Source organism: Larkinella humicola (genome assembly GCF_008727875.1).
GTDB lineage: Bacteria > Bacteroidota > Bacteroidia > Cytophagales > Spirosomataceae > Larkinella > Larkinella humicola.
In genome coordinates this window covers 980,416-1,038,086 of the sequence record NZ_VTWS01000002.1, presented here as the reverse complement: position 1 = coordinate 1,038,086, position 57,671 = coordinate 980,416, and the positions used below count along the sequence as shown (strand labels likewise).

The following is a 57,671-nucleotide window of genomic DNA, read 5'->3' as shown; positions in this document are numbered from 1 at the left end:
CTGGAAAAACAATACCGGCAACCTCTGGCGCATTGATACCGACGGCAAGGTGACGTTGCTCGAAGAAAACATGGGTACCACCAACGGCGTTGAAGTAAGTCCGGATGACAAACACCTGTACGTCAACGAGTCGAACCAGCGGAAAGTCTGGATTTACGACCTGTCCGCCGATGGGAAGATCAGCAACAAACGCCTGCTGATCGAGTTTCCGGACTTCGGCATGGACGGTATGCGCTGCGACGCCGACGGCAATCTCTACCTCACCCGATTTGGTAAAGGGACCATTGCCAAGGTGGCCCCGAGCGGCAAGGTGATTCAGGAAATCACCTTGGTGGGTAAACGCCCCACGAACATCTGTTTCGGTGGAAAAGACGGCCGCACGGCCTACGTTACGCTGCAGGACCAGGGCAATCTGGAAAGCTTCCGGGTCGATAAACCGGGCCGGGAATGGGCCATGCGGAAGAAATAACCGGTTTTTCGGCGGTTTTACCAGCGCGACCGCTTCAGCTTTTCGGGCTGGAGCACGCGGATGCTGGTTCCGCTGATGTCGATGAGTCCGTCGCTTTTAAACTCGCTCAGGGTGCGGATCAGTGATTCGGTGGCGGTGCCGACCATGGCGGCCAGGTCATCACGGGAAAACTGAATCACCGGCTCACTTTCGTGGTTTTGTAAATTCTGGTGGAGCCTTAGGAGCGTGTCGGCCACCCGTCGGCGCAGCGAATCGTAGGCCATTTCCAGCAGTTGTTGTTCGCGCTCGGTCACCCGGTTGGCCAGCAACTGCACAAAACTCCGGGCCACTTCCCCGTCGCGCGAAAGGAGATCGATGAAGATTTCCTTCGGAATGTACACCAGTTCGGAATCTTCCAGGGCCACCGCCGAATCTGTGTGATCGGTTTGCTCCAGCAGGCTCACATACCCGAAAAAGTCGCCCGTCTGGTACAATCCCGTAATAAATTCCTTGCCATCCGGGTTGGTTTTGTAGGTTTTCACCCGGCCACTCTGCACAAAGTACAACCGCATCGGTTCGTCGCCTTCCGAATACACAAACTGCTTTTTGCGGATCAAATGCCCTTTCCGGTCCACGGTCAGCGAATCGATGCCGGTCAGCGTCTGGGCATCGTCCAGAAATTGAACCAGACCGTCTTTGGTCGATTCGTAGGCCGGTCGCATCTGGTCGAAGCGTTTCAACCGCCCTTCCACCGCGTTCAGCAATTCAATTTCATCGAACGGTTTGGTCAGGTAATCATCGGCGCCCATTTCCATGCCCCGGCGGAAGTCGGAACGCTCGGTTTTGGCGGTCAGGAAAATGAACGGAATGCCCGACAGAACCGGGTTTTTGTTGAAAATGTGCAGCACGCCGTAGCCGTCCAGAATGGGCATCATGATGTCGCAAATCACCAGATCGGGCCGGGTTTCGAGTGCTTTCTCCACGCCGATCTTGCCGTTTTCGGCCGTCAGAACGTGGTAGTTGGCGAGTTCCAGAATTTCGGCGGTATTTTCCCGAATGTGACTGTTATCTTCAATGAGCAGAATCGTCTTCATGACTGAACGAAATGGTTACGGTGGTTCCCTGGTTAAGCTGGCTCTGGAAGTCGATGGTGCCGTTCAGTAGGGTCAGATACTGCGCGACAATGTGTAATCCCAAACCCGTTCCCTGAATCGCCGTGACGTTTTTGGCGCGGTAAAACCGTTCGAACAAATGCTTCTGATCGTCGGCCGACATGCCGATGCCCTGATCCTCGATCGACAGGCGAACCCGACCGTCGCGGCACCGGAAACGAACCCGGATCGGTTTATTCTCTCCGGAATATTTAATGGCATTCGACAGCAGATTGGCCAGCATTTTGCGAACCAGCGACGGATCCAGCCACACGTTTCCGACACAATCCGGCTCGGTTTGAATGGTTTGACCGGGTTTTAACAGGCCCTGCACATCCGCTATCACGCTGGTTACCAGCTCATCCAGGTCGAACAGAGCGTAAGACGCTTCGATTTTTCCTTCTTCCAGTTTGCCAACCGACAGAAATTCTTCCAGAATGTCGTTGAGGTGATTCACTGATGCCTTGATGCGCTGGATGTGGCGGTTTCGTTTGTCCTGCTGCTCCGTTGTCGTGTATTTATTCAGCAAATCGGCCGACGTCTGGATCGCGCTCAGGGGCGTTCGGAATTCGTGCGATGCCATCGACACGAAGCGGGATTTGAGTTCGCCCAGTTCGCGCTCGGTGGTCAGGGCTTTTGAAAGCTCGTCTTTCGACAATTCCAACTGGTGCAGTGTCACCATGAGGGCGTTGGTCCGGTCGGCTACTTTCTGTTCCAGTTCGGCGTTCAGTTGTTCGATGCGGTTTTTCTGTTCGATGAGCACCTGCTCCGCTTCTTTTTTGTAGGTCGTATCGATGATGTAGGCAACTACATACAGCTCACTTTCCCGGTAAAAATAACTCAGGCTGATTTCGGCCGGAAACAGCGAACCGTCCTTGCGTTTGACGTGCAGATCCCGGCCGTGGCCCATCGGGCGTACTTCCGGCCGGACATTAAACGACTTCCGGAGGTTTTGGTGGAGGTGAACCAGCGAGTCGGGAACGAGCAATTCGATGGGTTGCCCCACCATTTCGGCTTCCGAATACCCAAACAGTTTCAGCGCATAGTGACTTACCGAAAGCATCCGGCCCCGGCTGTCGGAGAGAATAATGCCGATGGTGGCGTTGGCAAAAACGGCAGAAAATATATCGGTAATCATGCGGTTTGTCCGGAAACTGGCAACAAAAGAGCGTCTAGCGGGATTGGATGCAAGTTAAGCGGGAAAAACAAGCCGCTACCTGACAAAAATCAGTTCGGGAACCAACCTATCTCATGGTCGTTGGGGCGGCAAAGCGGCAATTTTGGGTAGTCTGTTTAGAGTTTATGATTTCCGGGTTGATAGTTGGCCCGCATAGGCCGCTTAAGTAACGTAAACCGTAAACTTTGAACCGTAACCCATGATTAGAATTTATGAACTCTACCCTTTTTCGGCCCCTGATCGTTCCCGCCAAAACCGTGGTTCTGCTGGTGTTTGTCCCTAATTCCGGGTCGCAGCAGGATTCGGTCAATCAGTTGCTGGACCGGGTCGGGGCGGTGTTGGGCGATCACATTCGGATCACCCGCGTTGATCAGGTCGTTCATCCTGAAGTGGTCAGAAGCTTCGGGGTTCACCAGTTGCCATCGTTCATTTTGCTGAAACAGGGCATCGAGATCTGGCGGCACAACGGGCTGATGGACGCCCGGGAGTTGATTCGCACTCTGTCGGTGCAACTCCAGGAAGAGGAAAAGTAGTAACAAGCTGGTTGAGTTAAGTGGGGAGAGCCCTGGAAGGGCGGTCTGTCAATAGTCAATCGCATTCATCCGCTCGTGGTAGCTCCGGAGGAGCGGTCAAAAAACATCTTCAGGCCGCTCCTCCGGAGCTACCACGAGCGGATGGATGCGATTGACAGGACAGGTCTCCGGCCTTCATTCAAACAACTCCTAAATCATTGCAATCTAGTAAGCGTAAATAAAGTGCCGTGTAATTCTGACTTAGCTGTTCGGAAACGTACCCTGAAAGCGTGTGATGGGAAAACAAAACCCTGCCAGGGGTCTGAACCGCCCCGGCAGGGTTCCCATTTACCATCTTACTCAAACGTACTCAACTAGTTATTGTCGTCCGTGTCCGTGGCTTCCGGTTTTTCCGCTTCTTTTTTGGTATCCGCCACCAGGTCCCGCTTATCGATGTAGTCCAGCAGTTGCTGAACGTTCTTGTTGGCGGGGTCCAGTTCCAGCGTCTTTTGCAGATACGGAACCGCCTGGGCGATGTCTTTTTCGCGGTAATACTGATAGCCGATAAAGCTGTTGGCTTCAATCAGGTCTTTCTTCGACACCTTGGACGAATCGGCACTTTCCAGAAAAGCCTGGTAATACGTAATGGCCCGCAGACCGGCGCTGTCGTCTTTCATATACCGATTGACCCGCGCCCGCCAGAAGGGACCCCGGTCGTAGGTGGGATTGACCTCAGTCAGTTTGGCAAAAGCCGAGTCGGCTTTCGGCAGCAGCGTGCTGTCTTTGTTGATGGAAAACCCGAAATACGCACTCCGGCCCACGTTGTAATAATCCTGACCCACCACGCGCTGGTTGTGTTGCTGCTTCCACTGGACGCCCTGTTCGTAGGCCCGGGCGGCCTCGCCGTAGTTTTTGAGGTCTTTATACTGAATCAGGGCGATTTCGTCGAAGTAGTTTTTGGACGTGTCCGCCGTGGCTTTGTTCAAAAACACCAGTGCCAGCGAATCACTGACGGTTGTCGTGTCGGCGCGGTTGGCATAGGCCCGGCCCAGAGCCGCGTAGTCCATTGTAAACTGGTCTTCTTCTTTCGAGTCTTTCAACACCTGTTGCATCAGTTCCAGGGCTTCGTCATACTTTTTGTAGTCGTCCGTCACGTAGGCGTAGGCATACATGCGCCGGACGGCGTTGCTGTTTTTCAGGAGCGACTGGTCTTTGATTTTGGCCAGGTAGTCCATCATATTCTTATAATCTTCGCTCAGAAAAGCCAGCTTCGTGTAGCGCAGGATGGTGGAATCAGACGATTCCGAGTTGTCCACCATTTTTTTGTAGTTGTAGGCCGACGACCGGTAATTGCGGCTCAGGGAATAGAGATCGCCCAGGTTTTCATAGGCTGGCGTAAACGTCGAATCGACGCCGAGGGCTTTGACGAAATAATCACGCGCGGTGTTGTAGTTTTTCGACCCTTTGAAAATATAACCGATGTTCGTCAGGACGTCCGGTTGCTGAGCGTCGAGCTGCAAAGCCGATTCGTAGGCCGACACCGCTTCACCACCCTGGTTTTTCAGGCGCAGCGCGTCACCTTTCACGACATAATACCCGGCTTTTTTCTCCACTTTTTCGTTGGATAATACCTTGTCGATCAAGCGCAGGGCTTCGTCGGGGTTCCGGTTTTTGTCGATGAGAATATTCATTTCGGCCAGGCGGTGGAGCCAGTCGGGGTGTTTGCGTTTGGCTTTTTTCTCCACTTCCGCCCAGATCGTTTTGGCTTCGTCGGCTTGTCCGCGCAACAGCGCCACGCCCCCCAGTCCGATTTTATTCAGGTAATTCTTTTTATCGAGACCGGCTCCTTTCTGGAAAGCCAGTTGGGCCGAATCGGGCTGATTAGTTTGCAGGTAATACCGGCCCAGAAAGAAATAGGAGTCGGGAGAAGGCTGGCTGGACACGGCCTGCCGGTAGAGCTGACCCGCCTGCTGGGGCCGGTCGGACTGGAAGTGGGTGATGGCCTGCTGGATCGTGGCATCGGCGGATTGGGCTACCGCCGTACGGCCCGCCAGAAGCGTCCCGATCAACGAGAATAGGATGTGCTTTTTCATGGTGTTGAGCGTTTGCGTGGATGCATTTCACCGGGAAAATCCCGGTGGGATGGACTGCAAATTGCATGAGAAAGCTAAGAACGGGCTTAATAAAACCTTAGAATTGCCTTAGAGCCTGCGGACATCTGTGGCCGGAAAACCCTCAGGTTGCTTTCGGTGTCGCAGCCGGTTCGTTGGGCATAGCCTGGTGGGTTTCGGCCAGAAAACCTTTTTTCAGGTGTTCATACATGGAGTGCGGATCCACCAGCGAGGCCACCAATTGCGCGGTCATGCCGCCGAGCAGCAGCGGGAAAATGGCGGAATGGCGGTCGGTCATTTCCAGCACCAGAATGGCCGCCGTAAACGGCGAACGCACTACGCCGGTCAGAAAACTCACCATCCCGACCAGCACCACAACGGTAGTTTCCTGCTGGTCAATCGTTAAGACGTGCGCGATCAGTTCGCCTAAAATGGCTCCGGCGCTCAATGAGGTGGCAAAAATTCCCCCGGCACCTCCGCTGCTGTAGCTCAAAACCATGCCCATGATCCGGGCCGGAAACACGTACCAGGGCACTTCGCCGGGGTGGTGAAACAGCAGGTGATTGATGAGCGGTTTGCCGGTTCCGGCGGCATCGATGCCACCCCAGTAGATCAGGGCCGCAAACAGGAGGCCGCAACCGATGACCCAAATCACCTGCTGCGGCACGGTTTTCCAGGTTTTCCGGTATTGGTTAATTTGCACCAGCAGTTTGCCAAAGAGCGCACCGGCCAGCCCGGCGATGAGCGCTGTGACAAAGGCCACGCCCAGAAAAGACAGGCCGGTGGTGGGAATGGCGGGATAGCCGAGGTACAGATAGGAACCCAGCAGGGCCTGCGCCGTCATCCCGGCAATGATGACGGCGGTAAAAACGGCGGTTCGGTAGAGCGTGATGTGCGTGTGCGTCAGTTCTTCCACCACAAACACGATACCGCCCAGCGGGGTGTTGAACGCGGCCGCCAGCCCGGCGGCTCCGCCGGTGACGAGCACAATTTGGCGGGATAGCTGCGGCCAGCCCCGGGGTTGCAGGCGGTTGATGAGTTGAAAGAGTGAGGCCGAAATCTGAATCGTGGGGCCTTCGCGGCCGATGGCTCCCCCGCCGAGCAGCAGAATCCCGCTGCTCAGGATTTTGACGACGGCAATCCGAAGGCTCAGCAGATACGAAATTTTGGTGTGATGGGCGGGCGTAGCCAGGTCGATGGCCGCCATGAGTTGCGGAATGCCGCTCCCACGGGCGGCCGGAGCCAGCACCCGAACCAGCGCCCAGGAAAGCAAAAAGCAGAGTGGCGTGAGCAGGAAAGCCCAGGCCGGAATCCGCTGAAACCAGGTTTGAAAGGTGGCTTCTGACCAGGCAAACAAGCGTTCGTACCCCACCGTCACCAGGCCCGTCAGAAGTGAGGCAATCCAGAACGGAATGGATTGCAGCGTGGTCCGGCGGACGCGCTCGCTGTAAATGGATCGGACAAAACGGTTGTCGAAACGGGTTAATAGCTTCTGGTACAACGAGGGCTGGTTTTTCATCAACAATAGAAACGTTCCGACGGTCTTTTTAATAAAGCTTGAAAAAGAACGAATTTTAAACGCTTTCCAATCCAATAAGTTATTCATTGGGCCAAGTCCTGATGCGTTGCTGAAAGCGGTTTACCAACCTGTTTTTTTTGATCTACGACCCGAAACGGTGGGCTGGTGATGACCGCCAAAGCTGTCGAACACCGATTAGGCAGACCTTAATACCGGATTAGATTTTGCTTAGAACCCGGTTTTTTGGAATAAAAATTGCGTTTTTTAAAATAGATTCAACCCGGTTCTGGTGTCATCTTCTTATTGAGAAAACCGGAAAGCATCAGATTAGCTCCTAAACCTACCGACGTTATGTTAACCGAAGAGCGGAATCAAGCCCGAAAAGAACGAAGTTCGACCTGGGATACCATCCGCCATTTCATCCGTGACCGGTTCAGTCTGGATGAGGATAAAGCGGACGAAAATGAAATCATTCAGGCCATCAGCCGGGGAATAGAATTCCGGGGCACCAATCTGTGGGCACTTATTTTTGCTATTCTGATTGCTTCCATCGGGTTGGATGTTAACTCCCTCTCGTTTCTTTTTGGAGCCATGTTGATCTCTCCCCTGATGGGTCCGATTATGGGCATTGGGTTGGGCGTGGGCATCAACGACCTGGATTTGATCAAACGAGCGTTCAAGAACCTGTCCATTGCTGCCATCATTAGCCTCATTACGTCCTCGCTGTACTTTCTGATCAGCCCGTTGCAGGTGGCCCAATCCGAATTGCTGGCTCGGACCTCGCCCACCATCTGGGATGCCATTATCGCTTTTCTGGGTGGCCTGGCGGGAATTGTCGCAGGTTCGCGCCGGGATAAAGTCAGCAACGTAATTCTGGGTGTGGCCATTGCTACGGCTTTAATGCCGCCCTTGTGCACGGCTGGTTACGGGATCGCTCACGGGAATCTGTCGTATTTCGTTCGGGCCTTTTACATGTTCCTGATCAACGGCGTTTGCATCAGCCTGGCGACGTTTCTGATCGTTCGGCTTTTGGGGTATAACCAGAAAGAATACCCCAGCGCGGCCATCGAACGACGGGTTAAAAACACCATTCTGGCGGCTGTGCTGGTGGTGCTCGTTCCCAGCACGTACCTGGGCTACCAGATTGTTCGGAAAACCATCTTCGAGCAGTCGGCCAAGCGGTTTGTGACCAATGAGGGCAATTTTCAGTATCGACAGGTGGTCAATTACACAGCGCGTTACCAGCCGGATGGAAGCCGTATCGAGCTCATGGTGGTGGGAGAACCGCTGCCACCCGACTCGATTCAGCTCCTGAAAGCCAAGTTGCCAGCCTACGGGTTGGGAAATACGTCCCTGATCATCAGACAGGGAGCTTTGAAAGATGCGGAAGTTGATGTCAACACCATTACGTCTACCGTCACCGATCAGATCATCAAATACAGCCAGGGGTCGATTGCCCGCAAAGACCAGACGATCGATTCGCTCCGGAATTACATTGAAGCCACGCAATCGGCCCATTTGCCGGTGGCCGATTTGCGCGACGAACTCAAAACCCTCATGCCCGACGTGCAGACGTTCACAGCCGCCCGGTCGCTTGTCATGAGCCGCACCGGCAACCGCCCGGATACGGTTTTACTGGTTTACGCCAAATTTAGCCGCCGACACCGGCCCGCCGAAAAAAAGCGCATCGAAAACTGGCTGCGCAGCCGCACCAAGAGCCGGAAGATCAAGTTGATTGTGGAATAGCTTTCGGACAGACGTCAGATAACCGCATTCTTCTCAAAAATCTGCTGAATCCGGCTGATTTCGTCGGTATAGATGGTCTTCTTTCGGGTGCCAAAATACAGCGTGTTTTCAATGACGTTCGTTCCTTCCCAAACCAGTTTCACCAGCCCCCGATCCATCTCGTCCCGGCACAGAAAATCCGGAATGATCGAAAAGCCCTCCCGGTCGCTCAGACACCGCACAATGGAACAGATGTTTGGCACAATGTAGTTGGGCTTGAAATCCGGGTGACGGTTGAAATTCAGGTGCCAGAACCGCCTGAGATGATCCATGTCGGCGGCTGTGCTGTACCAGACCTGCTGTTTCAACCAGACCTCGGCTTCGCCAAACTTTTTCTGTTTCAGCAATGAGTCCAGTTCGGCGGTTTGCGACCGCGCACCCCCGATCAGCACAATCCGCTCTTTTGAAAACGGCTGGTACGTGAGGTTGGTTTGCGTGCCTTTCTGGGGTGTAATGATCAGATCCAGCAAGCCTTTGTCCAGATCGTGCTGCATTTCGGTGTATTCCCCAAACTTGATGATGACGTTGAACGGCAACGTGGCGATGTGCGGTTCCAGCGTAAATTGAAACGTCTCGAAGCACATGCCGATGCTGATGGTTGCCCTGCCGGTTCTGGAGCTTTTGTGAAACTGCTGTTCGGCGGCTTCGAGCTTGCTGATGGGCTCCAGAATGAAATTATACATGACTTTTCCGCGTTCCGTCGGCACCATTTTCCGGGCTGCCCGGTCGAAGAGTTTGTAGCCCGTGTGGGCTTCCAGCGAATTCAGGTGCAGGCTGACGCCCGGTTGTGAAATATACAGGGCCTGGGCCGCTGCGGTCAGCGAGCCGGTTTCGCAGATGGCCTTGAACGTCCGAAACCATTCCAGATTGGCAATCATGATCTATCAGTTTTATGATGCAAAGCTACTATTTAACTTATTTTTATGATACTGGTAGGGCCATTACTTTTGCATCGACATAAACGAAAAACACCCATGAAGAATATATTTGTGATCAATGGCGGTCAAAAATTTGCTCATTCGGGCGGGGCATTCAACCAGACGCTGACGGGCTGGACCGTCGATTTTCTGCGTCAGCATCCTGATTTTGCCGTAAAAGTGACCAACGTCAACGAGGATTACGACCCGGTTGAAGAAGTGAAAAAATACGTCTGGGCGGATGTGGTGATTTACCACACGCCGGTCTGGTGGTTTCAGGTCCCCCACCGGCTGAAGGAGTACATCGACGTCGTGTTTACGGCGGGTCACCAGCAGGGCATTTACGTCAGCGACGGTCGTTCGCGGAAAAATCCAGCCATCAACTACGGCACGGGCGGAACGCTTCAGGGGCGGCAGTATATGCTCACCACGAGCTGGAATGCGCCGGAGGAAGCCTTCACGCTGCCCGGCGAGTTTTTCAATCAAAAAAGTGTCGATGAAGGTGTTATGTTTGGTTTTCATCGGATGAATGCTTTCACGGGGATGGAGCCGCTGGAAGGGCTGCACTTTCACGACGTGGAAAAGAATGCGAACATCGAACGGGATCGCCACCGGTATTTAGCCCATCTGGAGCGGGTGCTGTTGAGCGATTCCGTGGTGGCTGCTTAAGGCGGTTTTTGCGCAAACCGACCGGAAGACGGGTTGAGTCGCTTGGAAGATCGATCAGGACGGCGTAATTTGTGGACACCGACTTTGGGTGTCTCCCCGCCCATTCGACTAACTCATTCCCCATGCGTGATCTGGTTTTCCTCGGACTGACTTTATTGCTGGGCATGGCCCTGCTCGCTACCCTGGCGCAACGGCTGCGGATTCCTACACCCATTTTTCTGGTAATGGGCGGTCTGTTGACCAGCCTGATTCCGGGTGTGCCGACGCTGACCATTGAACCGGACCTGATCTTTCTGGTATTTCTGCCCCCCTTGCTCTACGAAGCCGCCTGGTTCATGTCCTGGCGCGAACTCTGGCGCTGGCGACGGATCGTGCTGGTGCTGGCCTTCGGGCTGGTTGTGCTGACGGCCACGGCAGTGGCCTATGCCTCAACCGCCCTCATTCCCGGTTTTACGCTGGCGTTGGGCTTTTTACTGGGCGGTATTATCTCTCCCCCGGATGCCGTGGCCGCGACGTCGGTGCTGAAAGGCGTCAACGTTCCCAAAAGTACCCTGAGCATTCTGGAAGGCGAAAGCCTGATTAATGATGCGTCCAGCCTGGTGGTTTTCCGGTTTGCCATGGCAACGGTTATTTCGGGAACCTTCGTCTGGCAGGAGGTCGGCCTGAATTTCGTTATGGTGACGGTCATGGGCGCGGTGATCGGCCTGGCGGTGGCGGGTGTATTTTACGCAATCCACCGCTGGTTATCCATTCAGCCCCGAATCACGATCCTGCTGACGTTCATTGCACCTTACATCATGTACCTGACCGCGGAGCAGTTTCATTACTCAGGAGTCATTGCGGTTGTGAGCGGAGGGCTGTTTCTGTCAAACCACAGCTCGCGGCTGCTCAACCACACGGAGCGGGTGCAGGGGCTGGCGATGTGGGCCACCGTCATTTTTATCATCAACGGGCTGGTGTTTGTGTTGATTGGCCTGGAATTGTCCGTGGTGGTAAAAGAGCTGGATGGCCATTCGCTGGCGGATGCAATTGGCTACGGTCTGGCCATATCGGCCCTGGTTATCGTCGTTCGGCTGGTGTTTGCGCAGTTTGCCATGGTATTTACCGAAATCGTAGGGCGGTTTATTCCCGTTGCGGTTCGGAATGTGGGTTGGCGGGGCCCCGTCGTGCTGGGGTGGGCGGGCATGCGGGGCGTCGTTTCGCTGGCAGCCGCCCTCTCCATTCCGTTAACCCTGCCCTCGGGTGGCCCATTTCCCGAGCGATCCCTGATTTTGTTCATTACGTTCGTGGTGATTCTGGTGACGCTGGTGTTGCAGGGACTGACGTTGCCGCTGGTCATCCGCTGGGTTCATCCGAAAGAACTGATTCCGCGCCTGGCCGAAGAAAAACAGGAAGCCACCATCAACCGCCAGTTGCATGAAGCGGCATTGCGGGAACTAACACAACAGTATACCATCGCGGACAACCACCTGCTGGTCAATTTGAAAAACCGGCTGGAAAGCGGTTTACTCCTGAATCAATACGTTTCTTCCGACCGCGACGACCCGTTGCTGACTGACTACAACGACGCCCTGGCCCGTTTGCACCGCATCAAGCGCCAGGAACTGGAGCGGCTCCGGCACCAGGAAGAGTTCGACGTGGACGTGATCCGGAAAATAGAAGCGCAGCTCGATCTGGAAGAGGAGAAAAGCAATCACGCGATTCGGTAACGACATCCGTTTTCAATCCGCTCTTTGTCCCGTTAAGGGCTCAACAGCAGAGCATTAGCCGAAGTGCTATCCGACCTCTGATTCGTTAGGAGCTTAACAGCGTAGCGTCGGTAGAAAGTAGTTTTCTCCTCTGTCCGCAGCGTGCCGTAAGGCACGCGACAGCGCCAGTTTTAAGTTACCGACACAACCAGTTGCACCGGTTTTACCGGCAAAAGGCTCTCACCGATGCGGAAGGCCGCCGTAAATTCCGCCAGTCCGTGGCTCCCGCCGTTGACGAGTTTACGCGCCTGCCTAAGATCGTTTTCGAGCAGTGCTTCCTTGATTTGTCGTTCTTTCCGTTTCAGGAAAAGCGCCAGAATGGCCGCTGCTACGTCGGGTTTGTTGGCCAGCGCCGGATTTCCGATTAGATCGACACCCAGCTCTCTTCCAATCGACTGGTAGTTGCTGCGGCCGGTGAGCTGGATGAAGCCCCGGCCCTTGAACCGGTCGCCGTCGGGCGGCCCCTGATTGCCCAAATCCCGCCGGTTGTCGTACAGGTCGAACGGTTTTCCGCCCGGCGATGTGTTGAAGCGCGATTTGCCTTCGTCGATGGGTTTGAAACTGGCGGTTTCGGCCCGAATGGTCGATAGAGCCATGAGCACCATGTTGCGGTCGGTGAGGTCCTGCTTTTTCAGGGCGTCAAGCACGAAGGGGAGGTGCTTTTTGATGTTGTCGAGGGGGGTAAGCGGAAACATCCGGGACACCACGCCCACGGTGATCTGCGGCAGCACGGAGTCGGCGGCCACGGCTTCGGGTGTGGGTTCAAAACCGAGTGCCCGCAGGGTTTTGAGACCAACGATGCCATCGGCCAGTAATCCTTCGCTCCGCTGAAACGCGATAACGGCAGCTTCGGTGCCGGTCCCGAAATCGCCGTCGATTTTGCCGGGGTTGAAACCCAGGGCTTTCAGTTTTTCCTGGAGCCGGACGACGTCTGCGCCGGAGGAGTTGAGCTGTAATGGTTGCATGAAGGGGAAGGTTTAGAAACTTGTGGAAATGTGTCCAAGTTCGCTCATTTTCAGAGCAATGGAAAACCGTTCACACAAAAGAGGGAGGCCGTCTGACGAGTTTTAAAAGCCCTCCCGACGGATCGAAAGACGGCTTTCGGTTGGCGGGTTTGGTCCGGAAAAAAGAATTGCCGTTAATTCACGCGCGGCAAGCGAATCCGTGGGTATGATCCGGTCGATGGCGTCTTTACTTTGTCGTTAACCGTAACCTCCTTCCGCCGTGCGACTTCGCCTGAATCGATTCCTTCTGTTGCTGCTGGTAGTCCATGCCTTGCCCCTTCAGGCCCGGATTGTCCGCATCGAAATCACCAGCCGCCAGTCGCCCGCGTTCGAAGGGCGGGTGTTTGGACCGGTGGGAACCTACGAAAAACTTCGGGGAAAAGCCTACGGCCAACTGGATCCGAACCACCCGCCTAATGCCGTTATCACCGACATCCGGCTGGCCCCGCGCAACGCCAAAGGAATGGTGGAATACGCGATGGATATTTACATCCTGAAACCGGTCAACCTGAAAACCGGTACTCACAAACTTTTTCTGGAAGTCAACAACCGGGGGGCGAAACTGTTCGGGGGCTTGAACAACAGCCGGGGTGGTAACGACCCGACAACAGCCGATGAGGCCGGTGACGCTTTCCTGATGAACCGGGGCTACACCCTGGCCTGGAACGGCTGGGACCCTTCCGCGGCCTCTGCCAATAACAACCTGACCATTACCGTTCCTGTTGTGAATCAGGCGGATGGAACTCCCATCACCGGCCCTTCCTACGAATACATTTCGTTCGACAATGCCACGTCGACCCGGTATGCGCTGGCGTATCCGGCGGCCAGTCTGGACAAATCCCGGGCAACGCTGACTGTGCGCGACCGTTTGTCGGACACGCCAACGGTAATTCCCGCCGACAGGTGGGAATACACCAACGAGCGTACGATTCGGTTAGTCCCCGAAGGAACGGTTTTTCGGCAGAGTGCCATTTATGAGTTTGCCTACACCGCCCGCGACCCGATTGTGGCCGGCATCGGCTTTGCGGCCACGCGGGATTTCGTTTCGTTCCTGCGCTACGCCAAAGCCGACGATTTTGGCAACCCGAATCCGCTGGCCGACGACGTGCAGTTCACTTTTTCGTATACATTATCGCAACCCGCCCGGTATCTCAACGACTTCCAAACGCTCGGTTTCAATGCCGATGAGCAAAACCGGCGTGTCATCGATGGCATGGAAAACTGGCTCGGGGGCGGCAGCGGCATTGGCCTGAATGTGCGCTTTGCCCAACCTTCCCGCACCGAGCGCAACCGCCAGAATCACTTGTATCCGGAAGCGGTTTTTCCGTTTGCCTACCCGGTTTTGACCGACCCGTTCACCGGAAAAACCGCTGGTCGGCTGGCAGCCTGTTCCGTGAACAACACCTGTTCAAAAGTCTTCGAGATCAATTCTGCCAACGAATATTGGGTAAAAGCCGCTTCGTTACTGCACACGGATTTGCAGGGAAATGATTTGCCCGATCCCGAAAATGTGCGGTTTTTTCTGGTTTCGGGTGCGCAGCACGGCACCGGAAACGCCACGACCGGCGGCATCTGCCAGCAAGTCCAGAACCCAACCAATGCCGAACCGCTGCTGCGGGCACTGTTCATGGCGCTCGACGATTGGGTGACGAAGGGGATAAAACCGCCCGACAGTGAAGTGCCCCGGCGCTCGAACGGCACGGCGGTGGTGGCGATTCCCCGGGCCGGTTCGCAAACCGGGGTCATTCCGCAAGCTGATCTGGGCTGGCCGACGATTCCGGGTGTGACGTATACCGGACTCATCACCACGCGCTACCAGCTTGATTTCATAACCTCCTTCGCGCAGGGAAGTGTAGGCAACTACCCGCCCAGCGTAGCGAATCGACCGACGTATGCCAATTTTGTGTCGAAAGTGGATCAGGATGGCAATGAAATCGCCGGAATTCGACTGCCGCCCGTTGCGGTTCCGGTGGCGACCACCACGGGTTGGGCGCTGCGACGAACCGGTTTTGGCGAAAATGAAGGGTGCGAAGGGGCAGGGCAATACATCCCGTTTAAAGTTACCAAGGCGGAACGCGCGTCGGCCAACGATCCACGCTTGTCGTTGCAGGAACGGTATCAAACGCACGCGGGCTACGTCGAGGCCGTCCGGAAAGCGGCTCAGAATCTGGCGAAACGACGGCTTTTACTGGCCGAAGACGTTCAGCAGTATGTCAAAACCGCCGAAGAGAGTACCGTTTTGAACTAGTGTTTTAACCCCGAAACCTATGAAATTTTCCCTGTTGACTCTGATCGGCTGCTGGCTCGGATTGCTGCCGTTTAGCCTGGCACAGCGGGTGGCCGTTCGGACGGCCAATCCGTCGCCCCAGGCGGTTTATGCGGCTGAACAGTTGAAAAAGGCACTGCGGGAACATCACTACACGCTTGGTTCGGAACCGGTCGAGTATTCTATCCTGCTAAAACTGGATGCGGCTACATTCGGCCCGGAAGCCTACAGTATTTCCCGGAACGGCAAAACTCTTTCCATTACGGGTGGTGACGGGCGCGGGCTGATTTACGGCAGTCTTTCGGTGGCGGAGGACTTGCGGAATGGGGTCGGTTTGCCGCAAATCAAGACTCAAAATGAACGCCCGGCCTTTGCCTTTCGGGCCATTAAATTCGACTTGCCCTGGGATACCTACCGCCACAGTTACGCCCTCGATCTGCATTCCGAAACCTGCCGGGATACGACTTACTGGAAAGCGTTTCTGGACATGATGGTGCAAAACCGCTTCAATGCGCTGAGTCTGTGGAACCTGCATCCGTACCCGTTCATGATCCGGCCCAAAAATTTTCCGGCCGCGACGCCCTTCAACGACCAGGAATTGAAGGAGTGGCAGACGCTGTTCCGGGCGATTTTTCGGATGGCCCACGAACGCGCGATCGATACGTACCTGATTCCGTTTAACATCTTTACCAGCCCGGAATTCTCGAAAGCCTACAACGTCAATCCGGCCTTAAACAACCTGACCCATCACCATTTTATCGACGGTGATACGTCCGAAATCGTCAAACGTTACACGCGGGAATGCGTCACGCAGGTGCTTCAGGAATACCCCGAACTGACCGGTTTTGGCCTGACACTGGGCGAAGCGATGGGTGGTATGACGCCCCAGCAGCGCGAAAACTGGATGAAGGCGACGATTATTGAAGGCATGCGGCTGGCGGGTCGGAAAACGAAACTGATTCACCGCATCCCGTTTTCCAGCACAACCGGCTCACTCGGTATTACCAGTATTGATACGGAAAAACTGACCCGAAAATCCATCGAATCCGAGGGGGTATTGCCGTTTATCGAAGGGCCGATCTGGGCGGATTTAAAATACAACTGGTCGCACGCGCATTCGACGCCGAAACTGGTGAAAGTACACGGCGGCAAGCTGTACGACACCTATTTTGTGCCGGACCCGAAACTGTATAAAATTACCTGGACGGCCCGGAATGAGGACTTTTTCTGCCTGCGGTGGGGCGTTCCCGATTTCGTCCGGGCGCACCTGGCCGCCAACCGGCAGTCGTACGTGGGCGGTTATTTTCTGGGTTCGGAAACCTACATTCCGGCGAAGGATTACTTCACCAAACCCGGTGGCCCGGTCGATTGGAAATACGCGTTTGAGCGGCAATGGTTGTTCTACAAACTCTGGGGGCGGCTTTTGTATAACCCCGCTACCCCGGATGCGGTTTTCAAGGCCGAATTCACCCGGCGCTATGGTCCGTCGGCGAGCGGTTTGCTGGAAGCCTACGCACTGGCGTCGTCCACCCCGCTGCGGCTGGCTTCGCTGTTCGATTTTACCTGGGATTTTTCGCTGTATAGCGAAGGCATGATGGCGCACGATGCGAAGAAAAATGTCGCCTACATTTCCGCTGACCGGCTGCTGAGCCAGCCGGTTCTCGACCCGGATTACGTGTCGGCCAGTGATTATGTGAAGACTTTGGCTGGCGGTGGCCGGTTTGAACCTACAAAAATTACACCGCCGAAACTGGCCCAGATGCTGGAACAGGATGGTCAAAAAGCACTCCAGTTGGTGAAAACCATCAACACATCGGCCAACCGTTCATTGCAGTATGAAGTCGCCGATGTGCAGGTCTGGGCCAATCTGGGTTTCCATTTGGCCGAAAAACTGAAGGGAGCCGTTGCATTGCAAACGTACCGAACCCAGGGTGGAGAAGGCAATAAACAGGCGGCCGTAAAACACCTGGAAGCCGCTTTGCGGTATTGGGATGCTGTCGTGGCCCTCACACGCCCGTTGTACAACGACATGCCGCTGGTTCATTTTACCGAACAGAAAGGCACCACCTGGGAGCAAAACGAAACACTCCGGTTTCACTGGGAGAAGCTCCGGGGTGATGTGGCCAATGATGTTGAAATTGCTAGCCATGCGGTGTTTCATTCGGAAAAATAAGGGGGCTATTTTATTGTACCAGCCCACGGTTTTAACCCTGGGATCACGCGGTGTTTCGATGAAAATCCGGCGTTAGAAACCGTTCAACGGGTTTGATTATTTGAAATAGCGATCCGCAAAAAGCAGGAACGTTGGCCAGTTTGGGCCGGTGGTGTGTCCTCCGCTGTGCTGGCGGAAAGCAACATCGCCGTCGATCAGGGCAGTTTCGATGGGCGGAAATTCCACTGTACCCATATCTTTTTTGCCCAGCAGTTTATAAACCGGCCCGGCCAGAGCGCCCCCCAGAAACATGCCTTTGGCATCGACCCAGTTGCCTTCTACCTGGGGTGAACCGGAGCTGATGAAAACCGGTCGAGGAGCGCAGAGTGCCACCAGCTCGTGCGCATCGACGGGTAAGTCGTTGGGCGTCAGCGGACCGGCGTATTTGATAAAGTTGCCCGCCATCCAGTGGTATTCGGCCGCAGAAGCGACATTCTCGACCTGCTCGCCAAATTTCCGGCGGTGAATTTTAACGCCCCCTTCGCCCGACGAACCGACAAACGCAATGGCCAGCCGGGGTTCGTACGCCATGGTGACGATGGTGGCTTTGCCGTAACGCGAAAGCCCTTCGATTCCGACTTTTTTAGCGTCCACCGCCTTGTCGGTTTCGAAATAATCCAGGGCGCGGCTGGCTCCCCAGGCCCAGGCCCGCAAGGCACCCCAATCGTCGGGTTTGCGCGTTTGTCCTTTGTTCATCAGCCCGATGATGCCCTGCGTCAGGCCCGCGCCGTTGTCGGCCTGGTAGCTCGTGGGGTACAAAACCGCGTAACCCCAGCCTTTGGCCAGAAGCTGCTGCTGCCAGGTCGGTTCGGGTTTCGCCGGAGGAGTGGTTGCGGGAGGTGTTGGCAGTCGGAAACCGGCTGGAAACCGGAAACCGTAACTCATCATGACCGGAACCGGGCCGGTGGCGTTGGCGGGGGTTGAAAGCGTTAGCTCAATGTCGACCTTGATGGCCGGATGCGACGAATTGTCAACATGCCCCAGCAGTTTTTTCGTAATAACCGGAAAATCACCGTTCATTTCTTTCGATTCGCTGGTCACTTCCCAGGTCACGTTCGGAAGATTTTTCGGCACCCGCCCGTAGATTTCCCGGTCAAAATCCTCCACAATTTCCGGGCGTCGTTGCTGCCACCATTGTTTCGCCGTTGTTACCTTTTTGCCATTTTTCAGCACCAGCGGATCGGGCAAACTGGTGTAGGGCGTGGCTTGTGACTCATCGACGTTCGCGGCATTCGGCGCGTTGGGATTTCCCGATGGGCCGGGTCGCAACGACGTGATCCTCAATTGCTCCAGCATCTTTTTGTGATCCTGTTCCGATTGCTTTTGAATAACCGCCTGGGCCGCCAGAAAGGCTTTTCGGGTGGAATCTTGTTCCTGAGCCACGGCTTGAAAACCGGTCAGGACGAAGAAGGAAAGAAGAAAAGCCGTGTTTTTCATACGAATAAAGCGGGTATTTTAGGAATGGGAAATCAACACGTAAGGAGTAAAAACTAGGGACTGGTCGTGAACGGCGATGCGGGCAAGCCTTCTTGATTGGCTAAATTGGCTCCTTCCGGATTGTCGGCCCAGGCGTAACGAACCGTCGTTGGATTGGGCACCTGATCACTCCAGACCCGGACGGTATTGCCTTTGATGGTTGCCCGCGCCCAGACAAATTTGTTGTCACTTCCTGCAATCGCGAAATGCGTCAGGGGTTTTCCGTCTTTGGCTACCAGCCCGGAACCTGTGTTGGAAAAGGTGAGAACGATCTGGTTTCCTTCCCGTTTCATCGACTGGTACATCGGACCGGAATGCACTACGGTTTTGTCACCATACGCCAGGTGTTCAGCGGCCAGGGCCAGGCGCTGGCCCACGGTTTCTTTGTTCAATGGATGAATATCGTTCCATTCGCCCACGTCGGTCGCAACGACCATGGCGGTATTCGGAACGGACAACGTTTTTCGCTGGGCTTCCCGCAATTCCGCCCACTGGCTCTCTGTGGGCTGGCTGGTAACCGGCAGATAGTTAGCCAATTGCACGAACAAAAAAGGGAAATTTGTGGACATAGACCCGGCCTGCTTCCAGTTCTGCCGCCAGTCGGCGATTACAGCCGGAAAGGTCTGCCGGTATTCGTCGGCGTTGTTCGTGTTGGCTTCGCCCTGATACCAGATGACGCCTTTCAGGGCACACTTCACCAGTGGCGCAATCATGCCGTTGAATAGACCCTCCGGTTTATACTGAAAAAACGTAGTGCCCGGCTGGGCTTCCGCAGTGGCCCCAACCTGATACTGCCAGGGGCCTTTGAGGTTGATGGTTTGTCCGCCCGCGATGAGCTGATACGGCTTATCGGGAATAAAACCGCCTTTTCCGGCGGTATTGATCACCCGAACCACCAGCGTATTTTTTCCCGGTTTCAGCAAATTGGCGGGGAGGGTATAGCGTCGGGGTGGATACTGGTAGCCTATCGTGCCGACAAAGGTGCCATTGATGAACACGGAATCGCTGTCGACAATCCGGCCCAGAAACAGCTTGGCGGGTTTGTTGGTCATTTCAACGGGCACGTCGATTTCTTTCCGGAACCACACCACGCCGTTGCCTTTGGGAACACCCGCATCTTCCCAGAAGCCGGGCAGTTGCATAACGGGCCAGGCCGACGCGTCGTAGGCAGGATCCGTCCAGTTTTTTTTGCCCTGCCAACCTTTGTCCTGCTGGCGCAACCGCCGGTTCCACGCGCTGATCGCTGTTTTCTCGCTTTGCTGAATCCCCGCGACATACGCGCTGTCTTTTAGTTTTTCGACGGTGGCCAGGTGTTCCGGAAACCGTTTCAGGGCGTCGGCACTCAGCCAGGCTTCAGCGGGGGAGCCGCCAACACTGGCGTTGATCAGGCCAATGGGAACGTGGTATTTCTCAAAAAGGGCCTTGGCAAAAAAATAGCCAATGGCCGTAAACCGCAGCACATTCTGAGGGGTGGCGGTTTCCCAACGACCCGGCGGTACGTCTTCCATCGGTGTTTGGAAATTATACCGGGTGGGCAGAAAAAAATGCCGGATCGCCGGATTGTCGGCCTGAGCAATCACGTCAGGATACCGCTCTTTCACCCGCTCCATGGGGATTGCCATGTTCGATTGTCCCGAACAGAGCCAGACGTCGCCGATCAGAATATCCGTCAGGGTGATTTGGTTGTTGCCCTTGATTTGCATGGAATAAGGGCCACCAGCTTTCATCGCCGGCAGTTTCATCGTCCATTTGCCCGTCGGTTCGGTCGTAGCCCGACCGGTTTGCCCATTCAACGTCACTTCGACCAACTCACCGGGTTGGGCCCAACCCCACACCTGAATCGGGCTGTCCCGCTGTAAAACCATGCCGTCGCTGATCAGGAGGGGAAGCCGAATCTGACCGGAAACCGTCTGACAAATGAATACGAAAATCCATCCGAAACGGATTGGCAACCGGATGCGTGCGTAAAAAGATGAGGGTATGACCGGCGTTTTCAACATGGCTTAAATTCGTTGGGAAGATTCCCCGACCATTAGTTCATGGTTCAATGGTCTTAGCGACCGTAAAATACGGGAAATCAGGGGCAGGAAATAGCGAATTTAACCCCTTTTATTTATCCGTAAAGTAGACGTACTTCGTATTTGAATTTGCGGCACCTCCGAGAAACGTTCTAAAAAGAAAATCATGTTAAAAATTTCCTTAAGTCTGGTTTATAGTGTCCTGATCCTGATTGGGTTGTTTGGAAAACTAGGCGATTCTGAAACCAAAACAGGCCAAAAGTCTACGAATCGGGCGGTTGCTTCTATCGACCCGGATGAACTGGTGATGACGAATTTTGCCGGTCCCGACCTGACACCCAGCCCGTCCTGCCTTGCCGTGGCCCCGACCGGCGAAGTCTACGTCGGGGTGGACATGATTGGGTCGCTGGGCAAAACGCCGGGCAAGGGCTACATCATCAAACTGGTCGATAGCAACAACGATGGCAAAGTCGACCGGCACACCAAATTTGCGATGGCCGACAACCCGCGTGGCATTATTGCCCAGGGGGATCAACTGTTCGTCCTGCACACGACGTTTTCGGCGGAAACCGGGATCGCCAGCGGCATGGATCTGGTGGTTTTCGAAGATAAAAACCACGACGGTGTGGCCGACGGCCCGTCAAAACCGCTGATTCAAAACATCAGCTCGCCCAAATTTCTGCAAAGCCGGGGCACCGACCACTCGACCAACGGCATCCGGATGGGAATCGACGGCTGGATTTACATTGCCGTCGGCGACTTTGGCTTCCACGGTGCCGTGGACCGGAGCGGAAAGAAGTTGACCCAACTCGGCGGGGGCATTGTGCGGGTGCGACCCGATGGAACCGAAATGGAAGTGTATTCGCACGGGATGCGAAACATCTACGACGTGGCCATCGACCCGTATATGAATATTTTCACGCGCGATAACACCAACGACGGTGGCGGCTGGAACATCCGGTTTAGCCACCAGATTCAATCCGGTGAATATGGCTATCCGGTTCTTTTTAAAGGCTTTACGGATGAAATCATTCCCGCGCTGGTTGATGTGGGCGGGGGTTCCGGGACGGGCTCGCTGTTCATGGACGATCCGACCTGGCCGGAAAAATACAACCACGTGCCGATGATGGCCGACTGGGGAAGAAGCCAGCTTTACATTCACCGCGTGACGCCGGACGGCCCGAGTTTTACGCAAAAAGAAGAAGAGTTTATCAAATTACCGCAAATTACCGATGTGGACGTAGACGCGTCGGGCCGGATGTATCTGTCGGCCTGGGACGGTGCGGGCTATTCCGGCAATCCGTCCAAAGGCTATGTGGTGCGGGTTGTGCCCAAAACCTGGTCGTACAAAGCCTTTGCGGATGTCAAGAAAGCGTCGGTGAAAGAGCTGGTGGCCCTGCTGAAATCCGGGAGTGCCGTGGCGCGTCTGGCCGCCCAGCAGGAGTTGCTGACCCGCCCGAAAGACGCGGCTGACGCTTCCTGGAAACTGGCCGCCGACAAAAGTCTGCCGCTCTACGTCCGGGTTGCCGGTATTTTTACGTATGCGCAGGCGGCCGGAGCCAATGGGATTGCCAATCTGGTGAAACTGACCTCGGAAAACGACGTTCGGGAGTTCGCGTTGAAAGCCCTGGCCGACCGGAAACCGAACCTCCAAACCGTGCCCATCGAACCGTTTCTTCAGGGATTGAAAGATCCATCGGAGCGGGTGCGGCTGGCGGCCATTGTCGGTTTGGGGCGTTTGGGACGAATCGAAGCCGCTCCGGCCTTGTTGCAGGTGAAAGTGCCGGCTTCCTTCGTCGCCCCGGCGAAAGGCACGGAAGGCCCGCACGCGACGCCTAATGCCGCCATCGTCCCTCCGCACCTGGCGGTTCGGGCGTTGGTGAGCCTGAACGCCGTCGATGCGTGTGTGAACGCCATCGGCACCGAAAATTCCACGATTGCCCTCTGGGCGCTGCGGTATATGCACGATCCGAAAGCAGCCACCGGTTTGATTACTGCTTACAAAAATGCGAAGGATGAAACCCTGAAAAAGCAGATTCTGACGACTTTATCCCGGCTTTACAAAAAAGAAGCCGATTACGACGGTTCGTGGTGGTGGAGTACCCGGCCCGATACGCACGGGCCTTATTACAAGGGCGTTACCTGGGAGTCGTCACCGGCCATCAAAGACTTGCTGATGCAGGAATGGACGAAAGCGGATGCGTCGGGCAAGCAATTTTTTGCCGATTTGAACGGACGGCACCGGATGGAAATCACTGAGTTTGGCGGGGAAGAAGTCGTGGCAGCTAACGAAGAAACCAAAGTGGATCTGGAAAAAATCAGAAACCAGAAAGGGCAGGTTGGCAAAGCGTCGATTGAAGACGTGATGCTGGCGATGGCGAAAATCAAGGGAGATGCGGCCCTCGGAAAAACGCTGTTTACCCAACAGGGCTGCATTGCCTGCCACAGCCTCAGCAAAAGCGAGACGATGAAAGGGCCGTTCATGGGCCAGATTGGCTCGATCATGAACCGTGAACAGATTGCCGAATCCATTCTGAAACCGAATGCATCTATCTCGCAGGGTTTCGCCACGGTGTTGATCACGGCCAAAGGCAATAAGAGCTACATGGGTTTTGTTTCCGAAGAATCGGCCAGCAAAGTGGTGATGCGTAACATTACGGGCGAAGTGTTCACCATCAAAACCAGCGACATTCTGACGCGGAAAGAACAGGAGACCTCAATGATGCCGTCGGGCCTGGCCAACGCCCTGTCGTACGAAGAATTTGCGTCGCTGATCACATTTCTGTCGCAGCAGAAGAAGTAAAATTTCGGTTTACGGTTTCAGTATTCGGTTTACGGTGGGCTGGCGCGTTGTCCTAAATGCGTCAGCCCACCGTAAACCGAATACTGAAAACCGTATACTAATTCACTTTCAACCAGCCGGTTATACTCATCCGGGGTTTATTGGTCCGGAGGACTTCGTGCTCCAGTTCGTTGCTTTTGAAAAAGACGATTTTTCCGTTTACCGGGGTGATGTGTTGTACGGTATCGCCCCGGTGAATGCATAATTCGCCACCGTCATCGGCCTGCCAGTCGGCGTTTAAATACAGGATCATCGAATACTTCCGGCTGTCGTTGTTGCGAAACTGATCGAGGTGTTTCTGGTAAAAACTGCCCGTTTCATACAGCGTATAGTGAAATTCGTAGCCGGTGATGCCCGTGTAACAGGTCTGGTTTAAATGACGGACAAACCGGTCCATCAGGTCAAAAAAATCATTTTCGTAGCGGTCATTGTGCTGGCGATCCAGCCAGTAAATCAGGTCGCTGCGAACCCGTTTATTCTGCACAACCTGGCCGTCGCTGCCGGTACCTGCCGACCGAAGCCGGTTTTCGGCGTACAGCGTGGTCAGATTTTCTTTCAGATGAGCCGCCAGCGCATCACTTAAAAAATGGTCGGCGATGCCGACGTTATGGTCAATAAAACTTGTGATGAGGGAATCAAAGATCGTTTGCAATCCGGATGGGAGCACTGCGCCCGTATTCCGGTGAAGGTACGTCTAATTCCCGGCAATTACGGTTTAAACCGGCTCGGGAGTTCGTAAGGCTTTCCGAACGGCTGGCGCCACTTTGGTTCCGAACAATTCGATCGCGCGAAGCACTTTGCTGTGCGGAAGCTGATGGCTACCAATGAGTTGGGCCAGATACCGGGTGTTCTGGAACAATTCGTGAAAGTGCAGAATCTTGTCGATGGCTTGCTGCGGACTGCCCACCAGCAGCGGCCCGGACTGGCGCATGTACTCAAAATGCTCGCGGCCAATGGGCGACCAGCCCCGTTCGCGGCCGATGCGGTTCATCATCTGTTCGTAGGACGGAAAGAGTTCGTCCGACGCCTGTTGTGAATTGTCGGCCAGGTAGAAATGCGAGTTGATCGCCAGCGGCAATTTTGCAACGTCATGACCGTCTTTCTTCGCCGATTGCCGGAACAGGTTCACAAACGGCACAAACCGGTCGGGGGAGCCGCCCAGCATCGCCAGCGTCATGGGCAGGTTCATCGTGCCCGCCCGAACGGCGGATGCGGGCGTGCCACCAACGGCCAGCCAGATTGGGAGAGACTCCTGATACGGACGCGGATAAACGCCCAGGTTGCGGATGGCGGCCCGGTGTTTGCCCTGCCAGTTGACGATTTCGCTTTTATTAATCGCCACCAGCAGGTCCAGTTTTTCGGTAAACAGCTCGTCGTAATCCTTCAGGTCGTAGCCAAACAGCGGGAAAGATTCGATGAACGAACCGCGCCCGGCCATGATCTCGGCCCGGCCGTTGGAAATGAGATCCAGCGACGCGAAATTCTGGAACACCCGAACCGGATCGGCTGAACTCAAAACCGTCACGGAACTCGACAGCCGGATCGTTTTCGTGAGGGAGGCTGCGGCTGCCAGAATGACCTCCGGGGCCGACACCATAAAATCCGGCCGGTGGTGTTCGCCGAGGGCAAAGACGTCCAGCCCCACTTCGTCGGCCAGTTTAATTTCTTCCAGCAATTGCTGCATCCGCTGGTGGGCGTTGACGGCTTTTCCAGCCACGCCATCGGGCAGAACTTCGCCAAAACTGCTAATACCTAATTCCATGATTATTCAGTTAAAAAGTATTGGTCGAAAAAGGAAGACGACTCTCAACCGGTTGGCCGGATTCAGAAAGCCGATCCATATTGTTAGTAGTACTTTTAAAAACCGCCAATAGTTCATTTAAGGCATTCACGGCGTTACAGTTTTCCATTTATCCCATTTTTGTGGAATTCCGCCGTGACCTGCTTATTTTGCATATATTTATAGAGCGATTAGTCAATCAAGGAAATGAGCAAACTGGATAAACCCGAAAAAATACTGGCAACCGCGTTGAAACTCTTCGTCGCTTACGGTTTTCACGGCACGCCCACGAGCCGAATTGCCAGCGAAGCCGGGGTTTCGAACGGAACCCTTTTTCATTATTTCAAAACGAAAGACGAGCTGGTGGTGGCTTTGTATACGGCTATCAAGGAAGAACTGAATCAGTATTTGGCGGAAAAAGCCAACGAAACCGGCGACGTGAAAGAAAAATTCAGGAACCTGTTTCGGTATTCCCTGGCATGGGCGCTGGAAAACCGGGACGCTTTTTACTTCATCCAGCAGTTTCATTTCTCACCGCATCTGGGCCTGGTTCCGGACGAGGAGATTCGGAAGCAATCTGAAAAGCACCGAAACCTGTTTCAGGAGGCCCATGACGCGAAGGTGTTGAAACCGTTGCCGCCAGACTTGCTCATGATGCTTTCGATAAACCAGATCAATGGACTCTTTCAGTACCTGACTGCCCAAACCGTGCCCGCTGAAAACCAGCCGCAACGGATCAACGACGTTTTTGAACTCACCTGGACAATGATTGCAAACCCCGAAAAACCATGAAAACGAACGGAATCAGAGCCATTATCACCGGAACGACCGGTATGGTAGGTGAAGGTGTTTTGCACGAATGCCTGCTGCATCCGGAGGTGGAAGCGGTGTTGATGATCAACCGAAAACCGTCCGGAATGTCCCATCCCAAATTGACAGAAATCATTCATGCGGATTTTTATGACCTCTCGGCGATTGAAAACCGCCTGGCTGGGTATAACGCGTGTTTTTTCTGTCTGGGCGTTTCGTCAGTCGGCATGAGCGAGCCGGATTATTACAAAGTAACCCACACGCTCACGCTGAACGTGGCGACGGTTTTAAGCAAGCTGAACCCGGACCTGACGTTTTGTTACATTTCGGGAGCGGGTACGGACAGCACGGAGAAAGGCCGTTCGATGTGGGCGCGGGTCAAAGGGAAAACCGAGAATGATTTGCTGAAACTGCCTTTTAAACAGGTGTTTAACTTCCGGCCGGGTTTTATCAAACCGACCAAAGGACTGAAAAACACACTGAAAATGTACCGGTATATCCGCTGGCTGTTTCCCATCGGCCGGGCGTTGTATCCCGGCGGTTTTTGCACCTTACGGGAGTTGGGACTGGCCATGATCCATACGGTCAACAAAGGCTACGAAAAGCAGATTCTGGAGGGGAACGATATTATTGAACTGGCAAAACGGTAGAGACTGGCAAGCGGATCTGAACAGTAATCCGTTCGTTTTCAGGAAGTAAACTGACGGACCAGTTCCAGTTGAAAAACCGTTGGCTGGCCTTCGCCGGAGGTGACGGACACCCGGCCCTGATGGAGCCGGACGATGCGTTCCACCAGCGACAGCCCGACGCCGTTGCCCCTGACTTCGGCGGTTTGTCGGCTCCGGTAGAAAGGTTCGAAAATATACGGCAAATCATCGGCAGGAATGGGTGTGCCGTTGTTCTGCACGCTGATGATAACGGCGGTTTCGGTAAACCGGACGTGGATCACGGCTTTGCCATCGCTGGAAAACTTGCAGGCATTTTCGGTCAGATTTTTCAGGGCAGTTCGCAGCAGCGCGGTATTGCCCGGTACGGCCAACTGGTTGAAATCGTCCGGTAATTCGTCAAAACGAACCGTCACATCGTAGCGGTCGTGGAGGCTGCTGACTTCCTCCCGAATGTCCCAGACCACTTCGTCCAGGCGCACCGAATCCGTCAGCAAGCCGACCGCCGACGCCTGGTTGACCTGCGAAAGCTGCAACAATTCCCGCGTCAGTGTCGACAGCTCGCCCACATCATCCAGCACCGACCGGATGGTTTCTTCATACACCGCCGATTCCCGGCGGTTGAGCAACGCCACTTCCAGTTGGGAGCTGATCTGGGTCAGCGGATTTTTCAGTTCGTGCGAGACATTGGCCACAAACATCCGTTGCAGCCGGAACGATTCGTCAATCCGATCGAGCAGGCGGTTGATGGTGGTCGACAGGCGGCTGATTTCGTCATTGTCCGTGCTGACCGGCAAGCGTTCCTGCAAGGTATTCGGAAAAATGTGGTTCAGTTGCTGTTCCATGCGCTTCATGGGCCGGAGCGCGTCGCCCGCGTAGAGCCAGCCCGAAAAAGCAACAATACCGACAATGCCGCCAAATAATCCGATCAAAACGACCAGCATCTGACGCAGAAACTGGTCGCCATAGCGGTTTTCGGCGCTGGCCAGCACCACATACTGACCCGAGGTGGTTGCGTAGCGTACGCCGGTTACGTAAGCCGCTCCCTGCCGGAATTTCTTGTTTTTTTGCGTCCGGATCGCATCCAGCACTTTGGTGGAGACGGCGAGAGGAATCTGTTCATTGGTGATAAAAACCGGACTGTTCTGCCCGTCGTACACCGCTATTTTCTGCGCCGGAAGCTGGTCTTTGCGCAGTCGGGTAAACTGAATCAGGAGTTGAGGCCCCATTTGCTGCCGAATGAGCAATTCGCCAATGGTGTCGGCTTTTCGGTCGAGCCGCCGGTAGAAATCGGACGAGATAAAATACCAGCAAAACGCGTAGAGGCAGGCAAAAGCGAGGGCCAGAATGGCCGAAACCAGGCCCGTAAAACGGAGTGTCAGGCGGGTTCGGATGGTCATAAAACATTACCGCAGTAAGGCCGGAATGTCGACCAACCACGCAATCAGCAGCGTCAACACAAACAGGCTCACCATCAGGATCATCAGCCAATCGGGCTGGTGCGGTTCGCGGTCGTTCGACCCGGAAGAAGGTGAACGGTCTCGGTGTCCCATCAAAGGGCTCGAATCCGTTCCGTAAGTGTGGCTGTATCGCAAGTTAGAAGTCATATCACGTGCTGGGAAAACACTTCTTAACGACAAAACTGGAGCGAAGATCTTAAGCAGGACTAAATAACTGCTTAGAATTTCCTTAGAAGTTGTTTGAATGAAGGCTGGAGGCCTGTCCTGTCAATAGTCAATAGCATCCATCCGCTCGTGGTAGCTCCGGAGGAGCGGTCAAAAAACATCTTCAGGCCGCTCCTCCGGAGCTACCACGAGCGGATGGATGCTATTGACAGACCGCCCTTCTAGGGCTCTCCCCGGTTAACTCAAACAGCTTGTTAGAAAACGGTTCGCCCCCCGCGAACCTATTCTTCCTTTAACACATAACCCATACCGAACTGGGTGTGAATGAGTTTTTTAGGAAAATCTTTGTCGATTTTCTTGCGTAAATAATTGATGTATACTTCCACGACGTTCGTTCCCGCATCAAAATTCAGGTCCCAGACCCGCTCGGCAATATCGATTTTCGACATCACCCGCCCCTGGTTGCGCAGCAGGTATTCCAGTAAGGCAAACTCCCGGGCGGTGAGGTCGATCACCTGGCCATCGCGACGAACGGTTTTGGCATCCAGGTTCATTTCGATCCCCGCAAACCGGAGCATCTGGGCCGTCATGGCGACCTGCGTACTCCGTTTGGTCAGGGACCGTACTCGCGCGAGCAGCTCGGCAAACTGAAACGGTTTGGTCAGATACTGATCCGTTCCTGCATCGAACCCCATCACTTTGTCACTGCTTTCGCCCAGGGCCGTCAGCAGCAGAATGGGGGTCGTGACACCCTGTGCCCGCAACTGGCGAATCAGTTCGAAACCGTTCAGGCCCGGAATGATGACGTCGGTGATGATGACGGCATACGAATTTTTCAAAGCCAGTCGCTTGGCAATCAGGCCGTCGTAGGCAATGTCTACTTCAAATTGTGTTTCTTCCAGACCCTGCCGAATGGCATTCAGGGTTTTGGGCTCATCCTCAACCACTAAAATTTTCATATCCAAAAGGCCAGGTTCTGACTACCTAACCATCGCTGAATCGGATTGTTATCGTACCCCTTTTATTTCATTGACCGCGTTAGCGGGGAAACCGGCATCCGTCCCCGGCTTACTAAGCAGATTCTAAGCAGTTCTTAACCTCGCTCTAAGAACGATCCGGTTATTTTACGGCAGAGGTCAAAAAAATAGCGATACAAACGCGATCCTGTTCGACCTGAACACCGGTTTTTATCGTTCAAAGCGTTTTTAGGTTTGTCTATAATTCCCGGATAGCCACTGGAAAGGAGTTCAGTGGCTATTTTTTTGCCCGCTTTACTGGAGTAGACACATTACGAGCAGCCAATACTTAAAAAAAGAAATCTGACTTTTGAGCGACGTCAGCGCCTTGTAGAGCAAATTGGCGACGGACTGGCGATTGATTTCCATCAGTTCCGCGATCTGCTCATTTTCCAGTCCTTTGTAAAACTTCAGAAAAACCACTTCCTGTTGCCGTTTCGGGAGGGATTCAATGGCCTGACGAACTTTGCGCTGGTTTTCCGAATCGGCTTCGTTTTTTTCGATGACGGTTTCAATCGTCTCCCAGTCAGAGAGTTGGCTGATTTCCTGAAAGGATGGAGTCGAAACCGCGTTTTTATTCCGCCGGAATTCCTGCAAAAGCTGATTGCGGAGCGATTTGAACAGATAGATCGCTACATACTGAATCGTGAGCGACTGGCGTTTTTCCCAGATCGTAATAAAGATTTCCTGAATCGAATCCTTAATAAACTCTCGATCCTCCGTAAAATTGGCCGCATAACTGAACAGGGCCCGGTACTGCGACTCGGCCAATTGGCAAAAAGCCGCCTTGTCTCCGGCCTTCGAACGCTGCCAGAGTTCCAGTAAATAGTCGTTTTCCTCGATTATGCGCTGTCGGTGGTCCAACATACCTTGTGCAATTCAAAGGTAAAATAACAGCATTAATCGTTAATACATAAATAAAAAATGGACGATTTGCGATTTATACAAGTAAAAACCGTTTAAATGCCAGGTTTTCAGAATAAAATTGCGCAGAATGGTTTACGGTTTTCAGTTTACGGTATTCGGTGGCTAACGCGCGCTTATGAATGCGTCAGCCACCGAATACCGTAAACCGTATACTGAAAACCGTTAATTCATTCTTGAAACTGAATGGTGACAAATTTCAGAATCGCATCGTTGGGTTTGGTGCGCTTGATGGCAAAAAAGTAGACGTCGTGTTTTCCCGATACGGGTTTACTGATCGAACCGGTAACTTCTTTGTTGGTGTTCCAGGCCCCGGTTGGTTGGTAGGCCGTCGTGCTGATCACCGGACCCGCCTGCGAGTCGATCCGCACCTGAATTTCGCCCGGCTGATCCAGCGAGGCATACTCGTAGGTGAACTGTTTGATGTGGGTTAAGTCAATGTTTTTCAGGAGAAGATAGGCCTTGTGTCCGCCCTGCGACAGGTTGACGCCAAACCGGGGAAAACCCACCTGGGCATCGGTATACACTGCCCGAACCTTCGCATTCCGCAGCGTAACGGCGTCGGTTCCAGTCAGTGGGCCAACGACCTGCCCGCCTTTATCGGTATACGAAGCCAGCAGCGTATATTGTCCCCGTAGCTCCTCTTTCTGATGGTCGTTCAGCGTCAGTGAGCCTTGCATCGGTACGGTTTTCTGAGCCCTCGGCTTGTCGGTCAGCGAGAAAATATAACGCACCATTTCCTGCGCATCGGTTACCGAAATCTGCGGGTGAGCGCTCATGACGTGTACGGTTCCCCAGTTGCCGCCACCGCCGTTGATAATCTTGGTCGCGAGTTGTTCCAGCGCGCCGGTTTGGGTTTTATACTTCTGTGCCACCGCCAGAAGCGACGGCCCCACCGATACTTTATCGATCGTGTGACAGGCTTTGCAATCACTGGCATCCATCAGCATTTTGCCCGGCGGGTTGCTCACCAGCACGGACGTCGGCGATTTCGGCGCATTCGGATCGGCCGTGCTGGGCTGCGGGTTATAGGCGTAAAGCACCTTAACGCGTTTCGGATCGATTTTTCCATCTTCCCGGTCCTGCACTTTCACCGTATACGCAAACGGTTTGCCTTCCCAGAAAAAGGACTGGTTGTCGGTGCTGGCAATGGTTACCGCTGGTTTGGAATTACCAACTTGAACGATAACCGTATCGCTGCCCACCAGTCCCGCCCGGTCGGTGACTTTCAGAATGGCTTTGTAAACACCCGGTTTGGTGTAGGTGTTGGTCGCATTCGGCGTGGTAGCACCCACTTTTTTGCCATCGAATAGCCATTCGTATTTCACGTCATCATCATCGTCGAGGTCGCGCGAACCCCGGCTCACGAAGGACACCCGCAACGGAGCCGCCCCGGCGGCTTCGCGCAGAATCGGGAAATTCCGGCGTTCGGACGTCAGAAAAACCGTGCGGTCGAGGTGGTTTTCCACCGCCGTGTCCTGCACGCTCGCTTGGGCCAGCGGAGGGCGGTTTCCGGTATTGTATTCGATCTTTACCAGACGCGCATCTTCGTTATCAGCCCCGTAAACCGAACCGTATTCCAGCATGTACATCACACCATCCGGCCCGAAATCCAGGTCGATCGGGCGTCGGAAATCGCCGTTGGACGCCATAAAGGGCTCACTGCGAACGTAGTTTTCGTTTTCATCGAACGTTAGCGCCAGCACCCAGTTGCGCATCCAGTCGAAAACAAACAGCTTGCCGTCGTAATACGCGGGGAATTTATTGGCAGACTTTGACTTCGTGTCGAAGGTGTAGAATTTACCCGCCATCGCGCTGCGACCGCCGAGGCCCAGTTCCGGGAATTCGGTCGAAGCGGCATACGGATACCAGATCATGGCGGGCGTCGCGGGCGGCAGTTGGTTCAGCCCGGTATTGTTGGGCGAGTTATTGACGGGAGCCGCCGGATCGAATTTTGGCCCGGCGGTTTTGGTGGCAAAGTCCCACTTGACATACGGATAATTGTTGCCGACAAAATACGGCCAGCCGTAATAACCGGCTTTTTTCGCCTGATTGAATTCGTCGTAGCCGCGTGGTCCCTGCGAACCTTCCTTGCCCGCATCGGGGCCAATTTCGCCCCAGTACAGCACCGACGTTTTCGGATTGACGGCAATGCGGTATGGATTCCGGCAGCCCATCGTATAGATTTCCGGGCGGGTTTTGGCCGTTCCTTTCGGGAACAAATTGCCATCCGGAATCGTGTAGGTCCCGTCGGGCTGGGGATGAATCCGCAACACCTTTCCCTTCAGATCGTTCGTGTTGGCCGCCGACCGCTGGGCGTCCAGGCTGTAGAATTCCTTGCCGGGCCGTTCGTCCATCGGCGAATAACCGTCGGACGGAAACGGGCTGGAACTGTCGCCGGTCGATAGATAGAGGTTGCCGTCCTTGTCCCAGGCCAGAGAGCCGCCGTGGTGCGAACCGCTGTTTTTCTCCACCGGCACCGTCAGCAGAATCTTCTCCGACTTCAGATCGAGCGTATTGTTGGCGTTGACTGTAAACCGGGAAAGCTGAAAATTGATCGGTTCTTCGGTTTGCCCGGCGGGGGTATAATAGACGTAAATGTGTCCATTTTTGGCAAAATTTGGGTCAACCGTCACTCCGATGAGTCCGGTTCCGCCCACGTAGGTGATCGGAAATTTATGAACCAATGCGTTTTTCCGCGTTTTCGGGTCGTAAACCGACAAGTTTCCCTGAATTTCGGAGAAAAACACGCGGCCGTCGGGGGCAACCGCCAGTTCCATCGGCGAAGCCAGGTCATTGACCAGAATGGTTTTGACGAAGCGGTTTTGCTCCGGCGTTACGTTGGCGTAGGCTTTTTTGTAATCAAGCGGTTTAGCATCACCGATGGCGTATTGGATGCCGCCTAGTAAATGGTTGAGAAACAACGGTTCGCTGTAACTTTCGTCGGTGTGGCCGTTGCCGGTGTAGAAAGCCCGTCCGCCATCAAATTCATGGTACCAGCTAATCGGATGATTGGCCCCGTTGGTGCCGCCTTCGTACGAGTTTTCATCCAGGTTCGCCAGCACCTTGATGCCCGAATAAAAGGAGCGGTAATTGTACCATTCGTCGGTGCGGTCCCAATGATCCGGTAAGGTTGTTGTGGAGACGTGTTTCTTGTCGGTAACATCGACGGTCGCTTTGCGGACGTTGGAATTGTGCGGATGACTGGCAAAATGCGCGCCCATCAGCTTGCCGTACCAGGGCCAGTCGTATTCCGTATCGGCGGCCGCGTGGATGCCGACGTAGCCACCACCGGCCTGAATGTAGCGTTCAAAAGCCGCCTGCTGTTCGCCGTTCAGGACGTTGCCCGTGGTGTTGTTGAAGATCACCGTGGCGTATTTTTTCAGGTTTTCGTCCGTAAACACGGCGGCATTTTTTGTGGTATCCACCAGAAAATTATGCTCCTTTCCCAGTTTCTGAATGGCCGCAATCCCAAACGGAATGGAAGTGTGCTTCCAGCCTTTGGTTTTGGAAAATACCAGCACATGAACCGGGTCGGCGACCCGGACAGTCAGGCTCGAATGCAGCAGAAAAACAAGGCCGATGAGGACACAGGAACTGATTCTCATGAATACTGACATAACGCAGGGCTTAGGAGGTTGGTTTTTCGCGCAAACCCCTGTGGCTGGTTTCCCGGGTTTGCAAACTATAAAGCAGGTTGTTCGACAAATCTGCTTTATAGTTCTAAAAAATAGTGTTATTATTCCTGCTGCGCATCAAAAATTGCCATGCTACAACTCAACAGCGTTCACCACATCGCCATCATTTGCTCGGATTACGAGCGGTCGAAGCATTTTTATACGGAAATATTGGGGTTGAAAATCATCCGGGAAGTGTTTCGCGCCGAACGCGATTCGTACAAACTGGATCTGGAACTGAACGGCCAGTACATCATCGAACTGTTCTCATTTCCGAATCCGCCCGCGCGGCCCTCCCGGCCCGAAGCCCTCGGATTGCGGCATCTGGCCTTTGCGGTGTCGGACGTAGCAACCGCCAAAACCGCACTGGAAACCGCTGGTATTGACGCAGAACCCATCCGGATCGATGCGCATACCGGGCGACGGTTTACGTTTTTCAGCGATCCGGATGGCTTACCGTTGGAGTTTTATGAAGAAGATTGACCCTCTCAGTACCCTGTCAGCGGTCGCAGACCCTGACAGGGTACTGAGGCTTTCTGATGACTTACACCCCTGTCAGGGTCTATAACCGCTGACAGGGTGATAGCAATGTTCGTAGCTTTCGATCAGCCGGTAGCGTTTGTGATCGGTTTTGAGCCAGTTTCGGGCGGGCGTTTGCTGGATCAATTCCTGTATACACGGGTATTTGGCAAAAGCCACTTCCAGATTATGGCGGTTTAGCGACAGCACCGGTTCGTCGGGCGTGACGCTGAAAAAATAATGTTCCGTGGCCCCTTCCCCAAAGTCCGACTGGCGGTAGAGCGTCAGCGTCTTTTCCTGCACCACCTCGTAGGTGTTTCCGAGATACAGCCGGTACAAGGTTCCGTCCGTCTGCTGATACCCCCAAAGCTGTTCCGTCGCTACGGTTTTTTTCTGACCCGAATCCGTCGTTACCTGCACGTTGTACGGGTGCCAGTGGACCTTCACTGACCGCAGATCCGGTGCCTGAATCTGGTAGCCGCCCCGGTCGGTTCGATACACCAGTTGGTAATGCGTCCGGTGGGTCGCACAACCCTGAGCGAATAGCAAAACCACCCCCAGCAAAATCCAGTGCCGCATCATTGTTGAGAAGCGTTTAAAGCCTGACCATCGCGAATTTCTTCCGACGCCACCCGGACCACCGGTTCGCCGGCTTTGAGACCGCCGAACACTTCGACCAGGCTGTCGAGCGTGTTGCCTTTTTCGACCGAGACCCACTCGGCTTTGTGGTTATTGACGCGAATTACGAACGTTTTTTCGCTGGAACTGACCACGGCGGTTTTCGGCACAAACAACGTAGGAGCTGTTCGTTCCATCGGCATCTTCACTTCAGCATACATCCCGGATTTCAGTTGATTGGCCTTGTTGTCAACGTCAAATTCCGCCAGCATCGACCGGTTGGCTTCCACCAGACTCTGGGCGCTTCGGGCCAGTTTGGCGTTAAATTGCTGTTCAGGAATGGCGTTGACGGTAAACGTAACCGCACTTTTGGCGGCCAACTGATTCGCAAACGTTTCGGGAATCGCCACCGTTAACCGCAACGTCCGACTGTCTTCCAGCACAAACAACGGTTTGGCATTGCTGTCACCCGCACCCACCAGCGCTCCGGCACTTACATTCCGTTCAGTGATCACGCCGTCGAACGGCGCGGTGATGGTCAGGTATTGCCGCAGTTCTTTCTTGGTCTGGTAATTGGAGCGGCCCACCTGAATATTTCCGGTGGCAACGGCCACCGTCGCGCTGTCGGCCAGCATCTTCGCCTGCGCCTGATCGAGTTCGTGCAGCGAAACCGCTCCTTCGACCTTGCTGGTTTGCAGCAAGCGGTTGTAGGTCAGCCGACTGGCGCGGAACCGGGCGGTTTGTTCCTGCAACGCGGCTTCCTGCGCCTGGAGTTGCGCCTGTGCGGTGCTCAGTTCCGACAACACCTCCGGCGCATCGAGCACGGCCAGCACCTGACCTTTCCGAACCGGCGAACCGCGATCAACCCGCACATCGCGGATGAATCCTTTCACTTTGGCGTACAGGCTGACGCGGTTCCAGGGTTTCAGTTCGCCCGGCAGGGTGACCGCCTGGCTGGGACGCATCGTTTGCACTTCAGCTACGGCAATCTTTTGTAAGTCAGGTGCTTTAACGGTTTTCTTTTCTTCACTGGCGGCCGACGTACAGGCCGCCATTCCGGCAGCAGCGACGACGGGCCAAACAAGTTTTAACAACGGTTTCATACGACGGTATGCAGGGGTTGATTGTAAAATTTGCTTTCCGGATCTTCCGGATCGAGGGATACAGACTGGACGGAAGCGTTGGTCTGAAACTGGGTGAAAACACAGGGCAGGATCAGCAGAGCCGCCAGCGTGGAGGCAATCAAACCGCCGATGACGGCCTGACCGAGCGGAGCAATCTGGTCACCGCCTTCGCCCATGCCGGACGCCATCGGCACCATCCCGGCAATCATGGCAATGCTGGTCATCAGAATCGGGCGAATCCGGCTGTTGGCCGCCAGCACGACGGCTTTGCGGGTGTCGCCCATTTCCAGCCGTAAATTTTCCGCGTTGGTGACCATCAGAATGGCGTTCGCCACCGACACGCCCACGGACATGATCAGGCCCATGTACGATTGCAGGTTGAGCGTGGCTCCGCAGGCCAGCAGCATCAGCAGTGCCCCGGCCACCACGGCCGGAATAGCCGCCAGAATGACCAGCGATAGCTTGAAGGACTGATAGTTAGCGGCCAGGAGTAAGAAGATGATCACAATCGCGACGAGAAGTCCGGTTTGCAAACTGCTCAGCGTATCCGTCAGCAGGCTGGTCTGACCACCCAGTTCAACGAGCACACCCCGGGGCGGGTCGCCCGCGTTTTTGATTGCCAGTTCAACGGCTTTTTGGGCCGAACCGAGATCTTTGTTTTGCAAATTGGCCGTGATCGTCACCAGCCGGTTGGGGCCGGCGCGGTCGTATTCGCCGGGGGCGGTTCCTTCCGAAAACGTCGCGACGTCTGATAATAATGGGTGCATTTCGCCACTCTTCAACGGAATATTCCCGATGTCGCTGGCGCTGCTCATTTTATATTCCGGAATCTGTACCTGCACCTGGTAGGCCAGCCCTTTCGATTCATCGAGCCAGAGGTTTTTGTCGGTAAAACGGCTGGACGAGGTGGCCGCGACCATCGACCGGGCGACCTGCGTGGACGTCACCCCCAGTTGACCGGCCCGTTCGCGGTTCAGGGTTACGTTCAAAACTGGGTAGGCGAGGGGTTGCGCAATTTGCACATCACGCAAAAAGTCGATCTTCGCCATTTCCGCCCGAATCTTGTTGGCAAACCGCCCGGCTTCGCTCAGGTCTTTGGCGGCCACGGTCACCTCAATGGGTGTCGATGCGCCCTGACTCATGATTTTCTCGGTCAGCTCGATCGGTTCAAAGGAAATGTTGGCCGTCGGCAACGCTTTGGCAATCCGCTCCCGAAGTTCTTCCTTCAGGTTATCCATCTTCACGGGATGATCTTCTTTCAGCGACACCTGTAAAACCGCTTCGTGCGGGCCGCTGTTGAACACGAAAATGTTGGACGTCCCATAACTCGACGGAACCGTACCGACGTAGGCCGACGAAATTTCGACATTGTCGGCTCCGACCGATTCTTTAATAATATCCAGCACTTTCAGCGTAGCGGTTTCGGTGCGTTCCACCCGCGTTCCGTCGGGAATCCGCAGGCGCATCTGAAACTGGTGGCTGTTGCCGTGCGGCAGAATATCCGTTCCGATCACCATGAAACACACGACGATAATGGCCAGACTACCCGCCAGATAACCGCCCACCACCAAGCCCCGGCGGTTCAGGATTTTTTCGAGCCAGTTCGAATACCGTTGTTTGAATTTGTCGAAACCGGTCGCATTTTTGACCGGATGCGCACCTTCTTCCAGCATAACATGACGCTCCTGGGCGTCGAGGGCCAGCGTGGCCGGTTCGTGCGCCGGATGGCTTTTCAGGAGCCAGTTGGCCAGAACCGGCACGAACGTTTGCGACAATAAAAACGACGCAATCATGGCAAAACCGACCGACAGTGATAGCGGTAGGAACATCGAGCGCGGAACCCCGCTCATCACAAAAGCCGGGGCAAAAACCGCCAGAATGGCCAGCAGAATCAGGAATTCCGGGAAAACGATTTCTTTACAGGCATCCCAGATTGCCACAGCTTTGGGCCGACCCATTTCCAGGTGCTGGTGAATGTTTTCAATCGTCACCGTCGCCTGATCGACCAGAATCCCGATGGCCAGCGCCAGCCCCGACAGCGTCATGATGTTGATGGTTTGCCCGCACAGATTGAGCATGATGACCGCCGACAGAATCGAGATCGGGATGGTGACCACCACGATGATCACACTGCGCCAGTCGCGCAGGAAGAGTAATACCATCAAACCGGTCAAAACCGCCCCCAGAATCCCTTCCGTCACCAGACTTTTCAGGGCGTTGGTGACGTAAACCGATTGATCAAATTCGTAGGAAATCTTGACGTCTTCCGGTACAGCGGCCCGCAATTCGGGCAGTGCCTTGCGGATGTTGTTGACGACGTCGAGCGTCGAGGCATCCGATTTTTTCACCACCGGAATATAGACCGCCCGACGACCGTTGACCAGCGCGTAACTCACCGTGACGTCGGCTCCATCTTCCACCGTGGCAATATCCCGCACAAAAACCGTCGGTCCCGACCCCACCCGAATCGGAATGTTGAGAAAATCTTCGGGCTTCTTCACCAGCGAGTTAACCGGCGTCATCAGCGTTTTTTCGCCAATGCGAATGTTCCCGGCGGGAGACGGCTGGTTGTTGGTCACAATGGATTTGATCACTTCCTCCGGCGTCAGTTGATAACTGCGCACGAGGGCCGGATTCACCTTCACGATCACCGTCCGCTGGTTTCCCCCGAAGGGCGGAGGGCTGGAAACGCCCGGAATCCGCGAGAACATCGGTCGCACCCGCGACGACGCATAATCCTGAATTTCGTTGAGCGAGCGGCTCGGGCTTTCAAAAACCAGTTGCCCCACTGGCACCGAACTGGCGTCAAACCGCACGACCTGGGGCGGCACGGTTCCCTCCGGCATGTAGGCTTTGGCGCGCGACACGTTGTTGGCGACCTCGGCAGCCGCCTGGGCCATGTCCGTGCCCGGGTAGAACGACAATTTGATCAGCGACAGACCCTGAATGGTCTTCACGTCGATGTCGCGAATCCCGGACACGTAGAGAAAGTGATCCTGGTAGCGGGTGGCAATAAAACCGTCCATCTGGTCGGGGGCCATCCCGCCATAGGGCTGTACCACGTAAATGGTCGGCAAATCCAGATTCGGGAAAATATCGACGGGAATGGTAAACAACGACATCACCGAAAAAAACAGGAGGCCGAGCACCAATACCACCACCGAAATGGGTTTCCGCAACGCGGAACGAATGAGTTGATACATAAAATTTCTGGGTTTTCGGTTTTCGGTTTACCGTTTTCGGTGGCTGACGCATGCCAGCTAACGCTCTGCATAAATCCGTCAGGAAGCATGCGTCAGCCACCGAAAACGGTAAACCGAAAACCGTATACTTTACTTCAATTGATTCATAAACAGCGAAATGTCTCCCTCCGCAGCGGCTTTCAGGAGCAGGTAGCGCCAGACGTTGCTGGTGGCGACGTAGCCATCGGTTTCGGCCCGGTTCAGGGTCACGAAGCTTTGCAGGAGCGTGGGCAAATCGGCCAGTCCGTTCTGGTAGCGGGCCTTGGCCTGGTTGTAGGCTTGCTGCGCGGCCCGGAGCTGAACGGGTGCCTGACGCGCCTGTTCCAGTCCGAGCGACAACTGGGTTTCGGCTTCCCGGTTTTGCCGGGTGATGCGCAGTTGCTGGTCGTTGTAGAGTTGCCGGAAGCGTTCGACCTGGAATTGTTCGCTGCGGGCATCGTGTTTGAGCCGCAGGCTATTGGTCAGATTCCAGCGGGCCACCACGCCGACCAGGTAGTTGGAAGCCTGATAGCCCAGTCCCCGGTTGAAATCCATTGCGAAGGATTCATCCGCATTGGCAAAGCCCGAACCCCGCGCCCAACCAGCCCCAACGAGCGAGATCGACGGCAGCATGGAACGCTGGAGCGCCACGGTTCGCGCGGACGAAAAGTTGATTTGTGATTGAAAAAGCCTTAAAACCGGGTTTTTCGGAGAAATGGAATCCGATTGAAACGTGGTTTGTGGCAGCGTGGTATAAAACCGCATGCTGTCGATGCGAAGACCGGCCTGCACCTGACCGATGAGTTCCGACAACCGCAGCCGCTGCACCTGCTCGCGTTGCTGACTTTCGAGCAGAACTAACCGCGCCCGAACCGCTTCGGCGGTGGCCAATGAACTATCGACACCGGCCCGCATGCCCGAACGAACGCCCGCATCGACCACATTTTTGAAGGTTTCTGCCCGCTCGACGTTGCTGCGCTGGACATCGACCAGTTTCTGGTTGACCAGGAGCGTGAGGTACGCGTCGATAATCCGGATCTGGTGCTGAAAAAGCTCGTTGTCATAATCGGTTTGCGAACGGTTGAGGTCGGCTTCGGCGGCTTTCACACTGGCTTTTACGCGACCGAAGTTGACGATCCGCCAGTCGATGACGGCGCTGACAAAGCTGCCGGTGGTGCCCCGGTAGATGTTGTCGGGCCGAATGCCACCGGAAGTTGAAATGGACGTTCCTTCGTTGGGGAAGAACGAACCGTTAAGGGCGTTGCTGGTCGCATAGGTATACTGATCCTGAACGATGACGCTGGGCAGAAAGTCCGTTCGGCTGGCCTGAACCCGCTTTTCGGCGCTCTGGATTTCGGCCTGTTTGGATTTCAGAAAGGGATACGCCTGCGTTCCCCGCTCCAGGGCCTGCGACAGCGTCAGGGTTTGCGCCTGAACCATACTCGGGCCAAACAGGAGCGTTCCGGTTGTGGCCGTCAGTAACCAGATGTGCAATCGGCGGAACCTAAAATGTACGTGTTTCATTGGCAACTCTTTTTCCGGTGTTGGTGACAAAACCGTGGTAAGTGCCTGCAAAACAACGGGGCAATTCTGGAAACATTTGGGAAGTTGGAGAGTAGAGAAAAGTTATTACGCAGAGTTTAGCGGAGAAAAAGGGGAGTTACACAGAGAAGAAACAACTCTGCTTAACTCTGGTTTTCTCCGCTTAACTCTGCGTAATAACTTTTCCCTCCAGAATGTTTCCAACATTGGCCGCTACTTTTGGTGTTTAAGTTGTTGATGAACCCTAAGAAGCATGAAAGTACTGGTGGTAGAAGATGAAAAAGGCCTGGCCGAAAGCATCACCGACTATATGAACAAAGAGGGGTATCTTTGCGAGACGGCGGGGACTTTCCGGGAAGCCGACGAACGAATTTACCTGTATCAGTATGATTGTGTGATTGTGGACCTGACGTTGCCCGACGGTGACGGTTTTCAACTGATTCAGACGTTGAAAAAACTGCTGGCCACCACCGGCGTGATCATCATTTCGGCCCGTAACGCGCTGGAAGACAAGATTCGGGGGTTGGAAATTGGCTCGGATGACTACCTAACCAAACCGTTCCACCTGTCGGAGCTGAATGCCCGGGTGAAGTCGCTGATTCGCCGGCGGAATTTTGGCGGACACACTGAAATCCGGTTCCGGGAAATCCGGGTGAATCCGTCGTCGCGGAAGGTGTATGTGAACGGCCAACTGGCGGTTTTATCCCGGAAAGAATACGATCTGCTGCTGTATTTTTTGTCGAACATCGACGTTGTGCTGACCAAAGTTTCCATCGCCGAGCATTTGTGGGGCGACAACATCGACTCCGCCGATTCATTGGACATGGTGTATTCACACATCAAAAACCTGCGCCGGAAACTGCTCGAAAAAGGCGGTTCGGATTATGTACGGTCGGTATACGGGATCGGTTACAAATTCGGGGAACCGTGAAACTACTCGCTAAAACCAACCGCATTTACCTGGCCTTCTCGCTAGCCATTTACCTCTTCGCCGGGCTGGCCTTCTATCAGGTCGTCCGGATTTTGATTTACAACGAAGTGGAAACCCGGCTGAAGGTTGAAAAGCGGGATTTTGAAGCCTATCTGAAACAGCACAAAGCCTGGTCGGATACGACCTATTTTGTTGAAAACAAGATCGACGTTGTTCCGGTTGGGCGGCAAACCCGGCTTTCGGAAACGTTTATCGATACGCTGATCCAGAACCGGTACGACCAGGAGCTGATGCCGTTTCGGCAACTCACGTTTTACGTACCGATCCAGGGAGAAATGCATCGGGTGTCGATTCGGAAATCCCTGATTCAATCCTACCAACTCATTGAAGTCATCACGGTGACGATGGCGGCCTGTCTGGGATTGCTGCTGCTCGGCACGTTCTGGTTTCAGGGAAAACTGTCGGGGCGGCTCTGGCTGCCGTTCTACGAAAGCCTGTCCCGCATCAAACGCTTCAATCTGGCGAGTGCGACGCCCCTGCAACTCGACAAACCGGAGATCAACGAGTTTCGGGAATTGAACGAGGTGCTGCGCAAGATGGGCGACAAAATGCAGCAGGACTACCGCAGCCTGAAAGAATTTACCGAAAATGCCTCCCACGAAATCCAGACGCCCCTGGCCTTGATCAACGCCAAAGTGGAGCAACTCATCCAGTCGGAAAAACTGACGGAGACGCAAACCCGCTGGATCGAGGAAATTTACCAGGCCTCCCGGCGCATGGCCCGGCTGAATCAGGGATTACTCTTGCTGGCAAAGATTGATAATCAGCAGTTTACTAATAATCAAACCGTTGACTTGGCGGCATTGCTGGCCGAAAAACTGAACGCGATGGACGAGGTATTGCTCCACAAACGAATTGCGGTGGAGATCCGGAACTTGGTGCCGTTTACGGTTCAACTGCCCCCGGCACTGGCCGATAGTCTGGTGGCGAATCTGGTCAACAATGCCATCAAACACAACCACGCGGAGGGGCGTGTGGAACTGGCGTCCAACGGCAAAAATCTGTCGCTTGGCAATACCGGGAATGCGCTGGTTTCGAACCCCGAGCGCCTTTTTGAACGCTTCAAAAAAGAAGGCTCCAGTCTGGATTCCGTGGGCCTGGGGCTGGCCATCATCAAGGAGATCTGCGATACGTACGGGTTGCAGGTAGAGTATGCCGAAAGCAACGGCTGGCACCGGTTTGATATTTTCCGGAAAATAGGTGCAGATTAACCCGGGCAGCAATCCGTTTTTTACGGTATCTTCACTTTTTGCTGACGATACGATGAATGCTTCTTCAAAGAACCGCCGGGTATTGGGTTCCCTGACCAAAAATCACCGAAATCAGTGACCCAAAATCACTGATTTCGGTGATTTTTAGGGTGATTGCCACCCCGTACCTTTGTGCCGGTTTTTGCGGGAAAGGTCTCATTCTGAACCGCCCTCCCGTCTACTACACCGGCGGTTGACTTTTGTCAAACTCAAACAACCCTTTTCACCTTACATTTTTAACTAAAAAATGATGAATCCAAACAAAGCATTATGGGAAAAAGGCGACTTCACCCGCCTGGCCGAAACGATGCGGGAAAGCGGGGCCGCTCTGGTCGACAAACTGGCGATCACGAAAGGGCTAAACGTCCTTGACCTAGGTTGCGGAGACGGCACGACCGCCATCCCGGCCGCACGGCTGGGAGCCCAGGTTTTAGGGGTCGATATCGCCCGGAATCTGGTCGAAGCCGGTAACCAACGGGCCCGGAGCGAAGGGCTGACCAACTGCACCTTTCAGGAAGGCGACGCCACCGATCTGAGCGAGTTGAAGGATCAGTCATTTGACCTGGTCGTCAGCATCTTCGGAGCCATGTTTGCACCCCAACCCTTCGAGGTCGCCAAAGAAATGGTTCGGGTGACCCGCCCGGGTGGCCGGATCGTCATGGGAAACTGGATACCGGGCGATCCTACGCTGGTTGCGCAAATACTGAGGATCAGTTCAGCCTATACACCCCCAACGCCGGAGGGATTCATCAGTCCCATGCTGTGGGGCGTGGAGAGCCAGGTGCTGGAACGCTTTGGACAGGCCGGAATACCGGAAGGGAATGTATCCTTCGAAAAGGATACCTATACCTTCAATGCGCCTTTTTCGCCGGCCGAATTTCTAAACCGGTTCCGGAACTACTACGGACCCACCATGAACGCGTTTGAAGCCGCCGAAAAAAATGGGAAGGCGGGTGATCTGAAGCAGGAACTGGAAGCATTGTTTACCAGCCAGAATCAAAGTACCCGTGAGAACACGACCTCCGTTCCGGCTACTTTCTTACGGGTAACCGTTCTGCGGTGAGTGAATGGGCGGTATAAACCGGTGACGTGCCTAAAAACCGTCGATACCGCTCTTTGGCATCGGACAGGGCCTGTTGCTGCGCATCGGTCAGGGTGGTAAACAGGCTGGTTTCGATCCAAACCGAATCTTTCTTTAACGTCCGTTTCCAGGTGCCAGCCACCCGCCCGTCGATTACGATAACCGGGCTGAAAATACCGTTGCCGGTTTTGGCGATCTGCGCCGGATCCAAACCGCCAAGCGGGCCGCTCCGGTCTTTGTAGGCGACCAGGTATTCGTCGTAAACCGGTAACAGATAGGCGGTTGTGATGTGATCGTGCAGGGTGGGCAGAGACGCAGGCATCCAGTACGTTTGACCAGCCACCACCTCAGACACGAAACCGGATTTGATCAGATCCATTCCGATTTTGGCGTCGGTCAGCGTCAGGCCCGACCACCAGCTAAAATCCGCCAGGGTCGCCGGTCCGTGGCTGGTGAAATACCGCCGGGTCCATTCGGCCAGGGCTTCTTCGCGCAGCAGCGGTTTTGTGGGCGGCACCCAGTCGTCCAGCAGCGTGAACGTAAACTCCTTGTCCCGACGGACACCGTGGCAAAGCAGCCGGTCGTAGGAAGCCCGCGCCAGCAGCAGACTCAGGCGGTTTTCGTGGGCCGGAATGCCCGCCTGTTCCAGAGCGGTTTTTAGTTCGGAGCGCGTCAGGTGGTGGCCGCCCGACAACGCTTTCGTGAAAACCGCTTTACTTTTTGCAATAACCGGTTCGCTGAGTTCAAGCCGGCGGAAATGACTGGCATAGAGGGTTTGCAAACGGGGCTGGTTTAGGTCCAGAATCCAGTGAATATCGGCAGCCGCCACAAAATGCAGGGTGCCGCGCATTGGCCAGGTACGCAGGATGGTTCGATCGGCAATCGCCTGCTCGATGCCGGCGTCGGTGCTGCCGGGTAGCCGGTTGCCAAGGGCCCATTTCCCAGCCGCATAATCCTGCCCCTGAACGGCCCCAAACCAGGCTACCAGGTCGCCGGGTGTTGTCAGCCAGGATTGTGTCAGGTGCTGGTGATGAAGGCGGTATTGAACGAGGTCTGAATGGGTCATGGCGTCGGTGAAAAGGGACGATGGCGGGTCGGGATTGGGTTGGTTGCCGTTTCGTATCGATCAAAAGTAAAAGTACAACCGATGGGTGACAGCCCTGTGTCAGCAGTAAAAACCGGGCGTTTGAATTTTTGAAAAATTTTCCCGCTTATTTTTTCAGGGGTGTTGATAACTTTGCACCCATGCCATCCCAACTCATTCCGCAACAAGAACCAGCGCCAGCTACGTCGGGAATCGATCTCGACGCTTATTTTCAGCGCATTGGGTACACCGGAGACCGCACGCCCACGCTCGAAACGCTGCGAACCCTCCAACGTCTCCACACCGAAAGCATCCCGTTTGAAAATCTCAACCCGTTGCTGGGCCTGCCGGTTTTGCTGGACAGTGAGTCGCTGCAGCAAAAAATGGTGCAGCGTGGGCGGGGCGGGTATTGTTTCGAACAAAACCGGTTGTTGAGCTTCGTCTTGCAAACCCTGGGATTTCGGGTTCGGGGACTGGCCGCCCGCGTTTTGTGGAACGTTCCGGAAGGCAGTGTCAAAGCCATCAGCCATATGCTGCTGCAGGTGGAGGTGGGGCCGGAATCGTACCTGGTGGATGTGGGCTTTGGCGGTTTGTCGCCCACCGGCCCCGTACGGCTTGAGCTGAATACCGTGCAGGAAACTCCCCACGAGCCGTTCCGGTTGATCGAATCAAATGGTGAGCTGGAAGTACAGGCTGAAGTCAGGAACGAGTGGCGGTCGTTGTATCGCTTTACGTTGCGGGAGTTTCTGTTGCCCGATTACGAAATGTTCAGCTATTACCTGTGTTCGCATCCCAATTCGTATTTTCTCCGCAGCCTGGCCGTCGCCCGAACGACGGTCGACCGGCGGTATGGCCTGCGCGATACGGTGTTGACGACGCACCATTTGGGGGGCGAATCGGAGCAGCGTGAACTCCGCAGTGTGGCCGAATTCCGTACCGCACTCGAAGAAATTTTCCGGCTGACGCTCCCAGATACCCCGGATCTCGATAAGGCCTTGCAGAAGCTAATCGATCAGACTGCGGAAGAGAAATAATCCAACAACCATAAAAAAGGGGCGACCGGTTGGGTGTGATGTACAGTCGGTTTTTTGTCTGATTTTTGAAAGAAAGAAATATATTGGCGAGATTGGGCGCTTACTTTATCATCCTATCCCATGAATATTAGCAGCGTATTTCAAAACAACGAAAAGTGGATCGCCGAGAAACTGGCTGGCGACAAAGATTATTTCACTAAGTTGTCGCAGGGGCAGCAGCCGGAGTTTCTCTACATTGGCTGTTCCGACAGCCGGGTTACTGCCGAAGACCTGATGGGGGTTAAGCCGGGCGAAGTGTTCGTACACCGGAACATTGCGAACCTGGTCAACAACGTCGATTTAAATGTCATGTCGGTGTTGAATTATGCCGTCCGGCACTTGAAAGTCAACCATGTAGTGGTGTGTGGACACTACAACTGCGGGGGCGTGAAAGCGGCCATGGAACCGGTCGATTTAGGCATTTTAAACCCGTGGTTGCGCAATATTCGCGATGTATACCGCTTTCATAAGGACGAATTGAATGCCATCGCGGATGTTAAAGCCCGTTACGACCGACTCGTGGAACTGAACGTGGAAGAACAGTGTGTGAATCTGATCAAAACCGCAGCCATTCAGGAAGCTTTCCGGGAACGGGGTGTCCGGGTTCACGGCTGGGTGTTCGATGTTCGTACCGGAAAATTGATTGATCTGAAGATTAATTTTGAAGAGAAAATGAAAAGCATCATGGAGATATACAACCTCTATGAGCCGGTTTCACCTATCGTGAAATAAGTCGTTCACTGAGTCGCCCGACCCGTGATCGGCGGTCGGTCGGCTCAGCTGATCCATCAAGTTGCTTATTCCGGCGACCCGTGGGGAATTAGCCGGAAGCGATACCGGAGCGCGGTGTGTTCCAGGGCGCCATCGGGCAAAGGATCTTCCTGTTTATCGGACGGAATCAGCCAGGCCGACCAATCCGTCGATGCCTGCGGCCGCCTGGGCAGGTCGAGCGGAAAATCGACCGGAGTAGTATGAACGAATACCCGCATTTGCCATTTTTTCAGACTGATTGGGGTGGTTTCCCACGGTAAAATTACAAAATTTCCCTCCTTCCGTATCCGATCCACATGCGACATGTCCAGGTCCTGCCCGATGAACTGGGGAATCAGGACTTTGTCGATGGGCTCGCCCTTGAGAAACGATTGGGCGGCACGCATTTCCACTTCCAACACCGCCCGGTGGTTGGGATAGTCCAGCCGGTATTCCTGCTGATCCGACCAGTTCAGGTAGAATACGAACCAGCCAATGAGCGCAATCCCGTCGAAAACCTGGAGGTACCGGAGGTACGTTTCGACCAGACAATACCGAGCCAGAAACCAGACCACGAAGAACCCGACGAATGCCGCCAGAAAACCGCCCCAGGTTGCCAGGTAGGCTACGCCCAGCCGGGCATCGGGACCGGTGGCCTGGCTGTTGAGGGCAACGGTCACTTCGGAAAACAAAAAATAAAACAGGGGAGCCGCACACAGGCTGGCGACGAACAAGGTGAAAAATCGTTCCATAATGGATCGAAATAACGAACCGATCACTCACTATTTAAGCGGTAATTGACACTGGGCGGGGTTTGGTGAATAAGGCAACATGAAAAATCAATCGATAACAAAACTGTTTTCTGTGAATAAAATTTTACGCACGATTTTTGATGGAATAGTACAATTGCCAGACACGTTTATAATTTGTTGAGAAACAGTTATTTTATTAAAAATAACGCAACGGGCTTCGTATGAAAGTAATATGTGCTGTTCTATTGCTATTCCTGTTGCAGGTTCAGCCATTTGATGCCCAGGCCGTTCCGATACGGTTTAAACACCTTACCACCAATGAAGGGCTATCCCAAAACAATATAACCTGTATTTTACAGGACAAGCGGGGATTTATGTGGTTTGGCACGCAGGACGGTTTAAACCGGTTTGATGGCTACACCTTCACCGTATACCGGAATGACCCGAAAAAAGCGACCAGCCTGAGTCATAATTTTATTCGGGCCCTTTATGAAGACCGGAAAGGTCGCCTGTGGGTTGGCACGGAAGACGGCGGGTTGAATCTTTTTGACCGGGAAACCGACACCTTTGTCAGCTTTCAGCGGACGTCCGATAAACTCAACAGCCTGAGTCATAACCAGGTGATTTCGATTGCGGAGGATCGTCAGGGAATGCTGTGGGTCGGCACGTACGGTGGCGGTTTGAACCGCTTCGACCCGACCCGGAAATCCTTCACCCATTTCACCCACGATGCGGCCAAACCCCGGAGTCTGGGGAATGATTTTATCTACGATATGCTGGTCGATGCGAAAGGACGGCTCTGGGCGGCAACGGGCGGAGGAGGGCTGGACCTGTTCGACGCGACGACTCAAACTTTCCGGCACTTTGTCAACAATCCCGCCGACCCGGGCTCGCTAAGCAACAATAACACAACGGCCCTTTTGCAGGATTCACGAAACCGGATCTGGGTGGCCACTGAGGGTGGGGGATTGAACCTGTTGAATGCCGATCAGCAAACGTTTACCCGGTTTCAACACAGCAAAACCGATGTCAACACCATTGGCCACAACGACGTCATTTCGCTGGAAGAAGGCAACGCGGGAGATCTGTGGATGGGCACCCGGAACGGCGGCATTAGCATTCTGAGCAGGGATCTCGCTACGGTTATCCGCTATCCCTTCAGCGAAACCAACAGCGAAGGCTTGAACAATGGCTCGATTTATGCCATTTGCCGGGATCGAAAAGGCGATATGTGGATCGGCACCTACAGCGGAGGAATCAATTTTTACGACCGTGAACCCCGGAAATTTGAACGCTATGAAAAAGATCGCAACAATCCCAACAGCCTCAGTAACAACAATGTATTGTCCGTTCTGGAAGATGCTGAAGGGAAGCTCTGGATGGGGACGGACGGCGGGGGACTGAACCGCCTGGACCGCAAAACGAATCAGTTTACCCGGTTTATGCACCTCCCTGACCGCCCGCGCAGCATCGGTAGCGACTTCGTGATGTGCGTTTTCGAAGACCGCGATCACCGGATTTGGGCGGGCAGTTACAAGGGCGGACTGAGCCGGTGGGAAAAAGAACCGGGTGAGTTTGTCAATTTTCCGAGGAGTGACGGCCCGGATGGCATCAGCCACGAAAGCATTTGCGCCATTACCGAAGACCATGAAGGCAACCTGTGGCTCGGGACGCTTGGCGCCGGGGTGAGCCGTTACAATAAGAAAACCGGTTTGTTTACGCATTACCGGCCTGATCCGACCCAACCGGGCACCCTGAGCCACGCGGTTATTCGGGCGTTGTATTGCGACCGGAGCGGCACCATCTGGGTCGGCACGGAAGGCGGTGGGCTAAACCGGTTCGATCGCCGGAGCAACACCTTTACGAGGTACCGGTACCACCGAAATGTGCCCGGAAGTTTGAGCAATAATCTGGTCAACAGCATTTACGAAGATTCCAACGGTACGGTGTGGGTGGGCACCGACAGCGGGCTTAACAAATTCAATGCCAAAGCACAAGCCTTTACGGTATACCGTCAGCCGGAGGGCTTGCCGAACGAGGTGGTTCAGGGGCTGGTGGAAGACCGTCGGAAAAACCTCTGGATCAGCACCAACCAGGGGCTTTCCCGGTTTAATCCGCGGACCGGCACCTTCCGGAACTACAGCGTCAGCGATGGCTTGCAGGGTAACTCGTTCAACCGGAGGGCGGTGTTCAAGGGGCGGCTGGGTGAACTTTTCTTTGGCGGAACCAACGGCCTGAACGCGTTTGATCCCGATAGTTTGCGCGATAATTCGGCGATTCCACCGGTTTTTATCACCCATTTCCACCTTTTCAATCAACCCGTTGTCATTGGCGCTCCGGATTCGCTGCTTCGAAAAAGCATTGATGAAAACACCCTCATCACGCTGGCCTACTGGCAGTCGATGTTCTCGGTAACTTTTGCGGCTTTGAATTACAGCCTGCCCGAAAAAAATCAGTATGCGTATCAACTGGAGGGGTTTGATCGGGGCTGGATTTACGCCGGTCATTCCAGGATGGCCACGTACACCAACCTGGACCCCGGCGAGTATGTTTTCCGGGTGAGGGGATCCAACAACGACGGCGTCTGGAATGAGCGGGGCACGTCGCTCCGGATTGTCATTACCCCGCCCTTCTGGGCTACCTGGTGGTTTCGGACCGGCCTGGTGCTGGCCTTGCTGCTGGGAGCCTATGGCTTGTACCGGCATCGGGTAAAAACCATCGAAAACCAAAAGAAGGAACTCGAAAAAGAGGTTGGCGAACGAACTGCCGAAGTGCTGTACCAGTCGGAAGAAATTCAGACCCAATCGGAACATTTGCAGGTGCTCATAGAAGAAATCCACGAACAACGGTTGCAGGAAAAACACGCACGGGAAGAAGCCGAAAAAGCCAATCAGGCCAAAAGCGTCTTTCTGGCCACGATGAGCCACGAAATCCGGACGCCCATGAACGGCGTGCTGGGCATGACCTATTTGTTGCAGGAGACGGAACTGTCGGAAGAGCAGCACGAATACGTCGACACCATTCACCAGTGCGGAACCAACCTGCTGGGGGTGATCAACGACATTCTCGATTTTTCCAAGATCGAATCCGGGAGTCTGGAACTGGAACTCCAGGACGTCGATTTGCGCCATTGTGTGGAAGACGTCCTCGATCTGTTTGCCAGCAAAGCCGCCGAACTGGAGCTGGACCTGGTGTATGAACTGGATCCCCAGGTGCCGACACAGGTCATCGGCGACAGCCTGCGCCTGCGTCAGATTCTGATCAACCTCGTGGGCAATGCCATCAAGTTTACCGAGCGGGGCGAAGTGTTTGTCAGCATTGGGTTGCAACGGCGGATCAGCGATCAGGAACTGGAACTGGTTTTTCGGGTTCGGGATACGGGCATCGGCATTCCGGAAGACAAACTGCAACGGCTGTTCAAAGCGTTTTCACAAGTCGATTCGTCGATGACCCGGCGGTATGGTGGTACGGGCCTGGGGCTGGCCATCAGCGAGCGGCTGGTTAAGCTCATGGGCGGGGAAATTACGGTTCATAGCCAGATCGGAACGGGAACGACCTTCACGTTCACGATTCGATGTCGGATCAGCCAGCAGGCCCAGCGGCAGTATATTTTCTTCAATACCGGTGAAAACGACGGGAAACGGGTTTTGCTCGTCGATGACAACCCCACGAATCTGACCATTCTGAAAGCCCACCTTGAGCAGTGGAAACTCGTGGTGGTAGCGGCTTCGTCGGGCAAGCAGGCCCTGGCAATCATGAACCAGGAAGTTCCTTTTCAACTGGTTATTACAGACATGCAAATGCCGGAAATGAATGGGGTGCAACTGGCGCGGGCCATCCGCGGGCGAACCCTGACGCTGCCGGTTATTCTGCTGAGTTCCATCGGTGAAGAAAGCCGCAAATCGTATCCGGAACTTTTCTCGGCGGTTTTGACCAAGCCCGTCAAGCAGCAACAGCTTTTTGATGTGGTGCAAAAACAACTGAAGCAATCGGTCGAACCCCGGACGGTTGCTGCCAAAGCGGTCCACCACGCGCTGTCGGATCAGTTTTCCAAAGACTATCCCCTGCAGATTCTGGTCGCGGAAGATTACCCGGCCAATCAGAAACTGGCGCTCAACATTCTGAGTAAACTGGGCTATCAGGCGCATTTGGCCCAAAACGGCGCCGAGGTGCTGGATCTGGTGCAACGGCGGTTTTACGAAGTCATTCTGATGGATGTGCAGATGCCGGAAGTGAACGGTCTGGAAGCCACCATCTGGATTCGCCAGCAGCCAGGGCCTCAACCGACCATCATTGCAATGACGGCCAACGCCATGGCCGACGATCGTGAAGCGTGTTTGCACGCGGGGATGGACGACTACATCGCCAAACCGATCGTGATTGAAGAATTGAAAAATGCGCTCCAACAAGCCTCGATTTTACGACAAACCGAACCCTGACAGCGGCCGTAGGCCCTGTCAGGGTTCGGTTTGTCGTAAAATCAGCCTGAATACAGAAGAAGTGGAAGACGTGATTGCCGCTGTCAGGGTTCGGTTTGTCGTAAAATCAGCCTGAATACAGAAGAAGCGGAAGACGTAATTGCCGCCGACAGGACCGTTGGCCGCTGTCGGGGCAATTACGTCTTCCGCTTCTTCTTCTTGGCGGATGGAAACAGCACGTTGTTCAGAATCAGGCGGTAACCAGGCGAATTGGGGTGTAAATTCAGGTCGGTCGCCATTCGCCAGCCTCCGCCCCGCGTGCCTTCAGGATCGTGGCCCCCGTAAAACGTCCATTGGCCAATGCCGACTTCGCCGTAGATGTAGCGGTCGGAGGACGGGCTGGTGCCCATTACCAGCACATTGGGTTTGACGGTGCTTTTGCGAAAAGCCGTGGTCTGGCCGTGGAATTCCTTGATGTTCGATTCGTGATTTTGAACGAGCATGGCGGGAATCATGTCCCATTTCGCCGAGAAATTGAACAGGTTAAAATAGCCCGAGGGTTGATCCCAGCCACCGCCAAACCGCCCTGCCGAGCTGTTGATGTCGGAGAACGCCATGCCGCCGTAGCCGTTGTCGAGTTCGAGAGTGAAGTTCTGGAAGGCGACGGTTTTTTCAAAATCCAGTTTCGACTGCGCTTTGGGATCGATGCCGTCGCCGTCGTAGGTGCTGCTCACAATGTCGACGCCCTCGGCCGCCAGCGCAATGTCGAACGTTTCGGCGCCCGAACACATGGCAAACATATACCCGCCCCCGGCGCAGAAATCGCGGATTTTCTTGGCAACCGCCAGTTTCATCTGGGACACTTTCGGGTAATTGAATTTCTTGGCAATGTCTTCCTGCGCCTTGACATCTTCCGCCGACATCCGGCGGGTGTTGCGGCCATACTGACCCGTAAAATCTTCGTGGTGCAGGTGAATCCAGTCGTATTTGGCCAGATCACCTTTCAGAATTTCTTCGTCATACACCACCTCAAACGGAATTTCGGCGTATTTGAGCACCAGTAAAACCGCATCCGTATTTTCAAATTCGGAGGGGCTGACCTTGATCGGGGAATAGACCACAATCCGGGCCGCCGACACCAGCTTGACCGACGCCATGTTCAGGTCCGGGTTGGAAATCTGCTGTTGAATGGTGTTGGCATCGGCATCCGATATGATCTCGAAAGAAATGCCCCGAACCCGGCATTCGGTCTCGATGGTCGGGCTGTGTTTGATCATGAAACTCCCGCCCCGGTAGTTCAGCAGCCAGTCGACTTCCAGTCCGGCTTTCAGAACGAAATAGGCAATCCCGTATGACTTTAAGTGGTTTTTCTGGCGGTCGTCCATCGGAATCAGGATGGAATTGGCGCGGCTGGCAATCGACAGCATGACCAGCAGGAGTGTGAGATATCGTTTCATAACGGAATTCGGTCCATGAAAATAGTAAACACAAAAAACTCCCTGTAATTCAGGTACCTAAGTTACTTTAAGTTTGGTCAAAAACGGTGGTTGGACTAAAATTTCTGACGGAAATCTATTGAGTGAAACCCCGGTGGTCAAGGCAGCCGTTGGATACCGGCGTTACTTATTAACCCAAAACAACTCAGTGTTGATTTTCGATGGTGTTCGCCGGTTGTTCTTCTCATCTTCGGGGCATGAAAATCATTACTACGACCAACTGGATTTTTATCGGCATTTACGGAGCACTGGTCATTTTTACCCTGATGACCGTGAACCGCTCCGGCAACGATGCCGCCGGGCGGGGCATGGAATCGGGCCTGGCGATTTTTGCCACGCTCGTCCTGGCCGGGCTCATCGTTCTCAATCTACTGCCGTACCGTTTTGCGAAGATCACCGCGCTGATCGTTCTGGCATTGCCTGCGGTTTTTGGCTTGTACAACGGCATCAGCAATTATTTTGAATTACAAAAACAGCGCAGAGATGCCGTGGCTGTGGAAAACGGCTCGTTCTATTTTCCGGATGTAGAGCGGCAGCAAATTGCGGCTGCCGTGGCGGTTGGTGATGTGGAGCAACTGAAAACGCTCTTGCAAAAGAACCCACGCCAGCTCAATCAAAGCGGCTACCAATCCACGACCCTGCTCGATTTTGCAGCCATGACGGCGGTCAGGAGTCAGAATCCGCCACGGGTCCTGCAATGCATGGAACTGCTGATGGAACATGGTGCAACCTTTCAGGGGCCTGATTCGTTGCACACACCCACCCATTTTCAAATCTGCGAAATCGGTTCGCCCGCCCTTCTGGAGTGGTTTTTAGCCAAAGGAGTTGATCCGAATGAAAGGCCGCACGCAGGCAGCCCGATGCTTTTTAAAGTGATGGGACTGGATGTGGAGCAACTTGAAAAAGTAAAGGTATTGCTCGATCACGGCGCCGATCCGAATGCGCCCGCCGGTAGCAATGAGTACACGATCAAGCCGTTTACATCGCCCCTGATGTATGCCGCACAGCGACAGTCCTGGGTCATTTGCCAGCTTCTGCTGGAACGCGGGGCCGACCCGACCTACCGGACTCCGGAAGGTGAAGATCTGAAAACCGTGCTGACCAGCTACGAAGAACCGTATACGGACCGGAAGACCCTGCCGGCAGACTATCAGGCTTTTAAGACGTTTCTGAACGCGAAGTCGACCAAAAAATCCTGATGGAAGCTTTGAAAGTCCTCACGATACTGAACTGGATTCTGATCGGTTTATACGGGAGTTGGGTTCTCTATGTACTGCTGGGGCTAAGCCGCCCGAGTGGTGATGCGGCCACCCAGGGATTGGGCGTTGGTTTTGCCTCTATCGGTGCGTTCATCCTAATCCTATTTCTGGGACTCAATCTCCTGCCATACACCATCCCGAAGGTTCTCATCATGATCCTGATGCTGATGCCGGGGCTCTTCATTCTGTCGCGTCTATCTGACCACTACTTCACTTCGCTGGAGAGGAACCAGGTTGCGGCAGCCCGTGACAATGGCTCGCTCTATTTTGACGATAAACCCCGCCGGGACCTGGCAGCCGCTCTGGCAGCCGCCGACACCACGCGGCTTCGGCAGTTGTTGCAACAGCCGGTTCCACGCCTGAATGAACCCGGTTATTACGCGACGACCCTCCTCGATTTTGCGGGTGAGAAAGCCGCCACCACCAAAAACATCACACAACTGATGGCGTGCCTGAAGCTGTTGATCGACCACGGCGCCACCATCCAGGGAACGGATCCGCAGCAGGTGCCGACGCATTTCAGGGTTTGTAAACAGGGACCGGCGATCTTACTCAAATGGTTTTTGAACAAAGGCGCAGACCCCAATTTTCGGCCCGAGGGCGGTAGCCCAATTCTGTTTGAAGTGATGCGCTATGGCGACGACCGACTGGAGAAAGTCAGGGTATTGCTCGAGCGGGGTGCCGATCCCAACGCCGTGATGGTGGATGACGAAACGACGTACGAAGCGAGCTATTCACCCCTGATGTATGCGGCCCGGGAGCAGTTGTGGGACATTTGCCAACTGTTGCTGAAGGAAGGGGCCAATCCGGACTATCGGACACCAAAGGGCGATGACCTGAAGCAACTAATGGCCCGGCACGCGGAATTGTATGCCGATGTGGACGATACCCCGCCCGCGTATACGGTTTTTAAAAAGCTTCTGGAAAGTCATACGAAATCCAGGCCAGAGTGAAGAGTAGTGCTTATCCACCCAAAAGTCATGATAAAAGGAATGATTCTGAGCGTTCTCGTGGTGCTGGCACTGACCGGCTACCGCGTTGATACGATGTCTAAAAGAAATAGTCATCAATCCGTTGCGGTTTCGGCGGTTGCCAAGGATTCGGCTGCGGCCGCGCGGGCGGTCGTGAAGTTGCTGAACTGGTATAAAAACCACATCGACTCGGTGAGCCGCATTATTTTGGTCGATCAGAAACCGGGGAAACCGTACGCCGTGAACTTTAAAAACGGCGAAAAATACCTGGCCTACCTCCGAAGCAGCCACCTGCTAACGAATACGTTCCTGAACGAATGGCGGATTTATTTTCGACAACGGCAACAGGGTTTCCAGCTTACGCAGCAAAACGAAGGCCCACCGACCGGTTTTGAGTACGATTTTGTCCTACTCAGTCAGGAGGTGGATTTGCAATTGGAATCCCTGAATAAACTCAAAATTACCAAAGTGACGGTTCGGAAAGACCGCGCCAGTGTGGCGTTTGACCTGCTGGCCAGTTACGAATGCAAACTGGTGCGCACCAACGGCGTCTGGCTGATTAACGAGATTTTGAATTTGAGCGCGGAGTAAACGCGATCAATAGCCGATGGTTCTTCTACGACCCTTTCCGGGCCGCGAAAACACGATCCGGCACGAGAAGCGCACTAGGAAGACATCCCAGCGACTCCGGTGGTTTTTCAGAACCTGCCGATGACTTCACTTCCCCAAAACAGTACATAAAATTCCTCATTACCGGGAAAATCCATCTACGCTGGATTTCTAAATTCCATTCAGATTAACATTTTTGTTAGGATAATCAGTTGATTGTCAAATGGAGCTTGTTCTTTTTCGAGTAGTGGCACGGTTTTGTCCACTGAGAAAAATGAAATCGAAAAACGGAACGAACTCTCTACTGGCCCGAACGATTCGGCTGCTTAAAAACGGGCAAGCAGGAGGAATGATGTATCGGAAAACAAACGTTGACGCACTAACGCACTTTAGGTACGGTAGACAAAGACAACCTTCACATTACCTCACACGAGCGCATTGACAGCGACTTCCTGCGTAGACGTTTCCTCTTTCAGCACCATCATAGGAAGTCTGAAGGACCCGATTTTACCCAATTTCTATCATCTCTATTTTAAACACGTTCATGGAACACACAATTCT

The 57,671-nt window shown here is 54.3% G+C and carries 43 protein-coding genes (2 of these 43 only partly in view); 21 read left to right on the top strand and 22 right to left on the bottom strand.

Going from position 1 to position 57,671, the window contains the following annotated elements; translation table 11 throughout:
* On the top strand, nucleotides 1–469 hold the 3' portion of the coding sequence (locus tag F0P93_RS12165; protein ID WP_150876653.1) for an SMP-30/gluconolactonase/LRE family protein. The gene continues 449 nt to the left of window position 1, outside the view; 469 of the gene's 918 nt are visible here — the last part of the coding sequence; its start codon lies off the left edge, out of view; its stop codon occupies nucleotides 467–469.
* A 17-nt stretch (nucleotides 470–486) separates the two neighbouring features.
* Here F0P93_RS12165 and F0P93_RS12160 read toward each other — a convergent pair whose 3' ends face one another.
* Together F0P93_RS12160 and F0P93_RS12155 are read right to left on the bottom strand one after the other, a co-directional pair.
* A complete protein-coding gene (locus F0P93_RS12160; protein ID WP_150876652.1) occupies nucleotides 487–1,542 on the bottom strand; it encodes a response regulator in 1,056 nt (351 codons plus the stop codon).
* Nucleotides 1,520–2,737, bottom strand: a complete 1,218-nt coding sequence (locus F0P93_RS12155; RefSeq protein ID WP_150876651.1) for a PAS domain-containing sensor histidine kinase — start codon at nucleotides 2,735–2,737, stop codon at nucleotides 1,520–1,522. The genes F0P93_RS12160 and F0P93_RS12155 overlap by 23 nt, the downstream gene beginning before the upstream one ends.
* Before the next feature lie 251 nt (nucleotides 2,738–2,988).
* On the opposite strand from F0P93_RS12155, the gene F0P93_RS12150 reads away from it, so the two are divergent.
* On the top strand, nucleotides 2,989–3,309 hold the full coding sequence (locus tag F0P93_RS12150; protein WP_150876650.1) for a YbbN family protein: 321 nt from the start codon (nucleotides 2,989–2,991) through the stop codon (nucleotides 3,307–3,309).
* Between the two features lie 353 nt (nucleotides 3,310–3,662).
* Here F0P93_RS12150 and F0P93_RS12145 read toward each other — a convergent pair whose 3' ends face one another.
* Nucleotides 3,663–5,381 carry a tetratricopeptide repeat protein gene (locus F0P93_RS12145; RefSeq protein WP_150876649.1) on the bottom strand — a complete coding sequence of 573 codons (1,719 nt, stop codon included), beginning with the start codon at nucleotides 5,379–5,381 and terminating at the stop codon, nucleotides 3,663–3,665.
* 142 nt (nucleotides 5,382–5,523) lie between these two features.
* The gene (locus F0P93_RS12140) at nucleotides 5,524–6,918 is read right to left on the bottom strand and encodes a chloride channel protein (protein WP_150876648.1); all 1,395 of its coding nucleotides are present in this window, start codon (nucleotides 6,916–6,918) and stop codon (nucleotides 5,524–5,526) included.
* A 351-nt stretch (nucleotides 6,919–7,269) separates the two neighbouring features.
* On the opposite strand from F0P93_RS12140, the gene F0P93_RS12135 reads away from it, so the two are divergent.
* Nucleotides 7,270–8,664 (top strand): TIGR00341 family protein, encoded by a 1,395-nt coding sequence (locus tag F0P93_RS12135; protein WP_150876647.1) that lies wholly within the window; start codon nucleotides 7,270–7,272, stop codon nucleotides 8,662–8,664.
* Between the two features lie 14 nt (nucleotides 8,665–8,678).
* Here the strand turns inward: F0P93_RS12135 and F0P93_RS12130 are convergent, their stop codons facing one another.
* Entirely contained in the window at nucleotides 8,679–9,581 is a 903-nt protein-coding gene (locus F0P93_RS12130; RefSeq protein ID WP_150876646.1) for a LysR family transcriptional regulator, read from the bottom strand.
* Between the two features lie 96 nt (nucleotides 9,582–9,677).
* Between F0P93_RS12130 and F0P93_RS12125 the strand changes: the two genes are divergently transcribed.
* Together F0P93_RS12125 and F0P93_RS12120 are read left to right on the top strand one after the other, a co-directional pair.
* On the top strand, nucleotides 9,678–10,289 hold the full coding sequence (locus F0P93_RS12125; protein WP_150876645.1) for an NAD(P)H-dependent oxidoreductase: 612 nt from the start codon (nucleotides 9,678–9,680) through the stop codon (nucleotides 10,287–10,289).
* Between the two features lie 122 nt (nucleotides 10,290–10,411).
* Nucleotides 10,412–11,998 (top strand): Na+/H+ antiporter, encoded by a 1,587-nt coding sequence (locus F0P93_RS12120; RefSeq protein ID WP_150876644.1) that lies wholly within the window; start codon nucleotides 10,412–10,414, stop codon nucleotides 11,996–11,998.
* A gap of 170 nt (nucleotides 11,999–12,168) precedes the next feature.
* Here F0P93_RS12120 and F0P93_RS12115 read toward each other — a convergent pair whose 3' ends face one another.
* Entirely contained in the window at nucleotides 12,169–13,002 is an 834-nt protein-coding gene (locus F0P93_RS12115) for a peptidoglycan-binding protein (protein ID WP_150876643.1), read from the bottom strand.
* Between the two features lie 259 nt (nucleotides 13,003–13,261).
* Between F0P93_RS12115 and F0P93_RS12110 the strand changes: the two genes are divergently transcribed.
* The gene (locus tag F0P93_RS12110; RefSeq protein ID WP_150876642.1) at nucleotides 13,262–15,289 is read left to right on the top strand and encodes an alpha/beta hydrolase domain-containing protein; all 2,028 of its coding nucleotides are present in this window, start codon (nucleotides 13,262–13,264) and stop codon (nucleotides 15,287–15,289) included.
* Nucleotides 15,290–15,308: 19 nt separating this feature from the next.
* The gene (locus F0P93_RS12105) at nucleotides 15,309–17,480 is read left to right on the top strand and encodes a glycoside hydrolase family 20 zincin-like fold domain-containing protein (RefSeq protein ID WP_150876641.1); all 2,172 of its coding nucleotides are present in this window, start codon (nucleotides 15,309–15,311) and stop codon (nucleotides 17,478–17,480) included.
* A 96-nt stretch (nucleotides 17,481–17,576) separates the two neighbouring features.
* On the opposite strand, the gene F0P93_RS12100 is transcribed toward F0P93_RS12105, so the two are convergent.
* Together F0P93_RS12100 and F0P93_RS12095 are read right to left on the bottom strand one after the other, a co-directional pair.
* Nucleotides 17,577–18,956: a glucuronyl esterase domain-containing protein gene (locus F0P93_RS12100; protein WP_150876640.1), complete on the bottom strand. Its 1,380-nt coding sequence runs from the start codon at nucleotides 18,954–18,956 to the stop codon at nucleotides 17,577–17,579.
* A gap of 53 nt (nucleotides 18,957–19,009) precedes the next feature.
* Nucleotides 19,010–20,995, bottom strand: coding sequence for a sialate O-acetylesterase (locus F0P93_RS12095; protein ID WP_150876639.1), 1,986 nt, complete (start codon nucleotides 20,993–20,995; stop codon nucleotides 19,010–19,012).
* A gap of 184 nt (nucleotides 20,996–21,179) precedes the next feature.
* Between F0P93_RS12095 and F0P93_RS12090 the strand changes: the two genes are divergently transcribed.
* The gene (locus tag F0P93_RS12090; protein ID WP_150876638.1) at nucleotides 21,180–23,816 is read left to right on the top strand and encodes a DUF7133 domain-containing protein; all 2,637 of its coding nucleotides are present in this window, start codon (nucleotides 21,180–21,182) and stop codon (nucleotides 23,814–23,816) included.
* Between the two features lie 97 nt (nucleotides 23,817–23,913).
* Here the strand turns inward: F0P93_RS12090 and F0P93_RS12085 are convergent, their stop codons facing one another.
* Nucleotides 23,914–24,507 carry a 2OG-Fe(II) oxygenase gene (locus tag F0P93_RS12085; protein WP_150876637.1) on the bottom strand — a complete coding sequence of 198 codons (594 nt, stop codon included), beginning with the start codon at nucleotides 24,505–24,507 and terminating at the stop codon, nucleotides 23,914–23,916.
* Between the two features lie 63 nt (nucleotides 24,508–24,570).
* Nucleotides 24,571–25,617, bottom strand: a complete 1,047-nt coding sequence (locus tag F0P93_RS12080; protein ID WP_150876636.1) for an Atu2307/SP_0267 family LLM class monooxygenase — start codon at nucleotides 25,615–25,617, stop codon at nucleotides 24,571–24,573.
* Nucleotides 25,618–25,842: 225 nt separating this feature from the next.
* Here F0P93_RS12080 and F0P93_RS12075 point away from each other — a divergent pair, with 225 nt between their 5' ends.
* Together F0P93_RS12075 and F0P93_RS12070 are read left to right on the top strand one after the other, a co-directional pair.
* A complete protein-coding gene (locus tag F0P93_RS12075) occupies nucleotides 25,843–26,427 on the top strand; it encodes a TetR/AcrR family transcriptional regulator (protein ID WP_150876635.1) in 585 nt (194 codons plus the stop codon).
* Nucleotides 26,424–27,095: an NAD-dependent epimerase/dehydratase family protein gene (locus F0P93_RS12070; protein ID WP_150876634.1), complete on the top strand. Its 672-nt coding sequence runs from the start codon at nucleotides 26,424–26,426 to the stop codon at nucleotides 27,093–27,095. Before F0P93_RS12075 ends, F0P93_RS12070 begins: the two co-directional genes overlap by 4 nt.
* A 38-nt stretch (nucleotides 27,096–27,133) precedes the next feature.
* On the opposite strand, the gene F0P93_RS12065 is transcribed toward F0P93_RS12070, so the two are convergent.
* The 5 genes from F0P93_RS12065 to F0P93_RS12050 form a co-directional block, all read right to left on the bottom strand.
* On the bottom strand, nucleotides 27,134–28,510 hold the full coding sequence (locus tag F0P93_RS12065) for a sensor histidine kinase (protein WP_150876633.1): 1,377 nt from the start codon (nucleotides 28,508–28,510) through the stop codon (nucleotides 27,134–27,136).
* 6 nt (nucleotides 28,511–28,516) lie between these two features.
* A complete protein-coding gene (locus F0P93_RS31485) occupies nucleotides 28,517–28,663 on the bottom strand; it encodes a hypothetical protein (RefSeq protein WP_191908790.1) in 147 nt (48 codons plus the stop codon).
* A gap of 353 nt (nucleotides 28,664–29,016) precedes the next feature.
* Nucleotides 29,017–29,694, bottom strand: coding sequence for a response regulator (locus F0P93_RS12060; RefSeq protein WP_150876632.1), 678 nt, complete (start codon nucleotides 29,692–29,694; stop codon nucleotides 29,017–29,019).
* 312 nt (nucleotides 29,695–30,006) lie between these two features.
* The gene (locus tag F0P93_RS12055) at nucleotides 30,007–30,618 is read right to left on the bottom strand and encodes an RNA polymerase sigma factor (RefSeq protein ID WP_225309462.1); all 612 of its coding nucleotides are present in this window, start codon (nucleotides 30,616–30,618) and stop codon (nucleotides 30,007–30,009) included.
* Between the two features lie 227 nt (nucleotides 30,619–30,845).
* Nucleotides 30,846–34,283, bottom strand: coding sequence for a ThuA domain-containing protein (locus F0P93_RS12050; protein ID WP_225309461.1), 3,438 nt, complete (start codon nucleotides 34,281–34,283; stop codon nucleotides 30,846–30,848).
* A 159-nt stretch (nucleotides 34,284–34,442) separates the two neighbouring features.
* On the opposite strand from F0P93_RS12050, the gene gloA2 reads away from it, so the two are divergent.
* Nucleotides 34,443–34,835 carry an SMU1112c/YaeR family gloxylase I-like metalloprotein gene (gene gloA2 / locus F0P93_RS12045; protein WP_150876630.1) on the top strand — a complete coding sequence of 131 codons (393 nt, stop codon included), beginning with the start codon at nucleotides 34,443–34,445 and terminating at the stop codon, nucleotides 34,833–34,835.
* A 72-nt stretch (nucleotides 34,836–34,907) separates the two neighbouring features.
* Here gloA2 and F0P93_RS12040 read toward each other — a convergent pair whose 3' ends face one another.
* The 4 genes from F0P93_RS12040 to F0P93_RS12025 all read right to left on the bottom strand — a co-directional run bounded on the left by F0P93_RS12040 (nucleotide 34,908) and on the right by F0P93_RS12025 (nucleotide 41,358).
* The gene (locus F0P93_RS12040; RefSeq protein WP_150876629.1) at nucleotides 34,908–35,453 is read right to left on the bottom strand and encodes a hypothetical protein; all 546 of its coding nucleotides are present in this window, start codon (nucleotides 35,451–35,453) and stop codon (nucleotides 34,908–34,910) included.
* Nucleotides 35,450–36,592, bottom strand: coding sequence for an efflux RND transporter periplasmic adaptor subunit (locus F0P93_RS12035; protein ID WP_150876628.1), 1,143 nt, complete (start codon nucleotides 36,590–36,592; stop codon nucleotides 35,450–35,452). The genes F0P93_RS12040 and F0P93_RS12035 overlap by 4 nt, the downstream gene beginning before the upstream one ends.
* Nucleotides 36,589–39,816 (bottom strand): efflux RND transporter permease subunit, encoded by a 3,228-nt coding sequence (locus F0P93_RS12030; RefSeq protein ID WP_150876627.1) that lies wholly within the window; start codon nucleotides 39,814–39,816, stop codon nucleotides 36,589–36,591. The genes F0P93_RS12035 and F0P93_RS12030 overlap by 4 nt, the downstream gene beginning before the upstream one ends.
* A gap of 129 nt (nucleotides 39,817–39,945) precedes the next feature.
* On the bottom strand, nucleotides 39,946–41,358 hold the full coding sequence (locus F0P93_RS12025) for a TolC family protein (protein ID WP_150876626.1): 1,413 nt from the start codon (nucleotides 41,356–41,358) through the stop codon (nucleotides 39,946–39,948).
* 271 nt (nucleotides 41,359–41,629) lie between these two features.
* Here F0P93_RS12025 and F0P93_RS12020 point away from each other — a divergent pair, with 271 nt between their 5' ends.
* The 3 genes from F0P93_RS12020 (at nucleotide 41,630) to F0P93_RS12010 (ending at nucleotide 44,680) form a co-directional block, all read left to right on the top strand.
* Nucleotides 41,630–42,307 (top strand): response regulator transcription factor, encoded by a 678-nt coding sequence (locus F0P93_RS12020; RefSeq protein ID WP_150876625.1) that lies wholly within the window; start codon nucleotides 41,630–41,632, stop codon nucleotides 42,305–42,307.
* Nucleotides 42,304–43,578 carry a sensor histidine kinase gene (locus F0P93_RS12015; protein WP_150876624.1) on the top strand — a complete coding sequence of 425 codons (1,275 nt, stop codon included), beginning with the start codon at nucleotides 42,304–42,306 and terminating at the stop codon, nucleotides 43,576–43,578. Before F0P93_RS12020 ends, F0P93_RS12015 begins: the two co-directional genes overlap by 4 nt.
* Nucleotides 43,579–43,867: 289 nt before the next feature.
* Nucleotides 43,868–44,680, top strand: coding sequence for a class I SAM-dependent methyltransferase (locus tag F0P93_RS12010; protein WP_150876706.1), 813 nt, complete (start codon nucleotides 43,868–43,870; stop codon nucleotides 44,678–44,680).
* Here F0P93_RS12010 and F0P93_RS12005 read toward each other — a convergent pair.
* Nucleotides 44,649–45,764 carry a winged helix DNA-binding domain-containing protein gene (locus F0P93_RS12005; protein ID WP_150876623.1) on the bottom strand — a complete coding sequence of 372 codons (1,116 nt, stop codon included), beginning with the start codon at nucleotides 45,762–45,764 and terminating at the stop codon, nucleotides 44,649–44,651. The two genes, F0P93_RS12010 and F0P93_RS12005, sit on opposite strands and share 32 nt — an antisense overlap.
* Before the next feature lie 179 nt (nucleotides 45,765–45,943).
* On the opposite strand from F0P93_RS12005, the gene F0P93_RS12000 reads away from it, so the two are divergent.
* On the top strand, nucleotides 45,944–46,816 hold the full coding sequence (locus tag F0P93_RS12000; protein ID WP_150876622.1) for an arylamine N-acetyltransferase family protein: 873 nt from the start codon (nucleotides 45,944–45,946) through the stop codon (nucleotides 46,814–46,816).
* A 120-nt stretch (nucleotides 46,817–46,936) separates the two neighbouring features.
* On the top strand, nucleotides 46,937–47,587 hold the full coding sequence (locus F0P93_RS11995; protein WP_150876621.1) for a carbonic anhydrase: 651 nt from the start codon (nucleotides 46,937–46,939) through the stop codon (nucleotides 47,585–47,587).
* 65 nt (nucleotides 47,588–47,652) lie between these two features.
* Here F0P93_RS11995 and F0P93_RS11990 read toward each other — a convergent pair whose 3' ends face one another.
* Nucleotides 47,653–48,357, bottom strand: coding sequence for a hypothetical protein (locus F0P93_RS11990; protein WP_150876620.1), 705 nt, complete (start codon nucleotides 48,355–48,357; stop codon nucleotides 47,653–47,655).
* Between the two features lie 221 nt (nucleotides 48,358–48,578).
* Between F0P93_RS11990 and F0P93_RS11985 the strand changes: the two genes are divergently transcribed.
* Complete coding sequence (locus F0P93_RS11985) at nucleotides 48,579–52,796, top strand: hybrid sensor histidine kinase/response regulator (protein WP_150876619.1); 4,218 nt, start codon at nucleotides 48,579–48,581, stop codon at nucleotides 52,794–52,796.
* A gap of 176 nt (nucleotides 52,797–52,972) precedes the next feature.
* Here F0P93_RS11985 and F0P93_RS11980 read toward each other — a convergent pair whose 3' ends face one another.
* A complete protein-coding gene (locus tag F0P93_RS11980) occupies nucleotides 52,973–54,232 on the bottom strand; it encodes an asparagine synthetase B (RefSeq protein WP_150876618.1) in 1,260 nt (419 codons plus the stop codon).
* A gap of 236 nt (nucleotides 54,233–54,468) precedes the next feature.
* Here F0P93_RS11980 and F0P93_RS11975 point away from each other — a divergent pair, with 236 nt between their 5' ends.
* The 4 genes from F0P93_RS11975 to F0P93_RS11960 all read left to right on the top strand — a co-directional run.
* Nucleotides 54,469–55,470 (top strand): ankyrin repeat domain-containing protein, encoded by a 1,002-nt coding sequence (locus F0P93_RS11975; protein WP_191908789.1) that lies wholly within the window; start codon nucleotides 54,469–54,471, stop codon nucleotides 55,468–55,470.
* Nucleotides 55,470–56,483 (top strand): ankyrin repeat domain-containing protein, encoded by a 1,014-nt coding sequence (locus F0P93_RS11970; protein WP_150876616.1) that lies wholly within the window; start codon nucleotides 55,470–55,472, stop codon nucleotides 56,481–56,483. The genes F0P93_RS11975 and F0P93_RS11970 overlap by 1 nt, the downstream gene beginning before the upstream one ends.
* Nucleotides 56,484–56,510: 27 nt before the next feature.
* On the top strand, nucleotides 56,511–57,092 hold the full coding sequence (locus F0P93_RS11965) for a hypothetical protein (protein ID WP_225309460.1): 582 nt from the start codon (nucleotides 56,511–56,513) through the stop codon (nucleotides 57,090–57,092).
* Between the two features lie 562 nt (nucleotides 57,093–57,654).
* On the top strand, nucleotides 57,655–57,671 hold the beginning of the coding sequence (locus F0P93_RS11960) for a YrzE family protein (protein WP_150876615.1). It continues 1,018 nt past the right edge of the window; the window shows 17 of its 1,035 coding nt (coding positions 1–17); its start codon is at nucleotides 57,655–57,657; its stop codon lies off the right edge, out of view.

Excerpts from the sequence above, each read along its gene's own strand:
- F0P93_RS12160 (WP_150876652.1), bottom strand. The coding sequence starts at position 1,542 with ATGAAGACGATTCTGCTCATTGAAGATAACAGTCACATTCGGGAAAAT.
- F0P93_RS12155 (WP_150876651.1), bottom strand. The coding sequence starts at position 2,737 with ATGATTACCGATATATTTTCTGCCGTTTTTGCCAACGCCACCATCGGC.
- F0P93_RS12150 (WP_150876650.1), top strand. The coding sequence starts at position 2,989 with ATGAACTCTACCCTTTTTCGGCCCCTGATCGTTCCCGCCAAAACCGTG.
- F0P93_RS12145 (WP_150876649.1), bottom strand. The coding sequence starts at position 5,381 with ATGAAAAAGCACATCCTATTCTCGTTGATCGGGACGCTTCTGGCGGGC.
- F0P93_RS12140 (WP_150876648.1), bottom strand. The coding sequence starts at position 6,918 with ATGAAAAACCAGCCCTCGTTGTACCAGAAGCTATTAACCCGTTTCGAC.
- F0P93_RS12135 (WP_150876647.1), top strand. The coding sequence starts at position 7,270 with ATGTTAACCGAAGAGCGGAATCAAGCCCGAAAAGAACGAAGTTCGACC.
- F0P93_RS12130 (WP_150876646.1), bottom strand. The coding sequence starts at position 9,581 with ATGATTGCCAATCTGGAATGGTTTCGGACGTTCAAGGCCATCTGCGAA.
- F0P93_RS12125 (WP_150876645.1), top strand. The coding sequence starts at position 9,678 with ATGAAGAATATATTTGTGATCAATGGCGGTCAAAAATTTGCTCATTCG.
- F0P93_RS12120 (WP_150876644.1), top strand. The coding sequence starts at position 10,412 with ATGCGTGATCTGGTTTTCCTCGGACTGACTTTATTGCTGGGCATGGCC.
- F0P93_RS12115 (WP_150876643.1), bottom strand. The coding sequence starts at position 13,002 with ATGCAACCATTACAGCTCAACTCCTCCGGCGCAGACGTCGTCCGGCTC.
- F0P93_RS12105 (WP_150876641.1), top strand. The coding sequence starts at position 15,309 with ATGAAATTTTCCCTGTTGACTCTGATCGGCTGCTGGCTCGGATTGCTG.
- F0P93_RS12100 (WP_150876640.1), bottom strand. The coding sequence starts at position 18,956 with ATGAAAAACACGGCTTTTCTTCTTTCCTTCTTCGTCCTGACCGGTTTT.
- F0P93_RS12095 (WP_150876639.1), bottom strand. The coding sequence starts at position 20,995 with ATGTTGAAAACGCCGGTCATACCCTCATCTTTTTACGCACGCATCCGG.
- F0P93_RS12090 (WP_150876638.1), top strand. The coding sequence starts at position 21,180 with ATGTTAAAAATTTCCTTAAGTCTGGTTTATAGTGTCCTGATCCTGATT.
- F0P93_RS12080 (WP_150876636.1), bottom strand. The coding sequence starts at position 25,617 with ATGGAATTAGGTATTAGCAGTTTTGGCGAAGTTCTGCCCGATGGCGTG.
- F0P93_RS12075 (WP_150876635.1), top strand. The coding sequence starts at position 25,843 with ATGAGCAAACTGGATAAACCCGAAAAAATACTGGCAACCGCGTTGAAA.
- F0P93_RS12070 (WP_150876634.1), top strand. The coding sequence starts at position 26,424 with ATGAAAACGAACGGAATCAGAGCCATTATCACCGGAACGACCGGTATG.
- F0P93_RS12065 (WP_150876633.1), bottom strand. The coding sequence starts at position 28,510 with ATGACCATCCGAACCCGCCTGACACTCCGTTTTACGGGCCTGGTTTCG.
- F0P93_RS31485 (WP_191908790.1), bottom strand. The coding sequence starts at position 28,663 with ATGGGACACCGAGACCGTTCACCTTCTTCCGGGTCGAACGACCGCGAA.
- F0P93_RS12060 (WP_150876632.1), bottom strand. The coding sequence starts at position 29,694 with ATGAAAATTTTAGTGGTTGAGGATGAGCCCAAAACCCTGAATGCCATT.
- F0P93_RS12055 (WP_225309462.1), bottom strand. The coding sequence starts at position 30,618 with ATGTTGGACCACCGACAGCGCATAATCGAGGAAAACGACTATTTACTG.
- F0P93_RS12050 (WP_225309461.1), bottom strand. The coding sequence starts at position 34,283 with ATGAGAATCAGTTCCTGTGTCCTCATCGGCCTTGTTTTTCTGCTGCAT.
- gloA2 (WP_150876630.1), top strand. The coding sequence starts at position 34,443 with ATGCTACAACTCAACAGCGTTCACCACATCGCCATCATTTGCTCGGAT.
- F0P93_RS12040 (WP_150876629.1), bottom strand. The coding sequence starts at position 35,453 with ATGATGCGGCACTGGATTTTGCTGGGGGTGGTTTTGCTATTCGCTCAG.
- F0P93_RS12035 (WP_150876628.1), bottom strand. The coding sequence starts at position 36,592 with ATGAAACCGTTGTTAAAACTTGTTTGGCCCGTCGTCGCTGCTGCCGGA.
- F0P93_RS12030 (WP_150876627.1), bottom strand. The coding sequence starts at position 39,816 with ATGTATCAACTCATTCGTTCCGCGTTGCGGAAACCCATTTCGGTGGTG.
- F0P93_RS12025 (WP_150876626.1), bottom strand. The coding sequence starts at position 41,358 with ATGAAACACGTACATTTTAGGTTCCGCCGATTGCACATCTGGTTACTG.
- F0P93_RS12020 (WP_150876625.1), top strand. The coding sequence starts at position 41,630 with ATGAAAGTACTGGTGGTAGAAGATGAAAAAGGCCTGGCCGAAAGCATC.
- F0P93_RS12010 (WP_150876706.1), top strand. The coding sequence starts at position 43,868 with ATGAATCCAAACAAAGCATTATGGGAAAAAGGCGACTTCACCCGCCTG.
- F0P93_RS12005 (WP_150876623.1), bottom strand. The coding sequence starts at position 45,764 with ATGACCCATTCAGACCTCGTTCAATACCGCCTTCATCACCAGCACCTG.
- F0P93_RS12000 (WP_150876622.1), top strand. The coding sequence starts at position 45,944 with ATGCCATCCCAACTCATTCCGCAACAAGAACCAGCGCCAGCTACGTCG.
- F0P93_RS11995 (WP_150876621.1), top strand. The coding sequence starts at position 46,937 with ATGAATATTAGCAGCGTATTTCAAAACAACGAAAAGTGGATCGCCGAG.
- F0P93_RS11990 (WP_150876620.1), bottom strand. The coding sequence starts at position 48,357 with ATGGAACGATTTTTCACCTTGTTCGTCGCCAGCCTGTGTGCGGCTCCC.
- F0P93_RS11985 (WP_150876619.1), top strand. The coding sequence starts at position 48,579 with ATGAAAGTAATATGTGCTGTTCTATTGCTATTCCTGTTGCAGGTTCAG.
- F0P93_RS11980 (WP_150876618.1), bottom strand. The coding sequence starts at position 54,232 with ATGAAACGATATCTCACACTCCTGCTGGTCATGCTGTCGATTGCCAGC.
- F0P93_RS11975 (WP_191908789.1), top strand. The coding sequence starts at position 54,469 with ATGAAAATCATTACTACGACCAACTGGATTTTTATCGGCATTTACGGA.
- F0P93_RS11970 (WP_150876616.1), top strand. The coding sequence starts at position 55,470 with ATGGAAGCTTTGAAAGTCCTCACGATACTGAACTGGATTCTGATCGGT.
- F0P93_RS11965 (WP_225309460.1), top strand. The coding sequence starts at position 56,511 with ATGATAAAAGGAATGATTCTGAGCGTTCTCGTGGTGCTGGCACTGACC.